General features: G+C 65.5%; 54 protein-coding genes (1 of these 54 cut by a window edge). 26 read left to right on the top strand and 28 right to left on the bottom strand.

Going from position 1 to position 56374, the window contains the following annotated elements; translation table 11 throughout:
* From BJ122_RS16135 to BJ122_RS19330, 3 genes are all read right to left on the bottom strand, one after another.
* Window positions 1-82 carry the 5' portion of an extracellular catalytic domain type 1 short-chain-length polyhydroxyalkanoate depolymerase gene (locus BJ122_RS16135; protein WP_110782228.1) on the bottom strand. It extends 1055 nt beyond the left edge of the window, so only the first 82 of its 1137 coding nucleotides appear in the window; the start codon lies at window positions 80-82; its stop codon lies beyond the left edge, outside the window.
* A gap of 215 nt (window positions 83-297) precedes the next feature.
* Window positions 298-615 carry a YARHG domain-containing protein gene (locus tag BJ122_RS16130; RefSeq protein ID WP_110782227.1) on the bottom strand — a complete coding sequence of 106 codons (318 nt, stop codon included), beginning with the start codon at window positions 613-615 and terminating at the stop codon, window positions 298-300.
* A 23-nt stretch (window positions 616-638) separates the two neighbouring features.
* Window positions 639-1064 carry a hypothetical protein gene (locus BJ122_RS19330; RefSeq protein WP_181418972.1) on the bottom strand — a complete coding sequence of 142 codons (426 nt, stop codon included), beginning with the start codon at window positions 1062-1064 and terminating at the stop codon, window positions 639-641.
* Between the two features lie 233 nt (window positions 1065-1297).
* Here BJ122_RS19330 and BJ122_RS16120 point away from each other — a divergent pair, with 233 nt between their 5' ends.
* Window positions 1298-1759: a DUF2269 family protein gene (locus BJ122_RS16120; protein ID WP_110782225.1), complete on the top strand. Its 462-nt coding sequence runs from the start codon at window positions 1298-1300 to the stop codon at window positions 1757-1759.
* A 2-nt stretch (window positions 1760-1761) separates the two neighbouring features.
* Here the strand turns inward: BJ122_RS16120 and BJ122_RS16115 are convergent, their stop codons facing one another.
* Window positions 1762-2880, bottom strand: a complete 1119-nt coding sequence (locus tag BJ122_RS16115) for an FUSC family protein (protein WP_110782241.1) — start codon at window positions 2878-2880, stop codon at window positions 1762-1764.
* 168 nt (window positions 2881-3048) lie between these two features.
* On the opposite strand from BJ122_RS16115, the gene BJ122_RS16110 reads away from it, so the two are divergent.
* Window positions 3049-4416, top strand: a complete 1368-nt coding sequence (locus BJ122_RS16110; protein WP_110782224.1) for an MmgE/PrpD family protein — start codon at window positions 3049-3051, stop codon at window positions 4414-4416.
* Window positions 4417-4473: 57 nt separating this feature from the next.
* On the opposite strand, the gene BJ122_RS16105 is transcribed toward BJ122_RS16110, so the two are convergent.
* On the bottom strand, window positions 4474-4656 hold the full coding sequence (locus BJ122_RS16105; RefSeq protein ID WP_110782223.1) for a hypothetical protein: 183 nt from the start codon (window positions 4654-4656) through the stop codon (window positions 4474-4476).
* Window positions 4643-4837, bottom strand: a complete 195-nt coding sequence (locus BJ122_RS19325; RefSeq protein WP_210205467.1) for a hypothetical protein — start codon at window positions 4835-4837, stop codon at window positions 4643-4645. Before BJ122_RS19325 ends, BJ122_RS16105 begins: the two co-directional genes overlap by 14 nt.
* A 243-nt stretch (window positions 4838-5080) precedes the next feature.
* On the opposite strand from BJ122_RS19325, the gene BJ122_RS16100 reads away from it, so the two are divergent.
* Window positions 5081-5881: a HesA/MoeB/ThiF family protein gene (locus BJ122_RS16100; RefSeq protein ID WP_110782240.1), complete on the top strand. Its 801-nt coding sequence runs from the start codon at window positions 5081-5083 to the stop codon at window positions 5879-5881.
* A 30-nt stretch (window positions 5882-5911) separates the two neighbouring features.
* Here BJ122_RS16100 and BJ122_RS16095 read toward each other — a convergent pair whose 3' ends face one another.
* Window positions 5912-6913: a 2-hydroxyacid dehydrogenase gene (locus BJ122_RS16095; protein WP_027278779.1), complete on the bottom strand. Its 1002-nt coding sequence runs from the start codon at window positions 6911-6913 to the stop codon at window positions 5912-5914.
* Window positions 6914-7295: 382 nt separating this feature from the next.
* On the opposite strand from BJ122_RS16095, the gene BJ122_RS16090 reads away from it, so the two are divergent.
* Entirely contained in the window at window positions 7296-7820 is a 525-nt protein-coding gene (locus BJ122_RS16090; RefSeq protein ID WP_027278780.1) for an SH3 domain-containing protein, read from the top strand.
* A 30-nt stretch (window positions 7821-7850) separates the two neighbouring features.
* Here the strand turns inward: BJ122_RS16090 and mutS are convergent, their stop codons facing one another.
* Both mutS and BJ122_RS16080 read right to left on the bottom strand, forming a co-directional pair.
* The gene (gene mutS, locus BJ122_RS16085; protein WP_110782222.1) at window positions 7851-10571 is read right to left on the bottom strand and encodes a DNA mismatch repair protein MutS; all 2721 of its coding nucleotides are present in this window, start codon (window positions 10569-10571) and stop codon (window positions 7851-7853) included.
* A 147-nt stretch (window positions 10572-10718) separates the two neighbouring features.
* Window positions 10719-10934, bottom strand: a complete 216-nt coding sequence (locus BJ122_RS16080; RefSeq protein WP_146227208.1) for a hypothetical protein — start codon at window positions 10932-10934, stop codon at window positions 10719-10721.
* A gap of 189 nt (window positions 10935-11123) precedes the next feature.
* On the opposite strand from BJ122_RS16080, the gene pcaF reads away from it, so the two are divergent.
* The gene (gene pcaF, locus BJ122_RS16075; protein ID WP_110782220.1) at window positions 11124-12329 is read left to right on the top strand and encodes a 3-oxoadipyl-CoA thiolase; all 1206 of its coding nucleotides are present in this window, start codon (window positions 11124-11126) and stop codon (window positions 12327-12329) included.
* 133 nt (window positions 12330-12462) lie between these two features.
* Here the strand turns inward: pcaF and BJ122_RS16070 are convergent, their stop codons facing one another.
* Complete coding sequence (locus BJ122_RS16070; RefSeq protein ID WP_110782219.1) at window positions 12463-13386, bottom strand: LysR substrate-binding domain-containing protein; 924 nt, start codon at window positions 13384-13386, stop codon at window positions 12463-12465.
* A gap of 180 nt (window positions 13387-13566) precedes the next feature.
* Between BJ122_RS16070 and katG the strand changes: the two genes are divergently transcribed.
* A complete protein-coding gene (gene katG, locus BJ122_RS16065; RefSeq protein ID WP_110782218.1) occupies window positions 13567-15759 on the top strand; it encodes a catalase/peroxidase HPI in 2193 nt (730 codons plus the stop codon).
* Window positions 15760-16044: 285 nt separating this feature from the next.
* Here the strand turns inward: katG and fabI are convergent, their stop codons facing one another.
* The 3 genes from fabI to fabA form a co-directional block, all read right to left on the bottom strand.
* On the bottom strand, window positions 16045-16851 hold the full coding sequence (gene fabI, locus BJ122_RS16060; RefSeq protein WP_110782217.1) for an enoyl-ACP reductase FabI: 807 nt from the start codon (window positions 16849-16851) through the stop codon (window positions 16045-16047).
* 164 nt (window positions 16852-17015) lie between these two features.
* Window positions 17016-18242, bottom strand: coding sequence for a beta-ketoacyl-ACP synthase I (fabB, locus tag BJ122_RS16055; protein WP_110782239.1), 1227 nt, complete (start codon window positions 18240-18242; stop codon window positions 17016-17018).
* A gap of 90 nt (window positions 18243-18332) precedes the next feature.
* A complete protein-coding gene (fabA, locus tag BJ122_RS16050; protein ID WP_110782216.1) occupies window positions 18333-18857 on the bottom strand; it encodes a 3-hydroxyacyl-[acyl-carrier-protein] dehydratase FabA in 525 nt (174 codons plus the stop codon).
* 348 nt (window positions 18858-19205) lie between these two features.
* On the opposite strand from fabA, the gene irrA reads away from it, so the two are divergent.
* Window positions 19206-19691 carry an iron response transcriptional regulator IrrA gene (gene irrA, locus BJ122_RS16045; RefSeq protein WP_103012003.1) on the top strand — a complete coding sequence of 162 codons (486 nt, stop codon included), beginning with the start codon at window positions 19206-19208 and terminating at the stop codon, window positions 19689-19691.
* Window positions 19692-19908: 217 nt separating this feature from the next.
* The gene (locus tag BJ122_RS16040; RefSeq protein ID WP_110782215.1) at window positions 19909-22713 is read left to right on the top strand and encodes a [protein-PII] uridylyltransferase; all 2805 of its coding nucleotides are present in this window, start codon (window positions 19909-19911) and stop codon (window positions 22711-22713) included.
* A 49-nt stretch (window positions 22714-22762) separates the two neighbouring features.
* Here BJ122_RS16040 and BJ122_RS16035 read toward each other — a convergent pair whose 3' ends face one another.
* Window positions 22763-23218: a DUF1330 domain-containing protein gene (locus BJ122_RS16035; protein WP_110782214.1), complete on the bottom strand. Its 456-nt coding sequence runs from the start codon at window positions 23216-23218 to the stop codon at window positions 22763-22765.
* Between the two features lie 228 nt (window positions 23219-23446).
* The gene (locus tag BJ122_RS16030) at window positions 23447-23698 is read right to left on the bottom strand and encodes a hypothetical protein (protein ID WP_110782213.1); all 252 of its coding nucleotides are present in this window, start codon (window positions 23696-23698) and stop codon (window positions 23447-23449) included.
* Between the two features lie 145 nt (window positions 23699-23843).
* Here BJ122_RS16030 and BJ122_RS16025 point away from each other — a divergent pair, with 145 nt between their 5' ends.
* The 6 genes from BJ122_RS16025 (at window position 23844) to BJ122_RS16000 (ending at window position 29547) form a co-directional block, all read left to right on the top strand.
* A complete protein-coding gene (locus tag BJ122_RS16025) occupies window positions 23844-25136 on the top strand; it encodes a glutamate-5-semialdehyde dehydrogenase (RefSeq protein WP_110782212.1) in 1293 nt (430 codons plus the stop codon).
* A gap of 30 nt (window positions 25137-25166) precedes the next feature.
* Entirely contained in the window at window positions 25167-25841 is a 675-nt protein-coding gene (locus tag BJ122_RS16020) for a nicotinate-nucleotide adenylyltransferase (protein ID WP_110782211.1), read from the top strand.
* Between the two features lie 70 nt (window positions 25842-25911).
* Window positions 25912-26322, top strand: coding sequence for a ribosome silencing factor (gene rsfS / locus BJ122_RS16015; RefSeq protein ID WP_430694789.1), 411 nt, complete (start codon window positions 25912-25914; stop codon window positions 26320-26322).
* Between the two features lie 32 nt (window positions 26323-26354).
* Window positions 26355-26837: a 23S rRNA (pseudouridine(1915)-N(3))-methyltransferase RlmH gene (rlmH, locus tag BJ122_RS16010; RefSeq protein ID WP_110782210.1), complete on the top strand. Its 483-nt coding sequence runs from the start codon at window positions 26355-26357 to the stop codon at window positions 26835-26837.
* Window positions 26838-26920: 83 nt separating this feature from the next.
* A complete protein-coding gene (locus tag BJ122_RS16005; protein ID WP_245407754.1) occupies window positions 26921-28204 on the top strand; it encodes a murein hydrolase activator EnvC family protein in 1284 nt (427 codons plus the stop codon).
* Complete coding sequence (locus BJ122_RS16000; protein ID WP_110782208.1) at window positions 28201-29547, top strand: S41 family peptidase; 1347 nt, start codon at window positions 28201-28203, stop codon at window positions 29545-29547. Before BJ122_RS16005 ends, BJ122_RS16000 begins: the two co-directional genes overlap by 4 nt.
* Here BJ122_RS16000 and BJ122_RS19055 read toward each other — a convergent pair.
* Window positions 29544-29738 (bottom strand): hypothetical protein, encoded by a 195-nt coding sequence (locus BJ122_RS19055; protein WP_210205466.1) that lies wholly within the window; start codon window positions 29736-29738, stop codon window positions 29544-29546. The genes BJ122_RS16000 and BJ122_RS19055 overlap by 4 nt on opposite strands.
* Before the next feature lie 210 nt (window positions 29739-29948).
* Between BJ122_RS19055 and BJ122_RS15995 the strand changes: the two genes are divergently transcribed.
* Window positions 29949-31160: a divergent polysaccharide deacetylase family protein gene (locus tag BJ122_RS15995; RefSeq protein ID WP_110782207.1), complete on the top strand. Its 1212-nt coding sequence runs from the start codon at window positions 29949-29951 to the stop codon at window positions 31158-31160.
* 62 nt (window positions 31161-31222) lie between these two features.
* Entirely contained in the window at window positions 31223-31750 is a 528-nt protein-coding gene (locus tag BJ122_RS15990; RefSeq protein WP_027278798.1) for an RNA pyrophosphohydrolase, read from the top strand.
* Between the two features lie 139 nt (window positions 31751-31889).
* Here the strand turns inward: BJ122_RS15990 and BJ122_RS15985 are convergent, their stop codons facing one another.
* Window positions 31890-32993, bottom strand: a complete 1104-nt coding sequence (locus tag BJ122_RS15985; RefSeq protein ID WP_110782206.1) for a glycosyltransferase — start codon at window positions 32991-32993, stop codon at window positions 31890-31892.
* Between the two features lie 173 nt (window positions 32994-33166).
* Between BJ122_RS15985 and BJ122_RS15980 the strand changes: the two genes are divergently transcribed.
* Both BJ122_RS15980 and BJ122_RS15975 read left to right on the top strand, forming a co-directional pair.
* Window positions 33167-34114, top strand: coding sequence for a UDP-glucuronic acid decarboxylase family protein (locus BJ122_RS15980; RefSeq protein ID WP_110782205.1), 948 nt, complete (start codon window positions 33167-33169; stop codon window positions 34112-34114).
* 100 nt (window positions 34115-34214) lie between these two features.
* Entirely contained in the window at window positions 34215-34736 is a 522-nt protein-coding gene (locus BJ122_RS15975; RefSeq protein WP_110782204.1) for an RNA pyrophosphohydrolase, read from the top strand.
* Window positions 34737-34888: 152 nt separating this feature from the next.
* Here the strand turns inward: BJ122_RS15975 and BJ122_RS15970 are convergent, their stop codons facing one another.
* The 5 genes from BJ122_RS15970 to BJ122_RS15950 form a co-directional block, all read right to left on the bottom strand.
* The gene (locus BJ122_RS15970; protein WP_110782203.1) at window positions 34889-35296 is read right to left on the bottom strand and encodes a F0F1 ATP synthase subunit epsilon; all 408 of its coding nucleotides are present in this window, start codon (window positions 35294-35296) and stop codon (window positions 34889-34891) included.
* 94 nt (window positions 35297-35390) lie between these two features.
* Entirely contained in the window at window positions 35391-36821 is a 1431-nt protein-coding gene (gene atpD / locus BJ122_RS15965) for a F0F1 ATP synthase subunit beta (RefSeq protein ID WP_110782202.1), read from the bottom strand.
* A gap of 70 nt (window positions 36822-36891) precedes the next feature.
* Window positions 36892-37770 (bottom strand): F0F1 ATP synthase subunit gamma, encoded by an 879-nt coding sequence (locus tag BJ122_RS15960; protein WP_110782201.1) that lies wholly within the window; start codon window positions 37768-37770, stop codon window positions 36892-36894.
* 145 nt (window positions 37771-37915) lie between these two features.
* A complete protein-coding gene (atpA, locus tag BJ122_RS15955; RefSeq protein ID WP_027278805.1) occupies window positions 37916-39448 on the bottom strand; it encodes a F0F1 ATP synthase subunit alpha in 1533 nt (510 codons plus the stop codon).
* Complete coding sequence (locus BJ122_RS15950) at window positions 39448-40008, bottom strand: F0F1 ATP synthase subunit delta (RefSeq protein WP_110782200.1); 561 nt, start codon at window positions 40006-40008, stop codon at window positions 39448-39450. Before BJ122_RS15950 ends, atpA begins: the two co-directional genes overlap by 1 nt.
* Window positions 40009-40716: 708 nt before the next feature.
* On the opposite strand from BJ122_RS15950, the gene BJ122_RS15945 reads away from it, so the two are divergent.
* On the top strand, window positions 40717-41193 hold the full coding sequence (locus tag BJ122_RS15945) for a septal ring lytic transglycosylase RlpA family protein (RefSeq protein ID WP_110782199.1): 477 nt from the start codon (window positions 40717-40719) through the stop codon (window positions 41191-41193).
* A gap of 385 nt (window positions 41194-41578) precedes the next feature.
* Here BJ122_RS15945 and BJ122_RS15940 read toward each other — a convergent pair whose 3' ends face one another.
* Entirely contained in the window at window positions 41579-43774 is a 2196-nt protein-coding gene (locus BJ122_RS15940; RefSeq protein ID WP_110782198.1) for a primosomal protein N', read from the bottom strand.
* A 226-nt stretch (window positions 43775-44000) separates the two neighbouring features.
* Here BJ122_RS15940 and BJ122_RS15935 point away from each other — a divergent pair, with 226 nt between their 5' ends.
* Window positions 44001-44975, top strand: coding sequence for a tyrosine recombinase XerC (locus BJ122_RS15935; protein ID WP_110782197.1), 975 nt, complete (start codon window positions 44001-44003; stop codon window positions 44973-44975).
* A 197-nt stretch (window positions 44976-45172) separates the two neighbouring features.
* On the top strand, window positions 45173-45763 hold the full coding sequence (locus BJ122_RS15930) for a DUF4337 domain-containing protein (protein ID WP_110782196.1): 591 nt from the start codon (window positions 45173-45175) through the stop codon (window positions 45761-45763).
* Between the two features lie 10 nt (window positions 45764-45773).
* On the opposite strand, the gene BJ122_RS15925 is transcribed toward BJ122_RS15930, so the two are convergent.
* Together BJ122_RS15925 and BJ122_RS15920 are read right to left on the bottom strand one after the other, a co-directional pair.
* Window positions 45774-47225, bottom strand: a complete 1452-nt coding sequence (locus BJ122_RS15925) for an SLC13 family permease (RefSeq protein ID WP_110782238.1) — start codon at window positions 47223-47225, stop codon at window positions 45774-45776.
* A gap of 126 nt (window positions 47226-47351) precedes the next feature.
* On the bottom strand, window positions 47352-48788 hold the full coding sequence (locus tag BJ122_RS15920; RefSeq protein WP_110782195.1) for a flavin monoamine oxidase family protein: 1437 nt from the start codon (window positions 48786-48788) through the stop codon (window positions 47352-47354).
* A 168-nt stretch (window positions 48789-48956) separates the two neighbouring features.
* Between BJ122_RS15920 and BJ122_RS15915 the strand changes: the two genes are divergently transcribed.
* Window positions 48957-49814, top strand: a complete 858-nt coding sequence (locus BJ122_RS15915; protein ID WP_110782237.1) for a YiiX/YebB-like N1pC/P60 family cysteine hydrolase — start codon at window positions 48957-48959, stop codon at window positions 49812-49814.
* A 90-nt stretch (window positions 49815-49904) separates the two neighbouring features.
* A complete protein-coding gene (locus BJ122_RS15910; RefSeq protein WP_110782194.1) occupies window positions 49905-50657 on the top strand; it encodes a sulfate transporter family protein in 753 nt (250 codons plus the stop codon).
* Between the two features lie 222 nt (window positions 50658-50879).
* On the opposite strand, the gene nth is transcribed toward BJ122_RS15910, so the two are convergent.
* Window positions 50880-51635, bottom strand: a complete 756-nt coding sequence (nth, locus tag BJ122_RS15905) for an endonuclease III (RefSeq protein WP_110782236.1) — start codon at window positions 51633-51635, stop codon at window positions 50880-50882.
* A gap of 151 nt (window positions 51636-51786) precedes the next feature.
* Here nth and BJ122_RS15900 point away from each other — a divergent pair, with 151 nt between their 5' ends.
* Window positions 51787-52674, top strand: a complete 888-nt coding sequence (locus BJ122_RS15900; protein ID WP_110782235.1) for a bifunctional helix-turn-helix domain-containing protein/methylated-DNA--[protein]-cysteine S-methyltransferase — start codon at window positions 51787-51789, stop codon at window positions 52672-52674.
* Window positions 52675-52863: 189 nt separating this feature from the next.
* Here the strand turns inward: BJ122_RS15900 and BJ122_RS15895 are convergent, their stop codons facing one another.
* Window positions 52864-53424, bottom strand: a complete 561-nt coding sequence (locus tag BJ122_RS15895; protein ID WP_110782193.1) for a TIGR00645 family protein — start codon at window positions 53422-53424, stop codon at window positions 52864-52866.
* 336 nt (window positions 53425-53760) lie between these two features.
* The gene (locus BJ122_RS15890; RefSeq protein ID WP_110782192.1) at window positions 53761-54795 is read right to left on the bottom strand and encodes an aspartate-semialdehyde dehydrogenase; all 1035 of its coding nucleotides are present in this window, start codon (window positions 54793-54795) and stop codon (window positions 53761-53763) included.
* A gap of 86 nt (window positions 54796-54881) precedes the next feature.
* Here BJ122_RS15890 and BJ122_RS19050 point away from each other — a divergent pair, with 86 nt between their 5' ends.
* Window positions 54882-55265, top strand: a complete 384-nt coding sequence (locus BJ122_RS19050) for a hypothetical protein (RefSeq protein WP_146227206.1) — start codon at window positions 54882-54884, stop codon at window positions 55263-55265.
* 251 nt (window positions 55266-55516) lie between these two features.
* Window positions 55517-55879 (top strand): hypothetical protein, encoded by a 363-nt coding sequence (locus BJ122_RS15880; RefSeq protein ID WP_110782190.1) that lies wholly within the window; start codon window positions 55517-55519, stop codon window positions 55877-55879.
* Window positions 55880-56374: the final 495 nt, after the last annotated feature.

Genomic DNA, 56374 nt, shown 5'->3' with positions numbered 1-56374 from the left:
CGATGGCCTGCGGCGCCAGACCGTTGACAAGCCTGGCGTTTTTAAGCCGGCGAAGGAACTCGATCTGGCTGGCGAGGGACATGCGGCTCCTTGGCGGCAAACGGCGTCGTCCCCCTGATATGGTTGCTGCAGTGCAATATAAAAGGGCGCGCCACACTATGAACGCATCATTCGCGCGGCCCGGCAAGTTCCGTCGCGCGCGTTCGCTTGACGCAAACCAAGGCGTAGCGGTAAGCGGCACAGCCGGAGCAACGGCCGTGCCGCTTACCGATCAATCAACGACGCGCGGCGAACAGCTCAATCGCAGCCGCGGCTGCGCTCCAGCCATTTGATCTCCTCAATGCGCGACCGGATATGACGCGGCAGCGGCACCGCCGCCTGATCGTCATACATGCAGCCGGCATTGCCGAAGAACGAGATCGCCCGCGCGGTCTTGAAGCAGTAACCGGCGTCCTTGTAGTAGCCGTTGCGCTCGACCCACAGATCCTGACAGCTCTGCGCCTGCGCCAGCGACGCGAACATGGTCGCGGCCGCCAGCGCCGAACTTACGGCGATGATCGTCCGGCCAATATGGCGCGGCGCGGCTTGATAGTTCGACGACGTTACTCCTGTCATGGCTGTCGCCCTCATCTGATCATTCAATCATTGTAGTAATAACGCTGCTGACGATAATAGCGACGCTCGCGGCGCGCTTGATCGCGCGCGGCTTGTTCGGCAGCGATACCGATCATGGTACCGACGATACCGGCGGCCACCGCCGCGCCGGCATTGCCGCCACCGCCGTGACGATGATGATAACCGCCGCCACCGCCATGGTAGCGACCGCCGCCGCCATGCACCCGCGGGCCACCGCCACCATGCCCGCCGCCGCGATAGCCTCCGCCGCCATGGCGGTATTGTACCTGCTGCAGCGGCAACACGCCTTCAATGACGATCGAGCGATCGGCGCTGTGCAGCGCTGATGCGCTGGCGCCGAGCGATGCGGCCGCGGCCTGGTCCGCCGTGCACGTCAAACACGTGCCTGCCAGCAGCAGTCCCGCTGCAAAGAAACGAATCAACGACATCAAAAATTCCTCCATCAATGAACCGCCCGCCAACTCCGGCCGACGCGAACGTGATGTGGCATCCTCAAGCCGCGCAGCGTCTACAATCGTTGATTTACGACAACTCCGATGATGCCGCGCGAGCCGACCACTGCTTGCACTCGCATGGCGCGCAACTATCTCTAGCTGCTGGGGACCAAGCTCGCCTGCCCTTCCGCCACCTGCCCTCCCGCGCGCAACATGGACTGGTTCGAATGTATGATGTCTTGAAAGCTCTCCACGTCATCGGTGTCGTGCTGCTGGTGGGCAATGTGACGATCACCGCTTACTGGAAGGTGCTGTCCGACCGCACCAACGATCCGAAGATCGTGGCGCACGCCCAACGCGGCGTGAATGTCGCCGACTGGATCTTCACGCTCGCCGGTATCGCGCTGGTGATGATCGGCGGCTATGGCGCGGCCTGGGTCAAGGGTTTGCCGTTGTTCGATTCGATCTGGCTGGTCGGCGGCCAGATTCTGTTCGTGGTGTCCGGCATGATGTGGCTCGGCATCCTGGTGCCGCTGCAGATCCGCCAGGGCCGCGCCGCGCGGCTGTTCGCCAACGCCGAGCGGATCCCGATGGATTATTTGCGCGACTCGCAGCGCTGGCTGGTGTGGGGCATCATCGCCACCGTGCCGCTGGTGGCCGCCACCGTGCTGATGGTGCTCAAGCCGTAAGGCTAGTCGGCGGCGCCGGTCGCGGCCGACGCCTTGCTCGAGACCCGCTCGTTGAGACGCATCGCGAGGTCGCGGAAATTGCGCTGCAACTGTTCGAGCGCAAAGCCGAGCGCGAAGAACTGCTCCATCTGCTCGCCCGACAGCGCCCGGGTCAGGCCTTCGCGCCGCACCTCGGCAACTTCGTTCGTATAGTGGGTGAGCGCCTGCTGCAGCGGCTCAAGCGGCGGAGCGTGCCTGCGGCTGCGCAGCGCCTCGGCCGAGGTCCGCAGATAGTCCGTCGCGGCGACGCCGACCCGCTTGAGGGCGCCGCCGAGCCTTTGCTGCATCACATCGGGCAGCGGCGCGCCGGCGGCGCGGCCGATCATCACCAGATCGTGGCGCAGCCGCAGCAACGTGCGCAAGAGCGGCGCGGCATCGAGACCGGGCGACAACCCGACCACGCGCTCGCTTTCCGCCTCGCCGGCCACTTCGCCGAGCTTGACCAGCGATTCGCCGATGCCGTCCTGCAGGCGGTGCAGCGCGTCGTTGTCGAGGCCGCGCGTCAGCCCGGCGAGCAGCTCACGCAACGCATCGGCCATCAGTTCCAGAATACGCGCCGCGCAGCCCATCGCCATGCCCATCGCCCGCGACGGCAGCACGAAGAACGAAACCACCAGCCCGGTGATGGCACCGACCCCGACTTCCAGCACGCGGTCGATTGCCGAATCGATCGGCTGCACTTCGGTCATGGTCGGCACCAGCAGCACGATAATCGCCGTGACCGTGGCGACATGCAGGCGCGGATTGAACGCCGCAAGCAGCGCCAGCGGCGCCACCACCACCGCCAGCAAAGCCAGCAGTTCAAATTCGTTGCCATGCGGCACGAAGATCGTGACCACGCCGCCATAGATCACGCCGCCGATCGTGCCGACCAGATAATCGAGCGCGGTTTTCAGCGAGCGGCCAACGCTCAGCTGCGTGACGATGATCGACGTCAGCACCGCCCATAGCGGCAGATGCAAATGCAACAGCTGGGCGGCCGCGAACGCCAGCAACGCGGCGAGCGTGACGCGCAGCGCAAGCCCGAGTTGCGGACGGCGCGACTTCAGTCGCTTGACGAGCAGGGAACGCAGCTTCGGCATCGGCATCAATTCGGTATTGGCTCCGGTTGTTGCCAGGGCGGCGCCCCGGCGAGAGACGGTCACAGACCACAGAGAATGGCGCCATGCAAATCACGCGCCCTGCCAGCGCTTGAACGGCGTGGGGCCGCCGCCTAACGTGCCGCAAATTTCCCGAACTTGGAATGCGATATGGCTGATGAAACCGCGACGCTTGCTGCCTATGTCAGCGCACTCGATCACGACGACATTCCGGTCGAGGTGCGCACGCGGGCCAAGCTGCTGACGCTCGATTTCCTCGGCAGCGCGATTCGCGCGCGCCGCGATGCCGAATCGACGCCGTCGTTGTTGCAGATGCTGAGCTCGCTGTCGCTCGATGGCAGCGGCCCGGCCACCGTGTTCGGCGACGAGCGCGGCTTCACCCCGGCGATCGCCGCGCTGCTGAACGGCGCGCTCGGCCACTCGCTCGATTTCGACGACACCCACGCCGATTCTTCGCTGCATCCATCGGCGCCGGTGGTGCCGGCGGCGTTCGCGATCGGCGAACTGATCGGCGCTTCCGGGCGCGAGGTGCTGACCGCGATCATCGCCGGCTATGAAGTGTGCTGCCGGCTCGGCAATGCGCTCGACCCGACCTCGCATTACGCGCGCGGCTTCCACCCGACCGCGACCGCGGGCGCCTATGGCGCCGCCGCAGCGGCCGCCAAGCTGCTCAAGCTCAGCCCGGAGCGCATCATCGCGGCGTTCGGCGTGTCCGGCAGCCAGGCCGCGGGTTCATTGCAGTTTCTGGTCAATGGCGCCTGGAACAAGCGCTATCAGGTCGGCGCGGCGGCGATGAACGGCGTGATCGCGGCAACGCTGGCGAACCATGGTTTTGTTGGCGCCACGCAATCGATCGAAGGCATTCATGGCCTGTTGGTCGGCTACACCGACACACCGCATCCGGGCAAAGCGGTCGCCGGTCTTGGCACCGTCTATGAAACGATGAAGATCGGCATCAAGCCCTATCCGAGCTGCCGCTACACCCATGCCGCGATCGATGCGCTGATCGCGATGCGCCGCGAGCACGGTTTGACGCCCGATCAGATCCGCCGCGTGGAAATCGGCCTGCACCGCAACGGCATCACGCTGACCGGCGATGCCGCGACCAAGCGCCATCCGAAAACCATCGTCGCTGGTCAGTTCTCGATGTACTTCACCGGCGCGCTGGCGCTGGCGCAAGGCAGCTTTGGCTGGGACGACTACGCGCGGCTTGGCGATGCCGAGATCGACGCGCTCGCCGATCGTTTCGAGGTGGTGCGGGATACGCGGCTCGAAGGCCGTACCCATCCGTTCGGCGGCCGGGTGACGATCCATACCGACCAGGGCGTGCTGGAGCGCATCAACGACGATCCGTCGGGCGAGCCGTGCTCATTCCCGAGCGCGAACGCCATGACTGGCAAGTTCATGCAGCTGGCGCAGCCGGTGCTTGGCGGCGGCGCGCAGCGCTTTGCTGATGCGCTGCTGACGCTCGAACAATTCGAGCGCATCGACGGCGTCGCCCGGCTCGGCCGACTCTAACAGCAGCGGCGCCCTCCAATGTGACCCGTCATGCCCGAGCTTGTGCGCGCAAGCGGCTTACTTACGCACGCAGATCACCCGCAGCAGCGCGCCATCGGCGCTGCCGGAGCTGCCCTCCAGCGGCGTAACGCCGTGCTGGCTGAGAAACGCGCGCACCTCATCGCCGCCGCGCAGCGTCGCCTGCGCCGGCTTGAGTTGCGCGAGCCCCGCGAACCGGCCCTGACGATCAAGCGCCGGCAAAGCCAGCGCCCGGCGCCGGCGTTAGCAGCGGCTCGTCGCCCGGCCGCGCCGCCTGCAACTGGCTGCGCACATGGCTGACCGCCAGCTCGCGACCATTGTCCTCGGCGACCTTGTCGGCGTGGCCGTGCCCGGCGACCACGATCGCCATGCAGCGAAAGCCGCTCGGCCTGCGCCTTGCCATTGTCGGGCGGCACAGAAGCGGCAGGGCGTGCCTTGGCGGCCGCAATTGCGGGCGGCGGGCTATTTTGCGCGTTGGCCGCGCCGGCCGCCGCGATCACGATCAGGGTTGCGGCGAGGCTCATTCTCATGACAATTCCCGCGGTCGCGCTCAGGACGCGCAGCTAAGCACACCGTCTTGGTCGGCGACAACGGCATGCGGGTTCAGCCCTGGCGCGGCCCCGCCGAACAGGAATGTCACGCCATCATGCTGAGCCCCACCGAACTCGAACGCTATGCCCGCCATATCGTGCTGCAGGAGGTCGGCGGCCCCGGCCAGGCCAAGCTGCAACAGGCCGCGGTGCTGGTGATCGGCGCCGGCGGCCTCGGCGCGCCGGTGCTGATGTATCTGGCGGCGGCGGGCGTCGGCCGGCTTGGCGCGGTCGATGACGACACGGTGTCGCTGTCCAATCTGCAGCGCCAGATCATTCACGGCACGCCGGACCTTGGCCGGCGCAAGGTCGACAGCGCCGCCGACCGGGTGCAGGCGCTCAACCCGCATGTGCAGTTCGTCGGACACCCGCTGCGGCTCAATGCCGGCAACGCGCTCGACTTGTTTGGCGGCTATGATCTGGTGATCGACGGCTCCGACAATTTCGCGACGCGCTATCTGGTGTCGGATGGCTGCTATTTGGCGCGAAAACCGCTGATCACCGGCGCGCTCGGCGCGTTCGACGGCTCGGTGACCACGATCCGAGCCCATGAGCGCAACGCCGCGGGCGAGCTGAACCCAAGCTATCGCTGCCTGTTTCCGGAGCCGCCGCCGCCCGGCGCGGTGCCGACCTGTCAGGAAGCCGGCGTGCTTGGCGCGCTGGCCGGCATGATCGGCTCGATGATGGCGCTGGAAGCGATCCGCGAGATCGTCGGCTTTGGCGACAGTCTGGTCGGACGGCTGTTGATGATCGACGCCCGCGCGATGCGTTTTGAGACGCTGCGTTACCGGCGTGATCCGCATAATCCTTTGAATGGCGATGCGCCGACCATTGTCGATCTGAGCGGCCATCGCTGACGGCGCGCTCCGCGTCGGCGCGCCGCGCGATCACAGCATGTTGGGCAGCACGCGATCCGGCGGCTTGTGATTGTCGAGGAAGGTGCGGATGTTGATGATCACCTTCTCGCCCATCTCGACCCGGCCTTCGATGGTGGCCGAGCCCATATGCGGCAGCAGCACCACCTTGCCCTGCTGCGCCAGCCGGATCAGTTTCGGGCTGACCAAGGGCTCGTGCTCATAGACGTCGAGCCCGGCGCCGGCGATGTCGCCGGCTTCGATCAGCTTGATCAGGGTTTCTTCGTCGATCACCTCGCCGCGCGCGGTGTTGACGACATAGGCGTCCTTGCGGATCAGCTTTAGCCGGCGCGCCGACAACAGATGGAAGGTCGCCGGGGTGTGCGGACAATTCACCGAGATGATGTCCATCCGCGCCAGCATCTGGTCGAGACTGTCCCAATAGGTGGCGCCGAGTTCGTCGGCGATCTTGGGCGCGACCGGCTTGCGGTTGTGATAGTGGATCTGCAGCCCAAAAGTGCGGGCGCGGCGCGCCACCGCCTGGCCGATCCGGCCCATGCCGATGATGCCGAGCCGCTTGCCGCCAAGCCGGCGACCGAGCATCCAGGTCGGCGACCAGCCGGGCCAGTCCTGACCGCCGGGCAGCAAGGATGCGCCTTCGATCAGCCGGCGCGGCACCGCCAGGATCAGCGCCATGGTCATGTCGGCGGTGTCTTCGGTCAGCACCTTGGGCGTGTTGGTGACGGTGATGCCGCGGGCATGGGCGGCGGCGACATTGATGTTGTCGATGCCGTTGCCGAAATGGGCGATCAGCTTCAGCTTGCAGTCGGGCTGCTGGAGCAGGTCGTCGGTGATCTGGTCGGTCACCGTCGGCACCAGCACGTCGGCGGTCCGCACCGCCTCGGCCAGCTGATCGGCGGTCATCGGCACGTCGTCGAGATTGAGCTTGGTATCGAACAGTTCCCGCATCCGGGTCTCGATCGAGTCCGGCAGTTTGCGGGTCACGACAACCAGAGGCTTTTTCTTAACCGGCATGTCCTGCTCTCAAGTGAATTCGGGAGATCGCTCGTCAGATCAGCCCTCAAGACGGGCGAAGCTCGAATTCGGCACTCCTCGTTCAGTCCTCGTTAACCCGGTTGCTCGAAACTCCGCCACAGCGGTCGCGGCGTCATCGAACGGTGACCTTGGGTTTTTCTTGCGGAGCACCGTTGCTGCGGGCCTCCGATATTGGGTCCTCTCTAGCAGAAGGTTGGCCCAAGACAAGAACCCAAGAGGCTGAGCCCGAACATTCGAAGCCAGGGAATTCAGCGGCGATAACCGAAGGATGCGACGCAGCAATGCCGTGCTTTGCGTGCGGCCGGCACCCTGGATTCGGTCGGCCGAGGATGGAGTACCAGTTTCGCGAGGAGGTAAGGGTATGGTTGTGGGGCGTGTGACGGGTTTGCTGGTGGTGGCTGCCGCAATTTTGAGCGGGCTGCCGACGGCTTCTGCCGCCAAAGACGCGCCGACCTCGGCCAGTGGCCTGCCGATTCCGCGCTATGTCAGCCTGAAATCCGATCACGTTAACGTCCGCGCCGGCCCGACCAAGGATAACGACGTTGCCTGGGTCTATACCCGCTCCGGACTGCCGGTCGAGATCACCGCGGAATTCGAGAATTGGCGCCGGGTGCGCGATTCCGAAGGCGCCGAGGGCTGGGTGTACCATTCGCTGCTGTCCGGCCGCCGCACCGCGGTGGTGACCATGAAGAACAAGGACGAGCTGGCGCCGATCTATGACCGCGCCGACCCGAAAAGCGCGGTCGCGGCCCGGCTGCAGGTCGGCGTGGTGGCGCAGATCAAGCAGTGCGCCTCCGGCTGGTGCCGGATCACCGGCAATGGCTTTGACGGCTGGATCCAGCAGGAGCGGCTGTGGGGCGTCTATGCCGATGAGAAGGTGAACTGACGCGGCGAACGGTCGCGGCTCCGTCCACACTCAGCGTTTCGGCAACTTGGCCTGCAGCGCGTACAGCGCCTCCAAAGCCTCGCGCGGCGACATCTCATCGGGATGCAGGCCGCGCACCGCCTCGATCAATTGCTCGGCTTCCGATGGCAGCGCCGGCTCGGCCGGCGCGCGCGCGGTCAGCGCAAACAGCGGCAGATCATCGGCCAGCGCCCGCACCGACTGGCCGCGATCATTGGCCTCGAGCTTGGCGAGCACCGCCTTGGCGCGGCTGATCACGCTCGGCGGCAGCCCGGCCAGCTTCGCGACCTGGATGCCGTAGGAGCGATCGGCCGAACCCGGCATCACTTCATGCAAAAACACCACCTCACCGTGCCATTCCTTGACGCGGACGGTGGCGTTGAACAGCCGCGGCAGTTTTGACGATAGCGCGGTCAGCTCATGATAGTGGGTCGCGAACAAAGCCCGGCAGCGATTGGCTTCGTGCAGATGTTCGATCGCGGCCCAGGCGATCGACAGACCATCGAAGGTCGCGGTGCCGCGCCCGATCTCATCGAGGATCACCAGCGCCCGGTCGCTGGCCTGATTGAGGATCACCGCGGTCTCGACCATTTCCACCATGAAGGTCGAGCGGCCACGCGCCAGATCATCCGCGGCACCGACCCGCGAGAACAACCGATCGACAATGCCGATCCGCGCCCGCGACGCCGGCACGAATGAGCCGATCTGCGCCAAGAGCGCGATCAGCGCGTTCTGGCGCAGAAAAGTCGATTTACCGGCCATGTTCGGACCGGTCAGCAGCCAGATCTGGCCGGATTGCTGGCCGGGCGCCGGCGACAGATCGCAGGCATTGGCGATGAACGGCTGGCCGTCGCGCTTGAGCGCCTGTTCCACCACCGGATGACGGCCGCCTTCGATCGCAAACGCCAGCGAACTATCAACCTCGGGCCGCACATAATTGTCGTCGGCGGCGAGCTTGGCGAGCGCCAGCGTCACGTCGAGCAGCGCGAACGCCTGCGCGGCGGCGCGCAGATCATCGCCGGCGGCGATCACCATCGCCGCGAGCTGCTCGAACACTTCCAGCTCCAGCCCGAGCGCGCGCTCGCCGGCATTGGCGATCTTCGCTTCGATTTCGCCAAGCTCGGCGGTGGTGAACCGCACCTGCCCGGCCAAGGTCTGGCGATGGATGAAGGTGGCGTTGAGCGGCGCCGTCATCAGCCGGTCGCCATGCTGCGCGGTGACTTCGACGAAATAGCCGAGCACATTGTTGTGCCGGATCTTCAGGGTCTTGATGCCGGTGTCGTCGGCGTAGCGCGCCTGCATCGCCGCCACCACCTGGCGCGAGGCATCGCGCAGCTCGCGCGCCTCATCGAGCGCCGGCAGATAGTTGCCACGCACAAAGCCGCCGTCGCGCTTTTGCAGCGGCAGCTCCTCGGCGAGCGCCTTTGAAAACTCCTGCGCCAAGTCGCGCGATGGTCGCCGCAGCGCCGCTGCCGCCGCTCTGATTTCCTGCGGCAGCTCGGCGAGCGTGCCGAGCTGCGCCAGCGCATCATCGGCCGCGAGCACGCCGTCGCGCAGCGCGGCGAGATCACGCGGGCCGCCGCGCCCGACCGACAGCCGCGCCAGCGCGCGCGACATATCGGGCGCCGCGCGCAGCGTAGAGCGCAGACTGTCACGCAGCATGGGTTCGGCGACAAACGCCGCCACCGCATCGAGCCGATGCGCGATCGCTTCGGCATCGGTCAGCGGCGCCGCGAGCCGCTGCGCCAGCAGCCGCGAGCCGGCCGCGGTCACGGTGCAATCAATGGCGTCGAGCAGCGAGCCGCGCCGTTCGCCGGCCAGCGTTCGCGTCAATTCGAGATTGGCGCGGGTTGCCGGATCGATCGCCATGGTGGCGCCGGACAATTCGCGCGAGGGCGGCGACAGCGGCGGCTTTTTGCCGAGCTGGGTGCGCTCGACATAGGTGATGCAGGCCGCAGCCGCGGTCGCTTCCAGCCGCGACATCGCGGCGAGGCCATCCATAGTGGCGACCGCGAAGTAATCACACAGCCGCCGCTCGGCGGTGGCGGAATCGAACACATCGCGGGTCAGCGGCGTCACCGCCGCCAGCTCGCGCAGCAGCGGGCCGTACTCCGGATCGCTATAGAGCGCGTCGGTGACGATCGCTTCATTGGGATTGATGCGCGCCAGCGTGGCGGCGAGTTCCGGGCCGCTGCATTCGGTGACGATGAATTCCGAGGTCGAGATGTCGATCCAGGCGAGCCCGATGCGGTCGCCGCCCGCGGCCTTGGCGCGCGCGATCGCCAGCAGATAGTTGTTGGCGCGGGCGTCGAGCAGCGTGTCTTCGGTGAGCGTGCCCGGCGTGATCAGCCGGACCACGTCGCGCCGCACCACGCTTTTGCGGGCGCGCGCCGCGGCCGGGTCCTCGGTCTGCTCGCACACCGCGACGCGGTGGCCGAGCGCGATCAGCCGGTGCAGATAATCATCGGCGCGCTCGACCGGCACGCCGCACATCGGAATGTCTTGGCCGAGATGCTTGCCGCGCTTGGTCAGCGTGATGCCGAGCGCGCGCGAGGCGACCTCGGCGTCGTCAAAGAACAGCTCGTAGAAATCGCCCATCCGGTAGAACAGCAAGAGCCCCAGATTGGCGGCTTTGATCTCGTGATACTGCTCCATCATCGGCGAGACGCGCGCAGGCGGCTCCGCGGCAAGGACGGGCTGGGGCGAAGAAGATACGGAAGGCTCGATCGTCATGGCGGCCGGACGCTAGCAAGAATTGCCGCCGCGATCACGGCCCGGCTGGGTTATCCAATGCCGATGCAGCAAGCCGATACAACAAAGCCGCGCGGCCATGCGTCGGCACAGCCCGCCCGCCGCAGCGGCGCGCAACCGGCTTGGCCTTTATCGATCTTTGTCGTCGCTGGCGGGCTGCTGCTCGGCCTGCTCGGGCGCCATTTCCAGGTTGAGCCGGCCGCCGCCGCAACTCAGCGAGATCGATTGCGCCGGATGGCCGTTGTTGCAGGAGCCGGACCCGTAGAAATGGTCCTTGTGATTGTCGGGCATGCCGCAATCGACGATCATCCGGCCGCAGGATGGACAATAGGCTTTGTGGGACATGACAGGCACTCCACACAGCATTTCCACGCGGGATGGTTGAGAAAGGCTACATCTAAAACCTGGAACCGGCAATCAGTCCCGTGGGCTCAGCGGCGCCGCGTCAGCCGTTTGACGCCTTTAGCCGCGCTTTTTACAAATCGCGCCGCATCCGCCAGCAAGTGCGGACCATGACGATCAGGGAGCTGCACGATGGCCGAGGTGTTCATTTGCGACGCGGTGCGCACGCCGATCGGCCGCTTTGGCGGGGCGCTCGCCAAAGTGCGCGCCGACGATCTCGCCGCGGTGCCGATCAAGGCGCTGCTCGCCCGCCATCCCACCATCGACTGGGCGGCGCTCGATGAGGTGGTGCTGGGCTGCGCCAACCAGGCCGGCGAAGACAATCGCAACGTGGCGCGCATGGCGCTGCTGCTGGCCGGGCTGCCGGACACGGTGCCGGGCCTGACGGTCAATCGGCTGTGCGCTTCCGGGCTCGATGCGGTCGGCACCGCCAGCCGCGCGATCCGCGCCGGCGAGATCGATTTTGCGATCGCGGGCGGCGTGGAATCGATGACGCGCGCGCCGTTCGTGATGGGCAAGGCGCCGGAAGCATTCGCGCGCCAGGCCGAGATTTTTGACACCACCATCGGCTGGCGCTTCATCAATCCGCTGATGAAGGCGCAATACGGCGTCGATTCGATGCCGGAGACCGGCGAGAACGTCGCCGAGCAGTTTTCGATCAGCCGCGACGACCAGGACGCGTTCGCGCTGCGCTCGCAGCAGCGCGCGGCCGCTGCGATCACGAGCGGCTATTTTGCGCAAGAGATCGTCGCGGTGCAGGCGCCGGGCGGCAAGGCCGGGCCGATCATCGTCGATGCCGACGAGCATCCGCGCCCCGACACCACGGCGGCGGCGCTCGCCAAGCTCAAGCCGATCGTGCGCCAGGGCGGCACCGTCACTGCGGGCAATGCCTCGGGCGTCAATGACGGCGCCGCGGCGCTGCTGCTGGCCTCGGAAGCCGCGGTCAGCAAGCACGGGCTGACGCCGCGGGCGCGGGTGCTGGGCCTGGCCTCCGCCGCGGTGCCGCCGCGCATCATGGGCATCGGCCCGGTGCCGGCGACGCGCAAGCTGATGGCGCGGCTTGGTCTTGCGATCAGCGATTTCGACCTGATCGAGCTCAATGAAGCGTTCGCTTCGCAGGGGCTGGCCTGCCTGCGCGAACTCGGCGTCGCGGACGATGCCGACTACGTCAATCCGCAGGGCGGCGCGATCGCGCTCGGCCATCCGCTCGGCATGAGCGGCGCGCGGCTGGTGCTGACCGCGGTGCACGGGCTGCACCATCGCGGCGGCCGGCTGGCGCTGGCGACGATGTGCGTCGGCGTCGGCCAGGGCGTCGCGATGGCGATTGAGAGGGTTTGAAACCTCCGGCCGAGACCTGATGACCCGTCATACCCGCGCTTGTCGCGGGTATCCACGTCTTAAAAGCCTCGCAAGTTCAAAGACGTGGATGACCGGGACGAGCCCGGCCACGACGCGCGTGGAGAGGTGGGTGTCACTTGCTGGTGGTCGTTGGCCCCGCCACCGCCTGCTGCACCACCTCGCCGAGCGCCTCGAAATCGGCGCGGCGCGGTGAAGTGGCGCGGAACACCAGCCCGATCGAGCGGCCGGGCTGCGGCTCCTCGAGCGGCAGCAGTTTCACCCGGTCATCGCGACCTTCGACCGCGGCGGCGATCTGCGGAATCAGCGTGATGCCGTAGCCGCACGCCACCATCTGCATCACCGTCGACAGGCTGGAGGCGCCAAAACTGGCGCCGCTGACGCCGCCATGGAGCCCGCGAGCGGCGGTGGCGCAAAACGCCAGCGCCTGATCGCGCAGGCAGTGGCCGTCTTCCAGCAGGATCAGACGGCTCTGGTCGATGTCCTCGACGCTGACGAACGGCTGCGCGGCGCGCGGATCATCGGCCGGCACCGCCAGCAGAAAGCGATCCTGAAACAGCGGCAGCGCGCGCATATCGTCATCACCGGCTGGCAGCGCGAGCAGCGCGGCATCGAGCGCGCCGCTACGTAGATCGGCCAGCAGCAGCTTGGTCTGGGTTTCACGCAGTTCCAGCCGCAATTCCGGAAAGCGGCGCTGCAACGCCGGAAGGATGCGCGGCAGCAGATAGGGCGCGAGTGAGGGGATCGCGCCCAAAGTCAGCCGCCCGGTCAGCGGCTGGGCGCGGTGCCGGGCGTAATCCATCAGGTCGCGCGCGCCGGTCAGCAGTTCGTCGCCGCGCCGCACGATCTCGCGGCCGATGTCGGTGAGCAGCACCTCGCCCGGCCGCCGCTCCACCAGTAACACCCCTAAGGTGCGTTCCAGATCGCGGATCTGCATCGATAGCGCTGGCTGCGTCACCGCGCAGGCTTCTGCCGCACGGCCGAAATGGCCATGCTTGGCGAGCGCGGACAGATAGCGGAGCTGGCGCAGCGTGATCATAGCCCGATCAGATTATCTGATCGCAGATGCAAGGTAAAGCGAATGGACCTTATGATCAATCCAGCTCAAGCTGCCGTCGCATTTCGGTGTGACAATCGCTGTGAGGGACGCACCACCACCGACGCACCCGGCTCCGGCATCACGCAGAGCCGCTAACGACCAGGCACGATGGAGGGAAAGATGGACGCAAAGACCGACGACGCTGGCGCAGGCAAGTGCCCGTTCTCAGGCGGCTCGCATGGCCACCGCAACCGTGATTGGTGGCCGGAGCAGCTCGACATCGGCATGCTGCACCGGAACTCCAGCCTGTCCGACCCGATGGGCGAAGCGTTCGACTACGCCAAGGAATTCGAAAGCCTCGACCTCGACGCCGTGATTAAGGATCTGCACGCCTTGATGACGGATTCTCAGGAATGGTGGCCGGCCGATTTCGGCCATTATGGCGGCCTGTTCATCCGCATGGCCTGGCACAGTGCCGGCACCTATCGCATCACCGACGGCCGCGGCGGCGCCGGCGCCGGCCAGCAGCGCTTTGCGCCGCTCAATTCCTGGCCCGATAACGCCAATCTCGACAAAGCGCGCCGGCTGCTGTGGCCGATCAAGCAGAAATACGGCCGCAAGATTTCCTGGGCCGACCTGATGGTGCTGGCCGGCAATGTCGCGCTCGAATCGATGGGTTTCAAAACCTTCGGCTTTGCCGGCGGCCGCGCCGACGTCTGGGAGCCGGAAGAACTGTTCTGGGGGCCGGAAGGCGCCTGGCTCGGCGATGAGCGCTATAGCGGCGAACGCCAGCTCTCCGAACCGCTCGGCGCGGTACAGATGGGGCTGATCTACGTCAACCCGGAAGGACCGAACGGCAACCCCGATCCGGTCGCTGCCGCAAAAGACATCCGCGAGACCTTCTATCGGATGGCGATGAATGACGAGGAGACCGTGGCGCTGATCGCGGGCGGGCACACTTTTGGCAAGACCCATGGCGCCGGTGATCCGTCGCTGCTTGGCGCCGAGCCGGAAGGCGGCGCGATCGAGGATCAGGGCCTGGGCTGGAAAAGCACGTTCGGCACCGGCTGCGGCGCCGACACCATCACCGGCGGCCCGGAAGTGATCTGGACCACCACCCCGACCAAATGGAGCAACAACTTCTTCTGGAATCTGTTCGGCTACGAATGGGAGCTGGAGCACAGCCCGGCGGGCGCCAAGCAATGGCGCGCCAAGGGCGCCGGCGCGACCATTCCGGACCCGTTCGATCCGAACAAGAAGCACGTGCCGAAGATGCTGACCACCGACCTGTCGCTGCGCTTCGATCCGATCTACGAAAAAATCTCGCGGCGCTTCATGGAGAATCCCGATCAGTTCGCGGACGCCTTTGCCCGCGCCTGGTTCAAGCTCACCCATCGCGACATGGGGCCGAAGGTGCGTTACCGCGGCAAGCTGGTGCCGGGCGAAGATTTGATCTGGCAGGACCCGGTGCCGCCGGTCGATCATGAGCTGGTCAGCGAGCAGGACATCGCCGCGCTGAAGGGCAAGATCCTCGGCTCCGGCCTGTCGGTGGCGCAACTGGTCGGCACCGCCTGGGCGTCGGCCTCGACCTTCCGCGGCTCCGACAAGCGCGGCGGCGCCAATGGCGCGCGCATCCGCCTCGCGCCGCAGAAGGACTGGGACGTCAACCAGCCGGCTGAACTCGCCGAGGTGCTGAGCAAGCTCGAAGCGATCCAGCAGGCGTTCAACAGCGCGCAGCAGAACGGCAAGAAGATTTCGATCGCCGATCTGATCGTGCTGGGCGGCGTTGCGGCGGTGGAGAAGGCGGCGCAGGCCGCTGGCACCACGGTCAAGGTGCCGTTCACCCCGGGCCGGACCGACGCGACCGAGGCGCAGACCGACGCGGAATCGTTCAAGGCTCTGGAACCGCGTGCCGATGGCTTCCGCAACTACGTCAACCCCAAGCGCACGCAGTTCATGAAGCCCGAGGAAGCGTTGGTCGATCGCGCGCAGTTGCTGACGCTCACCGCACCGGAAATGACGGTGCTGATCGGCGGCCTGCGCGTGCTCGGCGCCAATCATGGCCACGCCACCCACGGCGTGTTCACCGAACGGCCCGAGCAGCTCAGCAACGACTTCTTCGTCAACCTGCTCGACATGCGCACCCGCTGGGCGCCGTCGCCGACCAACGAAGGCATCTATGAGGGTTATGATCGCCAAAGCGGCGAGCTGCGTTGGACCGGCACCCGTGTCGATCTGATCTTTGGATCGCACTCACAATTGCGGGCACTGGCGGAGGTCTATGCCTGTGCCGATGCTCAAGAGAAGTTCGTGAAGGACTTTGTCGCCGCCTGGACCAAGGTGATGAACGCTGATCGGTTCGACCTGGTCTGATCCGGCGGGATCAACGATCGCTGCGCAAAGCGGGATCGACGCGGGCACGGCAATGCTGCCGATGGGGCATTGACGCTGCTGCGCTTACTACAAAGGCCTGCATGGGTGCGCTCATGCAGGCCTTTTTTTGGAGCTACCGACACGCGGTGATGAGCAAAGACGGCCATGACCGCACCAGCCCGGCCATGACGTGCGGAGCGCGCTGGTATCAATTGCCGTTGGCATCAAAACGCACATGCCCGCGACTGAGCGCGGGCATGGCACATCAGCAATGAAGGCTGCCGATTACTGGTCCGCGTCGGCCTTGAGCGCGTCGGGCTTCGGCATCAGCACGATGTTGTAGCCGGAATCGACGTAGTGCGTTTCGCCGGTGACGCCGCCCGACAGGTCCGACAGCAGATACAGCGCCGAGCCGCCGAGGTCGTCCAGCGTCACGCCGCGGCCGAGCGGCGAGTGCTTTTCCATGAAGCCGAACATCGCACGCGAGTCGCCAATGCCGGCGCCGGCCAGCGTCCGCACCGGACCGGCCGAGATCGCATTGACGCGGATGCCGCGCGAGCCGAGATCGCAGGCGAGATAGCGCACGCTGGCTTCCAGCGCCGCCTTGGCCAGACCCATCACATTGTAGTTCGGCATCGCGCGCTCAGACGCGCCGAAGGTCAGCGTGATCATCGCGCCGCCATCGGTCATCAACGCCGCGGCACGCTTGGCGATCTCGGTGAACGAGAAGCACGAGATCACCATGGTGCGCGAGAAATTGGCGCGGCTGGTGTCGATATACTGGCCGCGCAGCTCGTTCTTGTCCGAGAAGCCGATCGCGTGGATCACGAAATCGAGCTTGCCCCACTTTTCCTTGAGCGTGTCGAACACCGCATCGACGCTGGCGATGTCCTCGACGTCGCAGGGCAGCACCAGATCGGAGTTCAGCGATTCGGCGAGCGGCTTGACCCGGCGCGCCAGCGCATCGCCCTGATAGGTGAAGGCGAGCTCGGCGCCATGCGCCGCCAGCATCTTTGCCATGCCCCAGGCGATCGAATGATCGTTGGCGACACCCATGATCAGGCCGCGCTTGCCCTGCATCAATCCCTGCATCTCACCGCTCTCTTTAAGTCGTGTTGAACCTGTCCCCGCCGACGCTTGCGCGCCGCGAACGGGAACGTTTGCCCAAAAGATCAAGACGGCGCTGTGACAGCGCCGCCTTGGTCCCGGTTTTCGTCACTACATTTGGCCCGCCGCGGATGCGGCGGCGAACAATGTCAGGCGTCGATGTGCTTGAACACCAGCGTGGCGTTGGTGCCGCCGAAGCCGAACGAGTTCGACAGCACGGCGCCGAGCTTGGCGTTGTCGACGCGCTTGCGCACGATCGGCATGTCCGCGAACGCCGGGTCGAGCTCGACGATGTTGGCGCTTTCGCAGATGAAGCCGTTATTCATCATCAGCAGCGAGTAGATCGCTTCCTGCACGCCGGTGGCACCGAGCGAGTGGCCGGTCAGCGCCTTGGTCGCGGAGATCGGCGGGCACTTGTCGCCGGCGCCGAACACGTTGCGGAGCGCGTTGATTTCCGGCGGGTCACCGGCCGGAGTCGAGGTCGCATGCGGGTTGATGTAGTCGATCTTGATGCCGCCGGTGGTGGCGAGCGCCATCTTCATGCAGCGCTCGGCGCCTTCGCCGGAGGGCGCCACCATGTCGTAGCCGTCGGAAGTGGCGCCGTAGCCGATGATCTCGCCATAAATCTTGGCGCCGCGCGCCTTGGCATGTTCCAGCTCTTCCAGCACCAGCACGCCGGCGCCGCCGGCGATCACGAAGCCGTCGCGATTGACGTCATAGGGACGCGACGCGGTGGCCGGGGTGTCGTTGTACTTGGACGACATCGCGCCCATGGCGTCGAACAGCACCGACAGCGACCAGTCGAGTTCCTCGCAGCCGCCCGCGAACACCACGTCCTGCTTGCCCCACTGGATCAGCTCATAGGCATTGCCGATGCAGTGGTTCGAGGTCGCGCAGGCCGAGGAGATCGAATAGTTGACGCCCTTGATCTTGAACCAGGTGGCGAGCGTCGCCGACGCGGTCGAGGACATCGCCTTCGGCACCGCGAACGGGCCGACGCGCTTCGGACCCTTGGTGCGGGTGATATCGGCCGCTTCAACAATGGTGCGCGCCGACGGACCGCCGGAGCCCATTACAATGCCGGTGCGCGGATTGGAGATATCGGCCTCTTCCAGGCCGGAATCCTGCACCGCCTGTTCCATGGCGACATGGTTCCAGGCCGCGCCTTCGCCGAGGAAGCGCATCGCACGACGATCGACCACATCGGCCGGATTGAGCGTGGGAGCCCCCTGCACCTGAGACCGGAAACCCAGCTCGGCGTGCTTTTCGGCGCGCGTGATGCCGGATTTGGCATCGAACAGGCTCGCCAGCACTTCCTGAGTGTTGTTCCCGATCGATGAGACGATACCCATCCCAGTGACGACAACCCGCCTCATGACCGCCTCGCGCATTCCATTGTTACAAACTTCTTGGTTACGCAGTCGGCGCAGCCAGTCACTTGGCCGCGCCGCGACTGTAGCTCAGCTTCACGGCTGCTGCGCAGCATCCTGCTTGAACAGCCCGACCTTCAGATCCTTGGCACGATAGATAATCTCGCCATCGGCCGACAGCCAGCCGTCGGCAATGCCGAGCACCAGCTTGGAGCGCATCACGCGCTTGATGTCGATGTTGTAGACGACGTGCTTGACGTTGGGCAGCACCTGGCCGGTGAACTTCAGTTCCGACAGGCCGAGGGCGCGGCCGCGGCCTTCGCCGCCGGTCCAGCCCAGAAAGAAGCCGACCATCTGCCACAGCGCGTCAAGGCCGAGACAGCCCGGCATCACCGGGTCGCCCTTGAAGTGGCAGCCGAAAAACCACAGGTCCGGGGTGACGTCGAGCTCGGCGCGAATATGGCCCTTGCCGAACTCGCCGCCGTCATCGTTGATCTCGGTGATGCGATTGAACATCAGCATCGGCGGCAGCGGCAGCTGCGCATTGCCGGGACCGAACATCTCACCGCGGCCACAGGCCAGAAGATCCTCGTACTCGTAGCTTGAACGTCGATCCTGCATGCTGGATGCCTTTAACTTTCCGTCGAAGTACTTCAGCAAGTGGACCGGTAGGGCAGTTCCGCAAGGCCGATCGGAAATCGAAATGCGAGACCGCGGTGCGGTTCGCCCCGCGATCGAGGCCTCAAATCTGCAGCACCTGCCACCGCTTCTGCCGAATGTGTCGAAGCGACCGCGGCTCTCTATCACAGCCACGTGACAGCGCAAAGCGACTCGCCCCGCACAACTCCTAGGCAAAACGTCCCAGACCAACGCAGTTGCGAGGAACTTGCACCTTGACGGAATGCTTCTTATAGTCAACACGGACAGACGATGAGGCATGGCAATGCGGCAAGAGGCTTGGCGGTGCAGATGAGGGACGGGGCAAGGCTGGCAGATTATCGACGGGAGTCCGTGGCCAGAGCAGCGCATCCGGCGCAGCTGACGGGCTGCCCCTGGCATGACGTCAACGAGATGCTGCAGGCGGTCGGCTTGCGGCCGACTCGGCAGCGGATGGCGCTCGGCTGGCTGCTGTTCGGCAAGGGTGCCCGCCATCTCACCGCGGAAATGCTGTACGAGGAAGCCAGCCAGGCCAAGGTGCCGGTGTCGCTGGCCACCGTCTATAACACCCTGAACCAGCTCACCGAGGCCGGTTTGCTGCGCCAGGTCAGCGTCGATGGCAGCAAGACCTATTTCGACACCAATGTCAGCGACCACCACCATTTCTATCTCGAGAACAACCACGAGCTGGTCGACATTCCGATGACCGACGTCATGGTCGGCGCCATGCCCGACATCCCGGAGGGCTACGAAATCAGCCGGATCGACATGGTGGTGCGGCTGCGCAGAAAGGCCTGATCGAGCCCTCCTGGCCGCGGCGCCCTCCCGGCGTCGGCGTTGCGCGGCATTCGCCCGCCGCCGATAATTGTCTTTCAATCCCGGGATGGTTGATTCGCCGGCCAGGCCCGACGAACCGACGGGTGATCGGCGGGCTTGGACCGGGCCTGTTGGCAGACCGCGCACTGCCCGCGAATGCTCCGTGACAGCGCCGGCGCGGTCCGATAACGGATTTGCCATGGACACGCCGCTGGACACGACGATCGCCCCCCCTTCCGAAACCGACGCACGGTTCGACTCGGCGCGCATCATGGCGGCGATCGACCGTCTGGCCGTGCAGTTTTCCGGGCGCGACGACCAGTTCCGCACCGCGATGGCGCAGCTACTGAAGGCCGAGCTGAGCGCGGCGCGTCAGGCTGCCCAGGAGCAGCTGCTGAAAGACCGCCACGGCCGGCGCTGCGCCGAACGGCTGTGCTTCATCCAGGATGAGATCATCCGCATCCTGTACGACGCCGCGACCCGGTATCTTTATAATTCCTCGATCCATTCCAGCGCCGAACGCATGGCGGTGGTCGCCACCGGCGGCTATGGCCGCGGCCTGATGGCGCCGGAATCCGACACCGACCTGTTGTTCGTGCTGCCCTACAAGCAGACCGCCTGGGGCGAGCAGGTCGCTGAGGCGATCCTGTATTGCCTGTGGGACATGGGGCTGAAGGTCGGCCACGCCACCCGTTCGGTCGATGAATGCATCCGCCAGGCGCGGGCCGACATGACGATCCGCACCGCGCTCTTGGAAACCCGGTTCCTGACCGGCGACGCCGAGCTGTACAGCGAATTGGTGGAACGGTTCGACAAGGAGGTGGTGGAAGGCACCGCCGCGGAGTTCGTGCAGGCCAAGCTCGCCGAGCGCGAGGAGCGCCATCGCCGCTCCGGCCAATCGCGCTATCTGGTCGAGCCCAACGTCAAGGACGGCAAGGGCGGACTGCGCGACCTGCACACGCTGTTCTGGATCGCCAAATACGTCTACCGCGCCCGGCAGGCCGCCGAGCTGGTCAACAAGGGCGTGTTCGACGCCCAGGAATATCGCAGTTTTAGGCGCTGCGAGGACATTCTGTGGTCGGTGCGCTGCCACATCCATTTCGTCGCCGGCCGCGCCGAGGAGCGGCTGTCGTTCGACATGCAGCGCGAGATCGCGGTGCGGCTCGGCTACACCAGCCATCCGGGCTTGCAGGATGTCGAACGCTTCATGAAGCACTACTTCCTGGTGGCCAAGCAGGTTGGCGCGCTGACCGCGATCCTGTGCGCCAAGCTGGAAGATCAGGAAACCAAGCAGGCGCCGGCGCTGAGCCGGATGATGGCGCGGCTGCGCCCCGGCAACAAACGGCGGCGCGTGCCGGGCGCCGAAGACTTCGTCGTGGATAACAACCGCATCAATCTCGCCGGGCCGGACGTGTTCCGGCGTGATCCGGTGAACCTGATCCGGGTTTTCCGGCTGGCGCAGAAGAACAACCTCGCTTTCCACCCCGACGCGATGCGCGCGGTGACCCATTCGCTGCGGCTGATCAACACCCCGCTGCGCGAAAACCCGGAAGCCAACCGGCTGTTTCTGGAAATCCTGACCTCGGACAATGCCGAGATCGTGCTGCGCCACATGAACGAGACCGGCGTGCTCGGCCGTTTCATCCGCGCATTCGGCAAGATCGTCGCGATGATGCAGTTCAACATGTATCATCACTACACGGTCGATGAGCATCTGCTGCGCTGCGTCGGTTTCCTGCAGGAGATCGAGCGCGGCGGCAATGAAGAGTTCGCGGTCGCGACCGACCTGATGCGCAAGATCCGGCCCGATCACCGCGCCGTGCTCTATGTGTCGGTGCTGCTGCACGACATCGCCAAGGGCCAGCCGGAGGATCACTCGATCGCCGGCGCCAAGGTGGCGCGGCGGCTGTGCCCGCGGCTTGGCTTTAGCCCCGCCGATACCGAGCTGGTCGCCTGGCTGATCGAAAAGCATCTGACCATGTCGACCGTGGCGCAGTCGCGCGATCTGTCCGACCGCAAGACCATCGAAAAATTTGCGGCCGTGGTGGAATCGGTCGAGCAGATGAAGCTGCTCACCATCCTGACCACCGCCGATATTCGCGGCGTCGGCCCCGGCGTCTGGAACGGCTGGAAAGCGCAGCTGATCCGCACGTTGTATTACGAGACCGAGCCGGTGCTGACCGGCGGCTTCTCCGAGGTCAATCGCGCCGAGCGGATTCGCGCCGCGCAGGCCGAGTTCCGCGCCGCCTTCACCGAATGGCCGGAAGCGGAGCTGACCAGCTACATTTCCCGGCACTATCCGGCGTACTGGCTCAAGGTCGAGCTGGCGCGCAAGATCCGCCACGCCCGCTTTCTGCGCGCCTCGGAACAGGCCGGCCACAAGCTGGCGATCAATGTCGGCTTTGACGAAGCGCGCGGCGTCACCGAACTGACGATTCTGGCGGTCGATCATCCGTGGCTGCTATCAATCATCGCCGGCGCCTGCGCCTCGGCCGGCGCCAACATCGTCGATGCGCAGATCTACACCACCACCGATGGCCGCGCGCTCGATACCATCGCCATCACCCGCGAATATGATCGCGACGAGGACGAAGGCCGCCGCGCCACCCGGATCGGCGATATGATCGAGGACGTGCTGGTCGGCAAATTGCGGCTGCCGGAAGTGGTGGCCAAGCGCGCCAGCGGCAAGGGCAAGCTCAAACCGTTCACCGTGGAGCCGGAAGTCGCGATCAACAACCAATGGTCGGATCGCTACACGGTGATCGAAGTGTCGGGTCTCGACCGGCCGGGTCTGCTCTATCAGCTCACCACCGCGATTTCCAAACTCAACCTCAACATCGCGTCCGCGCATGTCGCGACCTTCGGCGAACGCGCCCGCGACGTGTTTTACGTCACCGATCTGCTCGGCGCGCAGATCACCGCGCCGACCCGGCAGGCGGCGATCAAGCGCGCGCTGATCCACTTGCTGACCAACGGCAGCAGCGCGCAGAAGCCGGCGGCGTAGCAGTTGCGCGCCGATCCGAACGCCGCCGCGTTCGCCACCGTGATCGCGATCAGCTCGCCTGTGAGGACGAATTCGCAGGCGCCGGCGGCTCGCCAAATCCCTTGCCGGGCGCCATCGGCTGCAGACGGATCAAGCGTGAATCTGCAACCGCGGCCTGACGGTGCTTGACCGCTTCGCGGTACACCGGATCGCGGATCATCGAAACAAACGCCGCGACGCTCGGATATTCGGCGATGAACACGTGATCCCAGTGTTCGTGCTGCGGGCCGATCAGCATCAATTCAAACCTGCCCTGCCAGACGATCCGGCCGCCGAGCCGCGCAAATACCGGGCCGGATTCGCGGCCATAGGCGGCGTAGGCTTCAGCGCCGCTGGCGCTGCGACCATCAGGATAGCTCGCTTGCGGCTTCAGCCGCACCAGATTGAGCATGTGGATCGGGCCATCGCGATCATTGTCGCGAAACAGCGCGAACACTTCCTTGGTCGGATCAACATAGCCGGTCATGGCGCCCCCCGTTGCGCTCCGCTTATCAGCGCGGTTTTGCAGCAGGCATTGTGGGCCGAGAGTGATCGGCGGCGCAAGTGTCACGCCGCGGACAACCGCCGCCGCACACTTGCAGGGCAAGCAAGCCACACTTTATCGACGGTAAATCACCGAAGCTGTTACCAGCGCCCCCTAGTGCCCCGGCTCCGATGACGCCGGTCATGAAGTGAACCGGCACAAGCGCGGTTGTTACTCCGGCGCGATTGCGTCCACTTCCTGTTGCAGCCGGCCCATCGCCACCATCACCGCGGCGCCGGCGAACTCGCGGGACGCGCCGCCGGGATCGACCGACACCACCGACCAATTGGCGCCGTGGGTGTCCTCCTCCGGCTCGCACAGTTCGATGACGATATCGGCGACCTCGCTGCAATGACGCTGCGCCCGGACATCCTCCAGCAACAGCGCCTCGATTTCCGCCACCGATTTCCGCACCCGCGTCATGCCATCGACTCCTGACTGATCTTGCCCGTCAGATGCCGGATTGCACCGGCAAGCGCAATGGGCCGCCAGGCGGCCATTGCTGCTTTGACGGCCGTCCGGCAACTGCCTATTTTGACGGAACGATTTCACAGCAGATGTGGCCACCATGACCGCCCCGTTGAAAACCGTAGAGGGCAGCGACGACCTGTCCGCGCAGATGATGCAGCTCGGCGCCGCCGCGCGCGCCGCCGCGCGCCAATTGGCGATCGCGCCGACCGAGCAGAAAAACCTCGCGCTGGCAGCGATGGAACGGGCGATCCGCGCCCATTGCGAGGCGATCCTGGCCGCCAATGCCGAGGATGTCGCCGAGGTGCGCGCCGCGGGCGCCAGCTCCGCCTTCATCGACCGGCTGACGCTGACCCCGGCGCGGGTCGCGGCGATCGCCGACGGCATCAAGGTGATCCACGACATTGCCGATCCGATCGGCGCGGTCACCGAGCGCTGGCAGCGACCGAACGGCATGGTGATCGAGCGCGTGCGGGTGCCGCTCGGCGTGATCGGCGTGATCTTTGAAAGCCGGCCCAATGTCACCGCCGATGCCGGCGTGCTTGGCCTGAAATCCGGCAATGCGGTGATGCTGCGCGGCGGCTCCGACAGTTTCCGCTCGTGCCGTGCCATTCATGATTGCCTGCTCGCCGGGCTGCGCGAAGCCGGGCTGCCGGAAGGCGCCATCACCTTGGTGCCGGTGCGCGACCGCGCCGCGGTCGGGCTGATGCTGTCGGGCCTTGGCGGCCAGATCGACGTGATCGTGCCGCGTGGCGGCAAGAGCCTGGTGGCGCGGGTCGAGGCTGAGGCGCGGGTGCCGGTGTTCGCCCATCTCGAAGGCGTCAACCACGTCTATGTCGATCGCGCCGCCGATCTGGAGATGGCCAAGGCGATCGTGCTCAACGCCAAGATGCGCCGGCCTGGCGTGTGCGGCGCGGCCGAAACGCTGCTGGTCGATGCCGGCGCCGCTGAGCGCCATCTCGCGCCGCTGGTTGGTGCGCTGATCGACGCCGGCTGCGAAGTGCGCGGCGACGCCGCCGTGCAGCAGGCCGATCCGCGCGCCAAGGCCGCGAGCGAGCAGGATTGGGGCACCGAATATGGCGAGCCGATCATCGCGGCCCGGGTCGTTGCCGGCCTGGATGACGCGCTGGCGCATATCGCGCGCTATGGCTCGCACCATACCGAGGCGATCATCACCGAGGATCAGGCCGCCGCGGCGCGCTTCCTGAACGAGGTCGATGCCGCGATTGTGCTGCATAACGCCTCGACGCAATTTGCTGACGGCGGCGAATTCGGCTTCGGTGCCGAGATCGGCATCGCCACCGGCAAATTCCACGCGCGCGGGCCGGTCGGCGCCGAGCAGCTCACCAGCTTCAAGTATCGCGTCCACGGCACGGGCCAGACCCGGCCGTGAGCGCCGCGACGGCTCTGCGGGAGTAACGGCTTGGCCGCGCCGCTGTTGACATCGTCATTGCCGCTGCCGCTGCACAGCGACGGGCTGCGGATCGGGCTGCTCGGCGGCTCGTTCAATCCGCCGCATCACGGGCATCGCGAACTCAGCCTGTTCGCGATGAAGCGGCTGCAGCTCGATCAGGTGTGGTGGCTGGTGACGCCGGGCAATCCGCTGAAAGATGCCAGCGCGTTGCAGGGGCAATCGGTGCGCGCCGCCGCGGCGCGGGCGGTCGCCCGGCACCCGAAAATCCAGGTCAGCTGTCTCGAAGGAGTCATCGGCACCCGCTACACTGTCGACACGATCGGCTATTTGCGCCGGCACTGTCGCAACGTTCGATTCGTCTGGATCATGGGCGCCGACAATCTCGCACAGTTCCACCGCTGGCAGGGCTTTCGGCGCATTGCCGCCCAGGTGCCGATCGCGGTGATCGATCGGCCGCCGCTCAGCCTGCGGGCGCTCGCCGCGCCGGCCGCCCAGCTCCTCGCGCGCTATCGCCTCCCAGAAGCAGCTGCCGCGAGCCTGGCTGCACGCAGGCCACCGGCCTGGGTGTATCTCACCGGAATGAAGTCGCCCGTGGCCTCAACCCGCTTGCGGAACCCGGACGGAAGCTGGAAGAAACCCGACGTGCCGGAATGGCATATTGAACGGTTGACCCCACATGCGTAGCATTAATGCCGAGCGCCGATCATCGACGCTCGCGATACAGTGAAAGGAATGGTCCCTGACCACATCTGTATTGTCTAAGTCGGCACAGCCGGAATCCGGCTCCTCGCCGACGCCCATCGTCGCCTCCAAGGCAGCGCTTGATGCCGAGGCGGCTGTGAAGCTGATCCTCTCCCGGCTGGACGACATGAAGGCGGAAGAGACGGTCACGATCGACCTGCGCGGCAAATCAGCGTTTTCGGACTACATGATCGTCACCAGCGGACGGGTGAACCGCCATGTCGGCGCGATCGCCGACAATGTGCTGAAGGGCCTGAAGGAAGCTGGCGTCCGAAATCCCCATGTCGAGGGCCTCGCCAATTGCGACTGGGTGCTGATCGATTCCGGCGATGTGATCGTGCACATCTTCCGGCCCGAGGTGCGCGCGTTCTACAACCTGGAACGGTTGTGGACCCAGGCCCCGACGGCGCCCAAGGCGGTTTGACCGGCCTGGCCGGCGAGAGTTAAGCGGCGCCGATGCGGCTCAGTGTGATTGCGATTGGCCGGCTCAAGCAAGGGCCGGAGCGGGAACTTGCGGATCGCTATTACCAGCGCTTCGACGAGATCGGCCGCAAGCTCGGCTTCCGCGGCCTGGAATTGCACGAGATCGCCGAAAGCCGCGCCCGCGACGCCGCCACGCGCATGACCGAGGAAGCGGCGGCGATCAGCGCACTGGTGCCGGAACGCGCCGCGCTGGTGGCGATGGACGAGCGCGGCGACAGTCTCGACAGCGTCAGCTTCGCCCGGAAACTGGCCGGCTGGCGCGATCAATCGGTGCCGCAGACCGTGTTTGTGATTGGCGGAGCCGACGGACTTTCGCCAGAATTGCGGCGCAGAGCAAAGCTGCTCGTGTCGTTTGGCGCCGCGACGTGGCCGCATCAGATGGTGCGGGTCATGCTGCTGGAACAGATTTATCGTGCCGCGACGATATTGTCCGGCCACCCCTATCATCGCGCCTGACCGATCGGGCCTGACCGGAAAACCGGACCAAACCCAGCATGACGCAGCCGCGTGCAACGGACTCGTTTTGGAAGCTCTGGCCGATGGCCGGCGCACTGGCGACCCTTGCGCTCAGCGCCGCACCCGTGGTCGCGCAATCGATCACCGCGCCGTCCTCGCCCGAACTGATCAAGCAGCGCGAGCAGGAGCTGGAAGCGATCCGCAGCCAGCAAAAGAGCGCCGCCGAGCAGCAGGAAAAGCTGAAAGCCGAAATCGCGGCGATCGGCGAGGACCACGCCAAGCTCAACGAACAACTGATCGACATCGCCGCGCGGGTGCGCCAGGTCGAAACCAGGATCGGCGAGGCCGAAGCGCGGCTAGCGCCGCTCGATCAGCGCGAGCAGCAGATCCGTGCCTCGCTGGAGGCGCGGCGCGGCGAGATCGGCGAGGTGCTGGCGGCGTTGCAACGCGCCAGCCGCCGGGCGCCGCCCGCGCTGCTGGTGCGCCCCGAAGACGCGCTGCAATCGCTGCGCACCGCGATGCTGCTCGGCGCGGTGGTGCCGGAAATGCGCAGCCGGGCCGACTGGCTGGTCAATGAACTGAGCGAACTGGTGGCGCTGCGCAAAACCATCGCCGCCGAACGCGACAGCTTGGCGGCCGACCGGGCGCGCATCACCGAGGATCAGACGAGGCTGGCGGCGCTGGTCCAGGAACGGCAGCGCAAGCAAAGCGCGATGGAAAAAGACCTCGAGGCCGAGCGCAGCCGCGCCGCCAGCCTCGCCAAACAGGTCGACAGCCTGCAGGACCTGATCGCCCGGATGGAGCAGGACCTGAAGAGTGCCGCCAAGGCCGCGGCCAGCGCCAATCTGCGCGGCACGCCGCCGCTGCCGGGCGGCAAGCCGAACATGGCCGCGCTCAAGGACCCCGGCCGGCTCAGCCCGGCGATCCCGTTCATATCGGCCAAAGGCATGCTGGCGTTCCCGGTCAATGGCAGCAAAATCCGCGAATTTGGCCGCCCCGACGGGGTCGGCGGCGTCGAAAAGGGCATTTCAATCGCCACCCGCGCCGGTGCCCAGGTGACCACGCCCTGCGATGGCTGGGTGGTCTATGCCGGGCCATTCCGCAGCTACGGACAACTCTTGATCCTGAATGCCGGGGGCGGGTATCATGTCCTGATCGCCGGGATGGAGCGTATTTCGGTCAACATCGGACAATTCGTGCTCACGGGAGAGCCTGTGGCGACCATGGGGTCGATATCCCGGGTAGCGTCCATGCTCGCGGCGAATGCCACCCAACCCGTGCTATACGTCGAGTTCCGGAAAGACGGCACTCCCATAGACTCCGGCCCATGGTGGGCCGCAAATGAAGGCGAAAAGGTTCGCGGATGATGCGCAAGACTTCGGTAATCCTGCTGAGCGTTGCCACCGGCGCGGCGCTGACGCTGTTCGTGACCCAGCCGCGCTCGGCGCTGATGGGTTCGAGCGCGCGGGCCGCCACCTCCGACACCTATCGCCAGCTCAACCTGTTCGGCGATGTGTTTGAGCGGGTGCGCAGCGACTATGTCGAGAAGCCCGACGACAGCAAGCTGGTCGAGTCGGCGATCAGCGGCATGCTGGCCGGCCTCGATCCGCATTCCAGCTACATGGACGCCAAGAGCTTCCGTGACATGCAGGTGCAGACTCGCGGCGAGTTCGGCGGCCTCGGCATCGAGGTCACCATGGAAGACGGCCTGATCAAGGTGGTGTCGCCGATCGACGACACCCCGGCGTCCAAGGCCGGCATCATGGCCAATGACATCATCACCACGCTCGACGACGAAGGCGTGCAGGGCCTGACCCTTAACCAGGCCGTCGAGAAGATGCGCGGCCCGGTCAACACCAAGATCAAGCTGAAGATCGTCCGCAAGGGCCACGACAACCCGATCGAAATCACGCTGGTGCGCGACAACATCCGGGTGCGCTCGGTGCGGGCCCGCGTCGAAGGCGACGATATCGGCTATATCCGCATCACCACCTTCAACGAGCAGACCACCGAAGGCCTGAAGCGCGAAATCGGCAACCTCACCAACCAGATCGGTGCCGACAAGCTGAAGGGCTTCATCATCGACATGCGCAACAACCCCGGCGGCCTGCTGGAAGAAGCGGTCACGGTGTCCGACACCTTCCTCGACCGCGGCGAGATCGTCTCGACCCGCGGCCGCAACGCCGAGGAAACCCAGCGCCGCTCGGCGCGCTCCGGCGACCTCACCAAGGGCAAGTCGGTGGTGGTGCTGATCAATGGCGGCTCGGCCTCGGCGTCGGAAATCGTCGCCGGCGCGCTGCAGGACCACAAGCGCGCCACGCTGATCGGCACCCGTTCGTTCGGCAAGGGTTCGGTGCAGACCATCATTCCGCTCGGCTCCGGCAACGGCGCGCTGCGGCTGACCACGGCGCGCTACTACACGCCGTCCGGCAAGTCGATCCAGGCCAAGGGCATCACCCCGGATATTGAGGTGCTGCAGGACGTGCCGGAGGAGATCAAGGCGCGCACCGACACCAAGGGCGAAGCCTCGCTGCGCGGCCACCTCAAGGCCGATGGCGACGAGAAGACCGGCTCGCAGTCCTACGTGCCGCCGGATGCCAAGGACGACAAGGCGCTGAAGATGGCGGTCGATCTGCTGCACGGCGTCAAGGTCAATGCCGCCGCGCCGGCCTCCGGAGAAAAGGCGACCGCGGACAAGGCCGCCAACTAGAGCTTTTTCGGTTCTGATGGAATCAGAACCGAAGCTCTAACTTTCTGTTCTAACGCGTTTTCTTGACGCGAACCGGAATCCACTTCGCTGGAAAACGCTATAAGCGCGGCAGCGAGCAACCAATCCGAAAAGGGCGGCGTCAGGCCGCCCTTTTTGATTCCGGCTTTTTGACCGATACCATCAATTCCCACCAATGACCGTCATGCCCGCGCTTTGTCGCGGGCATCCACGTCTTGAAACACGTCGCAACATCAAAGGCGTAGATGGCCGGGACGAGCCCGGCCAGGACGTGCGAAGTGGTTTGGTGTGAGACTGAGTACGCCCGCGACCGTTCGGGCAACGCCCCGCTTTTGCCGGCTGCATGGTACAGTTGCCGCGGCTGATTCGGGAGGTTTTGGGCCGTGACCACGGACGAACTGAGCGCACCGCTCGGGCGGAAGCCGGTCCGCAAGCGGAAATTCCGCTTGCCATTTTCGGCCACCCAGACCTTGGCCACCGCATTCACGCTGTTCCTTGGCGTATTCGGCTACTACGCGATTTTTACCGAAAACCCGCTCGGCGGCGAGCCGGTGGCGCGGCTGACCATCCAGCCCGACCAGCTTGCCGCGCCGGCTTCCCCGCCGGATGGCAAGGACAAAGAGAAAGACAAGGCGGCTGCCGCCAGCGAAGCCGCCAAGGCGCCGCCGGCCGATCCGGCCGGGCAGCGCACCGTGACCATCATCGATGGCTCGAGCGGCGCCCGCAAACAGGTGGTGGTGCCGAGCGAGGCGCCTGAGGACAAAGCCGGCGCCGAACAGGCGCCGAGCGGCGCCGTCAATCCCAAGCTTTTGGAACAGACCCGGCACGGCGCGGTGCCGATCGCCGCCGACGGCCTCAAGCCGTTCACCGCCTATGCGGCGGCGAGCGAGGTCGACCGCGAGCGCGTCGCCAGCGTGCCGACCATCGCCATCGTGGTCGGCGGCCTCGGCGTCGGCGCCGCCAAGACCAATGACGCCATCATGAAACTGCCGGCGGCGGTGACCTTGGCGTTCACGCCCTATGGCGCAGACGCCGCCAAGCTGGTGGAACGGGCGCGCGCGCAGCGCCATGAGGTGCTGCTGCAAGTGCCGATGGAGCCGTTCGAATATCCCGACAGCGATCCAGGGCCGCAGACGCTGCTGACCTCGGTGAGCGCCGAGCAAAACCTTGACCGGCTGTATTGGCATCTCAGCCGGTTCCAGGGCTATGTCGGCATCATGAATTTCATGGGCGCACGCTTTGTCACCACGGACACGGCATTGTCGCCGGTGATGCGCGAAGCGGCCAAGCGCGGGCTCGGCTATCTCGACGATGGCACCTCGCCGCGCAGCGTCGCCGCCGCGCTGGCGGCCGGCCAGACCGTGCCGTACGGCAAGGCCGATGTCAGCATTGATGCGGTGCCGACCGCGCTCGAGATCGACCGGGCGCTCGGCCGGCTGGAAGCGCTGGCGCGCGAGAATGGCAATGCCATCGGCACCGCGTCAGCGCTGCCGATTTCGATCGAGCGCATCAGCCAATGGGCGAAGACGCTACAAAACCGCGGATTGGCGCTTGTGCCGTTGACAACCGCAATGCTGAAATCAAAATCGGGTTAGGTCGATCCGCCGGATCGATCCCACAAGAACCCCAGCACACGACCCTACGGGGCACTGATTGAATGACACGGTACGAAGACCTGCCCTACCGCACCTGCGTCGGTATGATGTTAATCAACGCGGAGGGCCTGGTGTTCATCGGGCGACGCTCGGGTGGCATCGAACACGTTGACGACACCCACGTCTGGCAAATGCCGCAAGGCGGAGTCGATCCGGGTGAAGACACCTGGACTGCCGCCAAGCGCGAGCTCTATGAAGAAACCAGCGTGCGCTCGGTCGAGAAGATCGCCGAGATTTCCGAATGGCTGATCTATGACATCCCGCGCACTGTCGCCGGGCGCGCCTGGAAGGGCCGTTATCGCGGCCAGCGCCAGAAATGGTACGCGGTGCGCTTCACCGGCCAGGATAACGAGATCGACGTCGCCTCGCCGGGCGGCGGCCATAAGGCCGAGTTCACCAGCTGGCGCTGGGAGCCGATGCAGAACCTGCCCGATCTGATCGTGCCGTTCAAACGGCCGGTCTATGAGCGGGTGGTCAAGGAATTCGCCTCGCTGGCGGTGCCGCTGCGCAAGCCGGTGATCGGCGGCTGATCCGCCCTTGTGACGGATCGTGCCCGCGCTGGCCGCGGGCATTCACGTTATAAAAGCGCAACCGGATCAACGAAATGGATGGCCGGGACGTGCCCGGCCACGACGTACTGTGGCGATGCCGTTGGCGTGACCGCCGCGCTCAAGCCGCGCGCTGCGGCGCGAGCGCGGTGCGCAGGATGTGCTCGCAATAGGCCTTGATGACGTGATGCGCGAAGGCGTGGTCGCGCGCCGCCAGCGCCATGCGCCGCAGCCGGTCCTTGTCGGCCAAGGCACTCACCACCGCGCGCTCCAAGCCGCCCGGCTCGACATCGTAATAGAATGCGTGCACGCCCTCGAGCAGCGGCGCGTGCCGGAAGATGGTCGGGTGGTTCATCACCGGGATCGACTGCACGATCGCCGCCTCATAATGGCGGTAGCAGTCCCAGCCCATGCCCTCCGGCGACCATGACAGCCAGGAGCGCGACATCCGGTCCATGAAGGCGTCATAGGGCAGCCGCTCGGTCGGCTGATCGACCTTGTAGCCGAGCGCCTTCAGCCGCTCGATTTCGGCGACGCCGGCGGCGCGCACCGTGGAATTGCCGGTGACCGCGCCGGAGAAAAAGATGTCGTGGGTCTTTTCCGGAAACGGCGCGTTCCGCCAGCGCTCGTTGTGGGTGAATTGCGGCAGCGAGATCGGCTGCAGCTTGGCGATCCGCGCCTGCCATTGCGGGCTGTTGCGGAACCGCAGCGTCGGCAGATGCTTGTGCGAGGTGCCATACAGCACCTGCCATTTATCGACGGGCAGCTCGCGCTTAAAGAACACCTTGGCCTTGTCGAGCAGAAACACCGAGTTTTTGCCGATGCCGAACGAGTCGTCCATGTCGATCGCCACCAGCGGCACCGGCACCTTGGCCCAGCGCAGCACCTCGACGCCGAATTGCCGGGTCAGCGACGCCCAGGGATGGCGCGGCGTCTTGAACGGCGCGCGCGCCCAATAGCGCGGGTGCCAGGGCGAATAGCGGATGGTGTTGGCGATCACGATGTCATAGCCGCCCTGCGCCGCGCTGCGCAGCTCGCGCAGCACGCGGTCCGGCGTCGAAAAGCCATCGATGGTGCAGAAATTCTGCGGCAGCTTGGTCGCCGACCACAAAAGCGTGGTCTGCTGCGGATATTGATATTTGAAATAGCCGCTGCCGATTTCCAGGATGCGCAGCCGCGCGATATCGAGCGGCGGTTGATCGGTGTCGGCACTGGCTGCAAGCACGGCAAATTCCCAAAAGGCGCCGGCGGCCGGCGCTGGCCTGCCGGTCTTCGATGTTCGCGGGACGTTCTAAATTCCTGCGGAACGCGGCTTGCCTAGCATGGGGTTTCTTGCCATTCAATGCGCCGGAAAACAGCCGTCGGTCGTGCTTTCGGCCCCCGGCGGAAAGTGGATCAATGCGGGCGTCTCGACGAGTTTTGGTGAGTGGCGGAGCCGGTTTCATCGGCTCGCATCTGTGCGAATTGCTGCTGGCGGAAGGGCACGAAGTGCTCTGCGTCGACAATTACTTCACGGGCTGGCGGCGCAATATCGAGCATCTGGTCAATACGCCGCGCTTCGAGCTGATGCGCCACGACGTCACCTTCCCGCTTTATGTGGAAGTGGACGACATCTTCAACCTGGCCTGCCCGGCCTCGCCGATCCACTACCAGCACGATCCGGTGCAGACGCTGAAGACCAGCGTGCATGGCGCGATCAACATGCTGGGCTTGGCCAAGCGCACCCGCGCCAAGATCTTTCAGGCCTCGACCAGCGAGGTCTATGGCGACCCGACTGTGCATCCGCAGCCGGAAAGCTATTGGGGCCACGTCAATCCGCTCGGCATCCGCGCCTGCTACGACGAAGGCAAGCGCGCCGCCGAAACGCTGTTCTTCGACTATCACCGCCAGCACAAGGTCAGGATCAAGGTCGCGCGGATCTTCAACACCTATGGCCCGCGCATGCATCCCAATGACGGTCGCGTGGTGTCGAACTTCATTGTGCAGGCGCTGACCAACACCGACATCTCGATCTATGGCGACGGCAATCAGACCCGCTCGTTCTGCTACGTCACCGATCTGCTCGACGGCTTCATGAAGCTGATGGCGACCGGCGACGACTTCATCGGCCCGGTCAATCTCGGCAATCCGGTCGAGTTCACCATTCGCCAGCTCGCCGAGCTGGTGATCGAATTGACCGATTCCAAGTCCAAGCTGATCTCGCTGCCGCTGCCGTCCGACGATCCACGGCAGCGCCAGCCCGACATCACGCTGGCGCGCAGCGCGCTGCAATGGGAACCGAAAGTGGCGCTGCGTGATGGTTTGAAGGAAACCATCGACTATTTCCGCAAGCTGCTGGCGTCGTAAGCCGCGCGCTTGCGGTAACTCAATGTGGGGCGCGCCGCCGGGTGCACCCTCATGAACGCGCCGGCAGCACGCGCGGCGCGATCATCGTCCGGAGACACGGATGACTGTTGAAACGCTGCGGCACGACCAAACCGATCCCACCATCTATCGGCGCAATGTCGGCATCGCGCTGTTCAACGCGCAGGGCGAGGTGCTGATCGGTCGCCGCTTCAAGGACGACGGCCCGGAAATCATTCTGCCCGGCAAAGAGTGGCAGATGCCGCAAGGCGGCATCGATACCGGCGAGGAACCGCGCGTCGCGGTGCTGCGCGAGCTGTGGGAAGAAACCGGGGTGTCGCACGCCGATTATCTCGGCGAGACCGATTGGCTGGCTTACGATTTCCCGCCCTATCACGGACCAAAGCACCGGCTCGGCCAGTTCCGCGGCCAGCGGCAAAAATGGTTTGCGCTGCGCTTCACCGGCGCCGAGCACGAGATCGATCCGCTCGCGACCCGCAACGGCCAGCCGCCGGAATTCGACGCCTGGCGCTGGGAACGGCTCGACCGGGTCGCTGATCTGGTGGTGCCATTCCGCCGCGAGGTCTATCTCGCGGTCGCGCGCGAATTTGCGCGGTTCGTGTAACCGATTTCGTCACGGCTCATCCTCCCCGCAAGCGGGGCGAGGGAGCAGGCCGTCGTCGGGACCAGCATTGCCTCTGAATGCCGGACTCCAAACGCAAAATGGCCGGGAACGAGCCCGGCCATTTTGAAGCGGTGATTGGTGACCCGTGATGCTTAGTGCATCGCGGTGGACTGCAGCTGCTGCTGAATGCTCTTGAAGTGATCGAGCCGTTCGATGGCGCGATCGAGTTCCGAGCCCTGCTTGCTGGCAAGCTGCGCTTCCATGGAGGCAACCGTCTGAGCGAACTGCGCCGCATCGAGATCGGCGACCGAGGTCGCGACGTCGGCCAGCACCGTCAGCCCCTTGTCGGACACTTCGGCGATGCCGCCGAGCACGACGATCTTCTGCTGATTGCCGCCCTTGGTCACCGTGACAATGCCCGGACGGATCACGGCCACCACCGGCGCGTGGCCGGCAAGCACGCCGAAATCACCCTCAACGCCGGGAATGTCGACCTGGTCGACGTCACCGGAGAAGGCGATCTTTTCGGGCGAAACCAAGTCGAAACGGAACGTGGCCATTGGGGTACCTGCGCGTAGCGAATAGCGAATAGCGAATAGTTTGGAATTAGCGGCGGCGAAACTGGTCGCGCGCCGCTACTTCCAATTCGCTCTCTTAGGCCGCTTCGGCGGCCAGCTTCTTGCCCTTTTCGACCGCCTCTTCGATGGTGCCAACCATGTAGAAGGCAGCTTCCGGCAGGTGGTCGTACTTGCCGTCGCAGATCGCACGGAACCCCTTGATGGTGTCGGCGAGCTCGACGAACTTGCCCGGCGAACCGGTGAAGATTTCGGCGACGTGGAACGGCTGCGACAGGAAGCGCTCGATCTTGCGGGCGCGGGCCACCGTCAGCTTGTCCTCTTCGGACAGTTCGTCCATGCCGAGGATGGCGATGATGTCCTGCAGGGCCTTATAGCGCTGCAGAATCTGCTGCACCTGACGGGCGGTCGAGTAGTGCTCTTCGCCGACCACCAGCGGCGACAGCATGCGCGAGGTCGAGTCGAGCGGGTCCACCGCCGGGTAGATGCCCTTTTCCGAGATCGCGCGGTTGAGCACCGTGGTGGCGTCGAGATGGGCGAACGAGGTCGCCGGCGCCGGGTCGGTCAAGTCGTCGGCCGGCACGTAAATCGCCTGCACCGAGGTGATCGAACCCTTGGTGGTGGTGGTGATGCGCTCCTGCAGCGCGCCCATGTCGGTGGCCAGCGTCGGCTGATAGCCCACCGCAGAGGGGATACGGCCGAGCAGCGCCGACACTTCCGAACCCGCCTGGGTGAAGCGGAAGATGTTGTCGACGAAGAACAGCACGTCCTGACCCTGATCGCGGAAGTGCTCGGCGACCGTGAGGCCCGACAGCGCGACGCGGGCGCGGGCGCCGGGCGGCTCGTTCATCTGGCCGTACACCAGCGCGCACTTCGAACCTTCGCCGCCGCCCTTCTTGTTGACGCCGGATTCGATGAACTCGTGATAGAGGTCGTTACCTTCACGGGTACGCTCGCCGACGCCGGCGAACACCGAGTAACCACCGTGCGCCTTGGCGACGTTGTTGATCAGCTCCTGGATCAGCACGGTCTTGCCGACGCCCGCACCGCCGAACAGGCCAACCTTACCGCCCTTGGCGTACGGCGCCAGCAGGTCGACGACCTTGATGCCGGTGACCAGAATTTCCGCTTCGGTCGACTGCTCGGTATAGGCCGGCGCTTCCTGATGGATGCCGCGGGTGTCTTCGGCCTGGATCGGGCCCTGCTCGTCGATCGGCTCGCCGATCACGTTCATGATGCGGCCGAGCGTGCCGGCACCGACCGGCATCTTGATCGGGGCGCCGGTGTCGAACACTTCCTGGCCACGGACCAAGCCCTCGGTGGTGTCCATCGCGATCGCGCGGACGGTCGATTCACCGAGATGCTGCGCCACTTCGAGCACCAGGCGGTTATCGCCATTCTTGGTCTCGATCGCGTTCAGAATGGCCGGAAGATGATCCTCGAACTGCACGTCGACGACGGCGCCGATCACCTGGGTGATCCGTCCAGTCTGGTTGGCGGGTGTAGCCATGAAAACTTCTCCTTGAAGTCCGTATCTCTAGAAACTGTTGCTGTCCGGAATGCCGTCTCGAGCCGCCGCGCTAAACTGCCTCGGCGCCGGAGATGATTTCGATCAATTCCTTGGTGATCATCGCCTGGCGCGTACGGTTGTAGACCAGGGTCTGCTTGCGGATCATCTCGCCGGCGTTGCGGGTCGCGTTGTCCATGGCGGACATCTGCGCACCGTAGAACGACGCGTTATTCTCCAAAAGCGCGCGGAAGATCTGCACCGCGATGTTGCGCGGCAGCAGCCCGCTCAGGATCTCGTCTTCGCCCGGCTCGTACTCATACTGCGTCGCCGGACCGGCATTGGCGGCCGGTGCCTTGATCTCCAGCGGGATGATCTGCTGCGCAGTCGGAACCTGCGAGATCACCGACTTGAAGCGCGCATAGAACAGCGTGCAGACGTCGAATTCGCCGGCGTCAAAGCGCGCCAGAAGCTTGGCGGCAATGTCTTCGGCGTTGACGAAGCCGAGCTGACGCACCGAGCGCAGTTCGACGGTCTCGACGATCTGACGATCGAAGATGCGCTTCAGCTGCTCGTAGCCCTTACGGCCGACGCAGAAGATCTTCACTTCCTTGCCCTGGCCGAGCAGCGACTGCGCGTGATCGCGTGCGAGCCGCACGATCGAGGAGTTGAAGGCGCCCGACAGACCACGCTCGCCGGTGCAGACCAGCAGCATGTGAACCTTGTCGCGGCCGGTGCCGGCCAGCAGCGTCGGCGCGCCGGGCGAGCCGGCGGCGGCGCTGGCGATGTTGCCGATCACCGCTTCCATCTTTTCCGCGTAGGGGCGCGCGGCTTCGGCGGCCATTTGCGCGCGGCGCAGCTTGGAGGCTGCCACCATCTGCATGGCTTTGGTGATCTTCTGCGTCGCCTTGGTCGAGGCGATGCGGACCCGCATGTCTTTAAGTGAAGCCATTCCAGCCTATCCACTCACGTCGGTTACGACCCCCTCCCCCGCCTGCGGAGGAGGGCCGGGGTGGGAGCTGCCGCGCGCACGGAGCCGTCTCCCAACCCAACCGGCTGTGCCGGTCGACCTCCCCCGCAAGCGGGGGAGGCTAGTATCACGCAAAAGTCTTGGCGTAGCCTTCGATCACCGCCTTGAGCTTGGCGGCAACATCGTCGGCCAGATCGCGCGAGTCGCGGATCGCGTTCAGGATCTCGACGTTCTTGCCGCGCAGCAGCGACAGCAGACCGTCTTCGAACGCGCGCACCTTGTTGAGGGGCAGCGGGTCGAGATAGCCGTTGACGCCGGCGTAGATCACGCAGACCTGCTCTTCCATCTTCAGCGGCGAGAACTGCGGCTGCTTCAGGAGTTCGGTCAGGCGCGAACCGCGGTTCAGCAGGCGCTGGGTCGCGGCGTCGAGGTCGGAGCCGAACTGCGCGAACGCCGCCATTTCGCGGTACTGCGCGAGCTCACCCTTGATCTTGCCGGCGACCTTCTTCATCGCCTTGGTCTGCGCCGACGAACCGACGCGCGACACCGACAGACCGACGTTCACCGCCGGGCGGATGCCCTGGAAGAACAGGTCGGTTTCCAGGAAGATCTGACCGTCGGTGATCGAAATCACGTTGGTCGGGATGTAGGCCGACACGTCGTTGGCCTGAGTCTCGATCACCGGCAGAGCGGTCAGCGAGCCAGTGCCGTTGTCTTCGTTCAGCTTGGCCGCGCGCTCCAGCAGACGGGAGTGCAGGTAGAACACGTCGCCCGGATAGGCTTCACGGCCCGGCGGACGGCGCAGCAGCAGCGACATCTGACGATAGGCGACGGCCTGCTTGGACAAGTCGTCATAGATGATGACGGCGTGCATGCCGTTGTCGCGGAAGTACTCGCCCATGGTGCAGCCGGTGAACGGCGCGAGGTACTGCATCGGGGCCGGGTCGGACGCGGTGGCAGCCACCACGATCGAGTATTCCAGCGCGCCCTGCTCCTCGAGCACCTTCACGAACTGCGCGACGGTGGAACGCTTCTGACCGACCGCGACATACACGCAGTACAGCTTCTGGCTTTCCGGGGCGCCGGCGACGTTGAGCGGCTTCTGGTTCAGAATGGTGTCGAGCGCGATCGCGGTCTTGCCGGTCTGACGGTCGCCGATGATCAGCTCGCGCTGGCCGCGGCCGATCGGGATCAGCGCGTCGATCGCCTTGAGGCCGGTGGCCATCGGCTCGTGCACCGACTTACGCGGAATGATGCCGGGCGCCTTGACGTCGACGCGGCGACGCTCGGTGACCTGGATCGGGCCCTTGCCGTCGATCGGATTGCCGAGCGCATCGACCACGCGGCCGAGCAGGCCCTTGCCGACGGGGGCGTCGACGATGGCGCGGGTGCGCTTGACGGTCTGGCCTTCCTTGATTTCACGGTCGGAACCGAAGATCACGACGCCGACATTGTCGCTTTCGAGGTTCAGCGCCATGCCGCGCGTGCCGTTCTCGAATTCGACCATTTCGCCGGCCTGAACGTTGTCGAGGCCATAGACGCGAGCAATGCCGTCGCCGACAGACAGTACCTGTCCGACTTCCGTGACCTCAGCCTCCTGGCCGAAGTTCTTGATCTGGTCCTTGAGGATCGCGGAAATTTCCGCGGCGCGGATGTCCATCAGCCTGCCTCTTTCATCGCGTGCTTGATCGAGTTGAGTTTGGTGCGGAGCGAACTGTCCACCATGCGGCTGCCGAGCTTGACCACAAGCCCGCCGATGATCGCCGGATCGACATTCACGTTGAGCGCGACGTCCTTGCCCGTCACCGTTTTCAGGGCGGACTTCAGAGCATCGAGATTCTTGTCGCTGAGCGGTTCAGCCACGGTGACATCGGCCGTCGCTTCGCCCTTGAATTTGGCGACCAGCGCCGCGTAGGCCCGGGTCACATCATGGATCGCGAACAGCCGGCGGTTGGCGGTGAGCACCGCCAGGAATTTTGCGGTGATGCCGCCGATGCCGGCCTTGGCGAGCACCGCGGCGAGCGCCTTGCCCTGCTCCTCAGCGGTGAACACCGGGCTGCGCACCAGACGGTTCAGCTCCGGGCTCCCCGCCAGCATGGCGGCGAATTTGTCGAGATCGGCCTTGACCGCATCGACCGACTTGTCGTCACGCGCGAGTTCAAACAGTGCCGTTGCATAACGACCTGCGACTCCAGAAACGGAAGGATTTTCGGCTGCCACGGCGACGCTCTTTATATGCAGTCAAATTCGCAAGGAAGAAACCGTCGCCACATTTGGCGCCGAGCGATTAAGCCCCTGGAATTCAAGCTGAACTTCGATTGCAGGCCAGCACGGGTGGGCCGGCCCCTTAAAAATCGCGGCTTTGCTAACATAGCGCGCGCACAGGTGCAACACGATGGCAACCAATCCGGGCGCCTTGCTGCTGGGTCTTATCGCCGCCGTGACGACTTTTTTGGAGCCGCCGGCGAGCTCCCCGACCCCGCTCGACACCCCTGCGACAACAGCGATTGGAACCGAGTGCCGGCAGTGACGGCCCGGACAGACCCGAACGCCCCTCAAAAATGGCCGCGCTCAGCACATGGCAGACCGCCGCCAGCGGGCAGCTTGGCTATTTGCAATTGAATCCCGGCTGACACTTCAACCGAATCACTGTTGGCGCCGATTACTTGCGCGCGCGCCACCCCGTTCCGGCGAAAACTTCGAACATCAGTATTCGAGCGTCGTCTCAAGAATAGATATAGTAATAAATCTGTTAATATCAAGATGAGTCGATTATTGAGCTAGATCAAAAAATTTTTCAGGCGCGTTTCTGGCGGGTTGACCGTCAATATTCAGCCTGATTACAACGCCACCCATTCAACACGGGAGTAGGGACGGGGGTTCCACTTGCCACATATATGGCAAATACTCTTTGTTTAAGGATAGGATATGGTTCGATTGAAAACACCGGCGCCGCGCATCATGAGCCGGCCGAGTACGGCTCTGGCAATGATCGTCGCCTCTGTCTTTCTCGGCGGGGGACTGACCGAAGCCTCGGCCAAATCCCGACACCATCGCCATAACCACCACCACGCCGGCGATGCCTGGCGTTCTGCCAACGCTTCACTGAACGGCCAGAGCTCGGGCCACAGCTTCTCGGGCATGGCGTCGTATTACGGCAACGAATCCGGCAGCCGCACCGCTTCCGGCCAACGCATGAACCCGAGCGCGATGACTGCGGCCCACCGCACGCTGCCGTTCGGAACCCGGCTGCGGGTCACCCATGGCGAACGCAGCGTGGTTGTCACCATCAACGATCGCGGCCCCTTCATTCGCGGCCGTGTTTTGGATCTCTCGACCGGCGCCGCTCGCGCGATCGGTCTGACCAGCCGCGGGGTCGGCCGGGTCTACGCGGAAGTCCAGTAAAGGATTACGCGCGCGGCATCGCCGCTACCGTTCAATGATTGATGGGTCTGGGACGGGCATGCCGCTTGGCATGTGACGCTAAAAGCCTGTCGCCGCGCCGCGGTGACAGGCTTTTACTTTGCGCAACTATAGCGTTTTCGAGCGAAGTGGATCCCGGTTCGCGTGAAGAAAACGCGTCGGAACATAAAGTTAGAGCTTCGGTTCTGATTCCATCAGAACCGAAAAAGCTCTAGATCAACACCGTCATGCCCGCGCTTGTCGCGGGCATCCACGCCTTGAAATTACGAGCAGGTACAAAGACGTAGACTGCCGGGACGAGCCCGGCCATGACGCGGGGGGGCGACGTTGCTACCCCACGCGATTGTCTGGGAATACTACAGAGCAACTACAGAAAACTCTGCGGATCAACGTCGACTTCCAGCTTGAGCGTGCCCGAGACCTTGGGCGCAGCCGCCAGCCAGTGCCGCAGATAGCCGGACAGATCGACATTGCGCGGCGCCTTGAGCAGCAGCCGGAAACGATAGCGCCCCTTGATCACCGCCAACGGCGCCTCGGCCGGTCCCAGCAGCTTGATGCGCTCATCGATCGGCGCCAGCGCCACCAGCTTGCGGGCAAAACCTTCCGCGGTCGGCCGATCACCGGCCGAGATGATCAGGCTCGCCAGCCGCCCGAACGGCGGATAGCCCGTGCGTTCGCGCATCTCGATTTCGCTGGCGTAAAACGCCGCGCGGTCGCAGGCGACCAGCGCCTTCATCACCGGATGTTCGGGCTGATGGGTCTGCAAAAAGCCGACGCCGCGGCCCTGTTCGCGGCCGGCGCGGCCGATCACCTGGTTCAGCAATTGAAAGGTGCGCTCGGCGGCACGCGGATCGCCATTGCCAAGGCCAAGATCGGCATCGACCACCCCGACCAGATTGAGCCGCGGAAAATTATGGCCCTTGGCGACGAGCTGCGTGCCGATGATGATATCGACCCGCCCTTCGGCGATCTCATTGAGTTCGCTGCGCATGGTCTCGATCGAGGAGATCAGGTCGGAGGACAACACCATGGTGCGCGCCTGCGGAAACAGCGAAGCCGCCTCCTCCTGCAGCCGCTCCACGCCCGGCCCGACCGCCACCAGCGAGTTTTCCGCCGCGCAATGCGGACAGCTTTGCGGCCGCGGAATCGAAAAGCCGCAATGGTGGCAGACCAGCCGCTGCCGAAAACGGTGATCGACCAGCCAGGCGTCGCAGATCGTGCAGGCAAAGCGGTGGCCGCACGCCCGGCACAGCGTCAGCGGCGCATAGCCGCGGCGATTGAGGAACAATAGCGCCTGTTCGCGGCGCTCGATGGCAAAGCCGATCTGTTCGGCAAGCCGCGGCGCGATGAAGCGGCCACGGCCCGGGCCTTCCTGGCGCAGATCGATCGCCTCGATCTGCGGCATGTGCTGGCCGCCGAATCGATTCGGCAGCGGCACGCGCTGATAACGGCCCTTGCGGGCGTTGACCTCGGTCTCCACCGAGGGCGTCGCCGAGGCCAGCACGACCGGAATTTTGGCGATCGAGCCGCGCACCACCGCCATGTCGCGGGCATGATAATGGGCGCCGTCTTCCTGCTTGTAGGCTTGGTCGTGCTCCTCATCGACCACGATCAGCCCGAGCCGGGCATAGGGCAGGAACAGCGCCGAACGCGCGCCGACCACCACCGGCGCCGTGCCATCGGTGATCGCCGCGAAATTGCGCGCCCGGGTGCGCGGCGTCAGCTCGGAATGCCATTCCAGCGGCCGCACCCCGAAACGCGCGGCAAAGCGGTCGAGAAACTGCCCGGTGAGCGCGATTTCCGGCATCAGGATCAGCACCTGCTCGCCGCGCCGCAGCACCTCGGCGACCGCCTCAAAATACACCTCGGTCTTGCCGGAGCCGGTGACGCCGTCGAGCAGCGCCACCTGAAAGCCGCCGGCGGCAAGGCCGCGCAGCTGATCGGCCGCGGCGCGCTGCTCGGGCGAGAAATCCGGCTGCGCGAACGCCGGATCGGGCGGCGGCGGCGCCGGCGGGCGCGGCAGCGGCTCCACCGTCAGCGTGCCTTCATCGACCAGGCCGTCGATGACGCTCGGGCTACAGCCGGCTTCCTGCGCCGCCTCGGCTTTGCCGTGCAACAGGCCATCGGCCAGAATGTCGAGCAAACGCCGCCGCGCCGGGGTCAGCCGCCGCGGCGCGGGGCCGGTCAGCCGCACCCCGGGCCGCACCCGCTCCGGGCCAAGTTCGCCCATGCGCAGCGTCATGCGCAGCACCATGCCGCGCGGCGCCAGCGTGTAATTGGCCACCCAATCGACCAGGCTGCGCAGCTCCGGGCGCAGCGGCGGCAAATCGAGCTTTTCGGAAATGTCCTTGAGCCGGTTATGCAGCCGCGGGTCGGGATTGGGGTTGTCGGCCCACACCACGCCGATCACCTCGCGCGCGCCGAGCGGCACGCTGACCACGTCGCCCGGCTGCAGCTCGCGCCCGGCCGGCACCCGGTAGGAATAAGCGTGATCAAGCGCGACCGGCAGCAGCACGTCGACGACGCGCGGCGAGGAGATCGATCGGCTAGGCTGGGTTTGCATCGATGGTACGGACCTGGGCCCCGTACCTTTAACCCGTCATGCCCGCGCTTGTCGCGGGCATCCACGTCTTACGTGCTTCGAAACGATCGAAGACGTGGATGGCCGGGCCGACGCCCGGCCATGACATGGTGAGGGCAGAGGCGGGCACAAACGCGCTTCACGATCAGGTAACCAAGCGGATGTGATAACTTTAGCTATCGGGCGCTCCGCACCGCATGAGCCGAGCATGGCCAAAACCCCACAGACTGCCTTCGCCGCATTCGAACTGCCCTGCGCCTGCGATGATCTCACCATCGAGATCACGCGCTGGCTCGGCCATCTGCGCGCCGAGCGCCGGCTGTCGCCCAAGACGCTGGAAGCCTATAGCCGCGACGTCCGCCAGTGCCTGATCTTTCTGGCGGAGCATTGGGACGAGCGGGTTTCACTGGCACGGTTCGGCAAGATGGAGCCGGGCGATGTGCGCGCCTTCATGGCCGCGCGCCGCAGCGATGCGATCGGCGGCCGCTCCTTGATGCGGGCACTGGCCGGGCTGCGCTCATTCGCGCGGTTTCTGGAGCGCGAAGGCAAGGGCAAGGTCGGGCCGCTGGCGGCGATTCGCGCGCCAAAGGTCGGCAAAACCCTGCCCAAACCGTTGCAGATCGCCAGCGCCAAGCGGCTCGCCGATCCGGACGAGCGCGCCGGCGAAGACCGCGACACCTGGATTCTGGTACGCGATGCCGCCGTCTTGGCGCTGCTCTATGGCTCGGGGCTGCGCATCTCCGAGGCGCTCGGCTTAAAACGGCGCGACGTACCGGCGCCCGGCAAGGGCGACACTTTGATCGTCACCGGCAAGGGCAACAAGACCCGGATGGTGCCGGTGCTGCAGAACGTGCTGCAATTGATCGCCGATTATGTCGCGATCTGCCCGCACCGGCTGGCGGCCGACGGCCCGATCTTTGTCGGTGCCCGCGGCGGTCCGCTGAACCCGCGCATCATCCAGCTCACCATGGAGCGGATGCGCGGCGCGCTCGGGCTGCCGGACAGCGCCACGCCGCACGCCTTGCGCCATTCATTTGCCACCCATCTGCTCAGCCGCGGCGGCGAATTGCGCGCCATCCAGGAGCTGCTGGGCCACGCATCACTGTCGACCACGCAGATTTATACCGGCATCGATTCCGAGCGGCTGCTCGAGGTCTATAACACCGCCCATCCGCGCGCCTGACGCAGCGCTTCGCGCATCCTCGTGTCGCGACCATTGATCGGGCCATGACACCCGGCTCCGGTTCTGATTCCATCCGAATCAACGCGGCTGCCACCGCGATTCGACACATGGTCGTCACGATCGCATGGGCACTTGCGCCGGCGCCGCCGGTTCATCACAACCGGCCGAGCATCATACCGGAGGGGGATTTTAGTTAGATGGGTGCACACGAAAGCATGGAGCACGCTGAGCATGCCGAGCATGCGTCGGGCTCCAACAAGACCATTGCGCTACTGATTTCGGTGATCGCGCTGTTTCTGGCGTTCTCCGAAACGCTCGGCAAGGGCGCGCAGACCGAAGCGCTCGCCAAGAATGTCGAAGCGTCCAATTTGTGGGCGTTTTTCCAGGCCAAGAGCATTCGCCGCACCACCGTGCAGACGGTGGCTGAACACGCCCGGCTCAACCTTGGCGTGACGCAGGACGAAGCCGCCAAGGCGGCGCTGCAAAAGCAGATCGACGACTGGCAGAAGACCGCGCAGCGCTATCGCTCCGAGCCGGAAACCGGCGAAGGCTCTGAACAGCTCGCCGAGCGCGCCAAACACGCCGAACATGATCGCGACCTGGCGATGGCGCGCTATCATCATTACGAAGTGGCCTCGGCCGCGTTCCAGATCGGCATCGTGCTGGCCTCGGCCACCATCATCACCGGCATGATCGCCTTGGCGTGGATTTCCGGCCTGCTCGCGGTCGGCGGCCTGGCCTTCACCGCAATCGGCCTGTTCGCGCCCCATGCGGTGCATCTGATGTAGCGCCCCCGCGCTATCGGAACAGCACCGCGCCCAGCGGATAGCAGACCGTCACGATCAGCACGGCGGCGATCAGATTGACCCAGATGCCGGCACGCGCCATCTGGGCAATCGTCACCTGACCGCTGGCAAAGACGATGGCATTGGGCGGTGTCGCCACCGGCATCATGAAGGCGCAGGACGCCGCCAGCGCCAGTGGCAAGGTCATCAGCAGCGGATCGAGCCCGATGCCGGCGGCGATTGCGCCGGTGATCGGGATGAAGGTGGCGGCGCTGGCGGTGTTGCTGGTCAGCTCGGTGAGGAACAGCATCGTCACCGTCGCCGCAGCCACCAGCCAGATCGCCGGCAGCCCGGCCAGCATCTGCATCGATTGACCGAGCCATTGCGCCAGCCCGGAGGCGCTGATCGCCGCCGCGAGGCTAAGGCCGCTGCCGAACAGGATCAGCACGTCCCAGGGCAGGCCCTTGGTGTCCTCCCAGGCCAGCAGCCGGCTCTGGTCCGGCATGCCCGACGGCAGCAGGAACAGCGCCAGCGCTCCGATCAGCGCGATCAGCGTATCATCGAGCGCCGGGATCATGGCGCCGTAGAGCGGGCGCAGCATCCAAGCCAGGGCCGTGAGCACAAACACCACCGCAACGCGGATCTCGGCCCGCGACATGGGTCCGAGCTTGGCAAGTTCGTCGGTGACGAAATGACCGGCACTGCCGCCGATCTCGCGCCCGACCGGATACAGCCAGTTCAGGAGCAGCCACACCGCGCCGAGCAGCAGCACCGTCAGCGGCAGGCCAAGCAGCATCCATTGTGCAAAGCCGATCACGATGCCCTGTTCGCGCGCGAGGTAAGCCGCCAGCAGCGCATTGGCCGGGGTACCGATCAGCGTCGCCAGCCCGCCGATCGAGGCGCCATAGGCCACCGACAACAGCAGCGCGATCTTGAGATTGCGCCGGGCGGTCTCGGAGAGATCGCTGTGGGCGCCCTCAAGCAGCGCCAGCACCGATATTGCCACCGGCAGCATGATGATCGCGGTCGCCGAATTGGAGATCCACATGCTGAGAAATGCGGTGGCCAGCAACAGGCCGCCGCTCAAGCGCCGCGAGGTCACGCCGACCAGCGCCACCACGCTCAGCCCGATGCGCCGGTGCAGCGACCAGCGCTGCATCGCGGTGGCGATCACGAAGCCGCCGAGAAACAGAAAGATGATCGGATCGGCATAGGGCGCGGCCGCGTCGCGCAGCGCATTGATGCCGAGCAGCGGAAACAGCACCAGCGGCAGTAGCGAGGTCGCCGGAATCGGGATCGCCTCGGTGATCCACCACGTTGCCATCAGCAGCGCCACCGCCGCAACGCGCCACGCGGCCACCGGCATGTCGCCCGGCGCCGGCAATGCCAGCATCGTGGCGGCAAGAGCCGCGCCGATCAGAATGGTGAAGATGCGGTTGCGCTCGGCAGACGGCGTTGTTGTCATCGCCCAGGGATCAACCGGGCCGACAGCGGCGGCCTTGACCCCGATCAAGCACCGGCTGCGCCCGATTGATGCAGGTGAGCCGAGGACCGGTGTTTGCAGGACGGCGCGGGCAGGATGGCTAGTGGATCAGCGGCTGCCCGGCCAGAAATCCGACGATGACGGACGCGGTTCGGGCGGCGGGCGGCGCTTGACCGGCTTCTTGCGTGCCGGCGGCTGTTCCGGCTCGCTGCTTTTCGCCCCGCCCAGCCGCTTGAGCGCGGCATCGGCGGCCCGCTCGCCGCTGTCCCAGGCGCCTTCCACCGTGCCCCACAGCGTTTCGTGGGTGGCCTCGCCGGCCAGAAACAGATTGCCGAGCGGCTCGGCCAGCACGCGGCGCGACGATTGTCCGCCCGGTTGCGCCGCCGACATCGCGCCCAGCACCAACGGATTGGCATTCCAGCGTGTGGCGCTGGCGTGCTTGACGCCGGCCACCGCCTCGCTGCCGAACAATTTGCCGAGCCATTCCTTGGCGAAATCGATCATCGCCGCTTCGCCCTGCTGCGCCAGCTCGCGGCCGAACGCGCCCGCGACATCGACCGTGCACAGCGACGAGCCGCCGATATTGGCGAACAGAAAGCCGGTGCGCGCATCAGAGCTGCGCTCGATCACGATCTCGTCCTTGGCAAGGCCGAGCCGATTGCCGGCGAGCTGCAACGCGATGCGGTCATAGCTGCCGAGCGACAGCTTGGCCGCGGCATCGAGGTGGCGCTTGGGCAGTTCGGGCGCGAATTTGATGGCGCCGGAGCCGAGCACATTGCTCGACACCGTGATGATCGCGGCGCGCGCGCTGATGCGCCCGGCCGGCGTCTCGACCGCGACGTCGCGATTGCTCCACACGATGCGCTGCGCCGGGGTCGACAGCGCCACCGGCAATCCCTCGCCGAGCTTGCCGAGCAGCGCACCGACGCCGGGGCGGCACGCCACCATCGCCATGCGGTCCTGCGCGCGATACTGATCGAGTGCCGACAGGTCCTTGAGGTCCTTGCCGCTGGCATAGGGCCCAAGCAGAAATTCCACGGTCGAGGTCCAGTCGCCGAGGTCGCGCGGCAGCGCCGCCGCGCAGGCGATGTCGGCTTTGCGCGCCGCCTCGTCGAGCGCGCGGCTGGCGCGCACCAGGGTGACCAGCAGATTCTCGCTCTCGCTCGGGCGGGCGTTGCGGCGGCCGATCCGCAATTTCTGGCCGGGCGGCGCCGAGGCGACATCAAGGCCGGCGCCGCGCGCCAGCTTCACCAGCGCATTGCTTTCCGGATTGTGCAGCCAGGCGGCGCCGCGATCATAGGGCACGTCAAAACTGCTGAGATCGGTCTGGCAGCGGCCGCCGAGCTGCGGCGCGGCGTCGATCATGATCACCTTGCGGCCCGCCGCGATGATGCGGCGCGCGGCGGCGATGCCGGCGGCCCCGGCGCCGATCACCACGATATCGGCTTCGCGCGGCAGCGGCGCGGCACGGGCGCGCTCACCATAGGCCGGCACAAGCACGGCCGCCGCCGAGGCCGCCAAGAACCCGCGGCGGGACAACATCATCCGATCACTTCCAAATCTGCGAATCCGGGCAGGACGCAGACCTTGCCGTATCGAGCCTTCCCGGGCAACTTAAATGGTTAACGAGATCTGAAGGCGTGATTTTAGTGAACCATTTTGAAACGGCTGACGGCCAAGATCATCGAAAATCGCATTGAGTTGGAAGCGCACATGGGCATGTTGCTCGACCGTATCGGCAAGGTCATCACCGACTACCTGCAGAAAGAGCTGTCTGGCTACGAGCCGTTCACTCCGAGTAATCCGTCCCAGCTCACCGAGCTGATGAGGCCGGGCGATGTGCTGCTGGTCGAAGGCAACAGCCGGATTTCCGGCATTATCAAATACCTGACGCAATCGACCTGGAGCCACGCCGCGCTCTATGTCGGCGAGATTCAGGGCGCCAGCAGCCCGGACGGCGAGCCGCATGTGCTGGTCGAGGCCAATATCGGCGAGGGCGTCGCGTCATCGCCGCTGTCGCGCTATCTGCAATATCACACCAGGCTGTGCCGCCCGGTCGGATTGTCCGACGAAGACCGGCAAGCCGTCTGCCGCTACGCCATCGACCGGATCGGCTATGGCTACGACACCAAGAACATCATCGATCTGATGCGCTATCTGGTGCCGATGCCGTTTCCGCAACGCTGGCGCCGACGGATGATCGCGTTCGGCTCCGGCCATCCCACCAAAATCATCTGCTCGGCGCTGATCGCGCAGGCATTCGACGCGGTGCGCTATCCGATCCTGCCCAAGATCACCACCGCCGGCTCACGCCAGGCGCGCCGCGAGATCCTGCACATCCGGCACTCCTCGCTGTACATGCCGCGCGATTTCGACATCTCGCCCTATTTCGAGGTGGTGAAGCCGACCATCGTCGCCGGCTTCGACTACACCGCGCTGCATTGGGCCGATAAGCAGCGGTCGTTGGCGGAGACCGAGACGTTCGATCCGTTCCACGATCCGGCCTCGCCGCCGGTGTTTCCGGCCACCACCAGCGATCGCGACGCCTCCTCGCCGGAGCTTGCGGCGTAATAGCGCCGCTGGCGGCGCAGAACGCCTTGATCTTGTCCAAGCGATCCGAGATGTCTACCTCTGCCGAGGCTTTCGCAGAGGACCCGCCAGATGATCAATGCCGCCATCAAGGCTCTGAACCAGATCCTGTCGCCGCCGATGCGATCGATCCTGTGGCGCTCGATCGCGCTGGCGCTGGCGCTGATCACGGTGGCTGCGATCGGACTGCAACGCACCTTGAGCTGGTTCGCCACCTCCGGCGAAAGCTGGGCCGAGATGGCGCTCGGCTCCGGCTTTCAGACCCCGCTGCACATCCTGTCCTGGATCGTGTCGATCGCGGCCGGGCTCGGCGTGGTGCTGGGCGCGGTGTTTCTGATGCCGGCGGTGACCTCGCTGGTCGCGGGCTTCTTCGTCGATGACGTCGCCGACTTTGTCGAACGCGACTCCTACCCGGCCGAGCGCCCCGGCACCGCCGTGCCGTTTAGCACCGCGATGCTGCACACCGCCCGCACCGCGGCGCTGACCATTCTGGTCTATCTCCTGGCGCTGCCCTTCGTGTTCATCGCCGGCGCCGGCTTCATCGCGTTCTTTGTCGCGACCGCGTGGCTGCTTGGCCGTGAATATTTCGACCTCGCGGCGATGCGTTTCCGCTCTCCCGCCGAGGCCAAGGCGCTGCGTCAGGAGAATTCCAGCACGGTGTTTCTCGCCGGACTGGTGATCGCCGGCTTCGTGTCGATCCCGATCGTTAACCTCGCGACGCCGCTATTCGGCATGGCGTTCATGGTCCATCTGCACAAACGGCTGTCCGGCCCGCGGCCCGAGCTGCTGCGACCGGAGCGCAGGCCCGACCTGCCGCTCGGTTAGTCGCCCGAACCAATGACCCGTGCCCGCGCTTTGTCGCGGGCAGCGGCCCTTCCCTCCCCCTTGCGGTGAGGGTGGCCGGCCGTAGGCCGGTCGGGTGGGGGTAAGCCACGCACGCATCGATGCACTGAGTCCCCCCACCCCGGCCTCCGCTTCGCTCGGCCGACCCTCCCCGCGAGGGGGAGGGATACCGCAGGGCTCGGCGAAGGAGCCGCAGGCGCGGCGCTACACGGTCTTTTCCGGCCAGCGGCACAGATCGTTGATCAGGCAGCTTTCGCAGCGCGGTTTGCGCGCGAGGCAGGTGTAGCGGCCGTGCAGGATCAGCCAATGATGGGCGTGGCGCATGAAGGCAGCCGGAATGACCCGCTCGAGCCCGAGTTCGACCGCGAGCGGCGTGTCGCCGGGCGCGAGCCCGGTGCGGTTGGCAACGCGGAACACATGGGTATCAACCGCCATGGTCGGCTGACCGAACGCGACGTTCAGCACCACATTGGCGGTCTTGCGGCCGGCGCCGGGCAGGCTCTCCAGCGCCTCGCGGCTGTCCGGCACCGCGCCGCCAAAACCGTCGATCAGCTTCTGCGATAGCGCGATCACGTTCTTGGCCTTGTTGCGGTACAGGCCGATGGTCTTGATGAAGTCGCGCAGCCGCTCCTCACCAAGATCGACCATTTTTTGCGGGGTATCGGCGATCGCGAACAGCTCGCGAGTCGCCTTATTGACGCCGGCATCGGTGGCCTGCGCCGACAGCACCACCGCCACCAGCAGCGTGAACGGGTTGAAGTGCTCAAGCTCGCTTTTCGGCTTCGGATTGGCCTGCTCAAACCTCGAAAAGGCAGTGGTGATCTCAGCTTCGCTCCACGGCACCGGCTGCGGCCGGCTCGCGACTTTGCGCGCGCTGGCGGCTCCCGGCAGCCGCTTGGCCCGTGCCACCTTGCCGGCGGCGCTGCCGCGCTTGGCCGGCGTCGTTGTCGATTTCGCCATGCTGTTCCTCACCCTCGCTGCGGACCGGAGCGCTTCGCCGCGCCGCTGGCGCGTTTTATCATCAAGCGCGCCGCGCGGCGCCCCCTGCGCCAAGCTATTCGGAAAGCGGGTGGGCATTGGCGCCGCGATCACTAGATTCGAGCGCATGACCATGACCGTCACGGCATCGATCGACCCGCACCGCGACCCGGCTTTGCCGGCGGCGGCACTGCGCGATTATGACAGCGTGCGCCGCGCGATCGCGTTCATGTCACAGCATTGGCGCAGCCAGCCGCCGATCGAGGCGGTGGCCGAAGCGGCCGCGCTGACGCCGGACGAACTGCATCTGCTGTTCCGGCGCTGGGCGGGCCTGACGCCCAAGGCGTTCTTGCAGGCGCTGACGCTCGACTATGCCAAAAACCTGCTGCGCGATTCCGCCAGCGTGCTCGACGCCGCGCTCGCCAGCGGGCTGTCCGGCCCCGGCCGGCTGCACGATCTGTTCGTCAGCCACGAGGCGATGTCGCCGGGTGAATGGAAAAGCGGCGGCGCCGGCTTGCTGCTGACTTACGGCTTCCACCCCTCGCCGTTCGGCAGCGCGGTGGTGATCGCCTCGCCGCGCGGCCTGACCGGGCTGGCGTTCGCCGATCCCGGCGAGGAAGCGGCAGCACTGGCCGACATGCAGCGGCGCTGGCCGCGCGCCAGCTACCGGCATGACGACGCAGGCACCGCGGCGCTGGCGCAGCGGGTGTTCGATCCTTCGCGCTGGTGCGCCGAGCAGCCGCTGCGGGTGGTGCTGATCGGCAGCGATTTCGAGATCAGGGTGTGGCAGACGCTGCTGAAAATCCCGATGGGCCGCGCGGTCAGCTATTCCGACATCGCCGGCCATCTCGGCGCCGCCAAGGCGGCGCGCGCGGTCGGCGCCGCGGTCGGCCGCAATCCGATCTCCTTCGTGGTGCCGTGCCATCGCGCGCTCGGCAAAGGCGGCGCGCTCACCGGCTATCATTGGGGCCTGACCCGCAAGCAGGCGATGCTGGGCTGGGAGGCCGGGCACAGCCAGTAGAGTAGTGCAGCTTAACCCCGGGCGGTTGATACCAACCACTCCGCAGGTCATGGCCGGGCTCGTCCCGGCCATCTACGTCTTTGTTCTTGCACCGCTTTCAAGACGTGGATGCCCGCGACAAAGCGCGGGCATGACGCGTCGTGAGATCGTCCGATCGTCATCTCGCTCGGTTTGAGCGATCTCAGCCTTCTAATGATCCGAACCGTTGCCGCCATGGCTGAGCCGGTCGGACAAAGCCAGCAGCAGCGTCGAGACCACGAACACCAGATGGATGCCGATCAGCCAGGCGAGCTTGGTCGAATCATAGGCGCCGTCGAGATGCATGAACGCCTTCAGCACCTGGATCGCGGAAATCGCCACGATCGAAGCCAGCAGCTTCTGCTTCAGCCCGGCGAAATCGACCTTGGTCATCCAGGCCGGCCAATCCGGGTGGTCGTTGGGATCGATGCGCGACACGAAGTTCTCATAGCCGGAGAACACCACAATCAGGATCAGATTGGCGGTCAGCGTCACGTCGATCAGCGACAGCACGCCGAGGATGATGTCACTTTCCTTGGCCAGCGGCGCGTGCTGGATGAATTCGTAGACCAGCAGCACGAATTTATAGAGCAGCACCGCCAGGCTGACGACCAGCCCTAGATAGAATGGCGCCATCAGCCAACGGCTGTTGAACAGCACGCCCTCAAACGAGCGCTCGAATCGTTTGGTGCGCTTCAGCGGGCGTGGATTAGTCGGGCCGGTCGTTCCCATTGCCAACTCCCATCAGTGCGCGAAGCGTAGCGAGCAAGCCCGGCAAAGTCACGCCATCCGCGCCGATGTCGATCAGGATTGCTGCGGGAGCTTTATGACAGCGGCGCGATGCGCGCCGAGCAATCCTGCGTCCCTTGCGGGCTTGGATTGCTTCGCTTGCAAAGACGGCCTGCTAATACCAATGGTGATTGGTACCAACCGCTCCGCACGTCATGGCCGGGCTCCGTCCCGGCCAACCACCCCTTTGATCTTGATACGCTTTTAAGACGTGGATACCCGCGACAAGCGCGGGCATGACGAGTCAATGGGAGGAGCCGCTGGTATAAGGCAGCCTTGTCAGGCCGCCTTGTTCTTGGCGGTGATCAACTTGCGGTTGATCAGGCACTCGGCGATCTGAATTGCGTTGAGCGCCGCGCCCTTGCGCAGATTGTCCGACACGCACCACAGCGACAGCCCGTTCTCCACCGTGGCATCCTCGCGGATGCGGCTGATGTAGGTGGCGTCTTCGCCCGCGGCCTCATAGGGCGTGACGTAACCGCCCGGCTCGTGCTTGTCGATCACCAGGCAGCCCGGCGAGGTGCGCAGGATGTTGCGCGCTTCGTCGGCCGAGATCGGGTTCTCGAACTCGATATTGACCGCCTCGGAATGGCTGACGAACACCGGCACGCGCACGCAGGTCGCGGTCAGCTTGATTTTGGGATCAAGAATCTTCTTGGTCTCCGCCATCATCTTCCATTCTTCCTTGGTGAAGCCGTCTTCCATGAACACGTCGATCTGCGGGATGACGTTGAAGGCGATCCGCTTCGGAAACTTCTTCGATTCGATCTCGCTGACGGTGAACACCGCCTTGGTCTGCGAGAACAACTCGTCCATCGCGTCCTTGCCGGCGCCGGACACCGACTGATAGGTCGCGACCACCACGCGCTTGATCACCGCGCGGTCATGCAGCGGCTTCAGCGCCACCACGAGCTGCGCGGTCGAGCAGTTCGGATTGGCGATGATGTTCTTCTTGCCAAAACCGGCCAGCGCGTCGGCATTGACCTCCGGCACGATCAGCGGCACGTCCGGGTCCATGCGCCAGGCCGAGGAATTGTCGATCACCACCGCGCCCTGCGCGCCGATCTTGGGCGACCATTCCTTGGACACGTTGCCGCCGGCCGACATCAGGCAGATGTCGACGTCGCTGAAATCGAAATTTTCCAGCGCCTTCACTTTCAGGGTCTTGTCGCCATACGACACATCGACACCCTGCGAGCGGCGCGACGCCACCGCGACCACTTCGTCGGCGGGGAATTTCCGCTCGTCCAGGATGTTGAGCATCTCGCGCCCGACATTGCCGGTCGCTCCGACCACCGCGACTTTGTAACCCATCGTTGACTCTCCGAAGAAAAATGCCGCGCTGGGGCGCGGAAAGGGAGCAGGCCGCGCTTCTATGCGACAAGCGCTGGTAATACAACTTGATCGCCGCCCCCGCCATCCCGCTTGAGCCATGTTTTTCCGTTCGATTTCGGCTGTCGCAGGCTCCCTGGACCGCCCCCCCGACCCCTCTGGCGCCGCGCCGTGCCGGCCGAGACTGCGGCGACGCGCTGCTCAGGCTGTTGGTGGGCCTTGGCGCCTTGGCGCTGCTGGCGGCGATTGCGCTCTACACCGCCAAACCGTTCGTTGCGCTGCTCGGCTCTGCGGTCGCCGCATCGCCCGTGATCGCGGGTAGCGAGCCGCAATCATCCGGCAAAACAGCAGGTTATGACAGCCAAAGCCCTCTGGGCGCGGGCCTCCCGGCGCCTCCGGGCAGCATTGGGGCCGCCGAAGCCCAGCGCCTGAAGCTGCGCGGCAGCCTGTAGCCGCCCCATGGCCGGCGCGGTCGGCCGCGAGGCGCCAGCTCAGCGCCAGGCCGTAACGGGTCTGCGCGCCGCCGCCGCGGCAACGCGCTGTTATTTCATGCAACATTTGTCCAGGGCGCGCCATTATGTCAGGCGGTGTGGCTGGTTGGTCCTTGTGGCGCGGCCGTGACGCTGACTAAAATGGCGAGAATCGATCGGCTACTCGGAACACCCCGGCAGATCAGCCGGCCACCTGCTGCGATGAGGACAAGATGAGCTTGAAATTCCCTGCTGCGCGGAAACTCGCGGTGCTGCTCGCGGCGGCGGCCGTCATGGCCACGGGCCTTTCCACCGACGCCGATGCCGCCAAGCGCAAGCGCACCGATCGCGGCACCTATAGCAACGGCCCGAACGTGTCGTATCAGGCCGGCCCGCTCACCCGCATTTACGTCACCAAGCGGTCCTGGCTCGACGCCGGCACCGAAGTGCTGCCCGGCGATCGCAAGTTCTCGGATTATGCGTTCCCGCCCGGCCGTTCGTTCGGCCAGGAGAACCTCAACCGGCCGCTGGACCGCCAGCCGCTCAGCCCCTGGTCCGACCTCGGCGGCTATCCGCAGCGCTTCCCGCTGTACTGAGGCTGGCGTGCGCTGACGCACGCACTCTGAAATGCAAAATGCCCGGCTCGCGCCGGGCATTTTTGTTGGTGAGTGCACTTTTAATACTAGTGGCTCCTACCATTGACCCGTCATGCCCGCGCTTGTCGCGGGCATCCACGTCTTGAAAGCGCTGCAAGATCAAAGACGTGGATGGCCGGGACGAAGCCCGGCCATGACGAGCGGAGTGGTTGGTATCAATGACCGTTGATAAGGCGGCCTCTGAACTGCCGGCGTGCTCATTCGCCGAGTCCCTCGTGACCCCTCCCGCTCGCGGGGAGGGTCGGCCGAGCGAAGCGGAGGCCGGGGTGGGGGGCTCCAAGCTCAGCCCACCGTGTACCCCCACCCGACCGGCCTTACGGCCGGCCACCCTCCCCACAAGGGGGATCGTTGCGTAATTTGATGACGCAGGTTTTTGAGGGGACTTTGGACAGGTTTGCGGTGTGTCTTGGAGCGTCCGCGGGCGGCTAAGCGAGG

The organism is Rhodopseudomonas faecalis (assembly GCF_003217325.1).
Lineage (GTDB): Bacteria > Pseudomonadota > Alphaproteobacteria > Rhizobiales > Xanthobacteraceae > Rhodopseudomonas > Rhodopseudomonas faecalis.
This window is presented reverse-complemented; position numbering and strand designations above follow the sequence as displayed.

Coding starts and splice junctions, on each gene's coding strand:
- BJ122_RS16130 (WP_110782227.1), bottom strand. CDS start 615: ATGACAGGAGTAACGTCGTCGAACTATCAAGCCGCGCCGCGCCATATT.
- BJ122_RS19330 (WP_181418972.1), bottom strand. CDS start 1,064: ATGTCGTTGATTCGTTTCTTTGCAGCGGGACTGCTGCTGGCAGGCACG.
- BJ122_RS16120 (WP_110782225.1), top strand. CDS start 1,298: ATGTATGATGTCTTGAAAGCTCTCCACGTCATCGGTGTCGTGCTGCTG.
- BJ122_RS16115 (WP_110782241.1), bottom strand. CDS start 2,880: ATGCCGAAGCTGCGTTCCCTGCTCGTCAAGCGACTGAAGTCGCGCCGT.
- BJ122_RS16110 (WP_110782224.1), top strand. CDS start 3,049: ATGGCTGATGAAACCGCGACGCTTGCTGCCTATGTCAGCGCACTCGAT.
- BJ122_RS19325 (WP_210205467.1), bottom strand. CDS start 4,837: ATGGCAAGGCGCAGGCCGAGCGGCTTTCGCTGCATGGCGATCGTGGTC.
- BJ122_RS16100 (WP_110782240.1), top strand. CDS start 5,081: ATGCTGAGCCCCACCGAACTCGAACGCTATGCCCGCCATATCGTGCTG.
- BJ122_RS16095 (WP_027278779.1), bottom strand. CDS start 6,913: ATGCCGGTTAAGAAAAAGCCTCTGGTTGTCGTGACCCGCAAACTGCCG.
- BJ122_RS16090 (WP_027278780.1), top strand. CDS start 7,296: ATGGTTGTGGGGCGTGTGACGGGTTTGCTGGTGGTGGCTGCCGCAATT.
- mutS (WP_110782222.1), bottom strand. CDS start 10,571: ATGACGATCGAGCCTTCCGTATCTTCTTCGCCCCAGCCCGTCCTTGCC.
- BJ122_RS16080 (WP_146227208.1), bottom strand. CDS start 10,934: ATGTCCCACAAAGCCTATTGTCCATCCTGCGGCCGGATGATCGTCGAT.
- pcaF (WP_110782220.1), top strand. CDS start 11,124: ATGGCCGAGGTGTTCATTTGCGACGCGGTGCGCACGCCGATCGGCCGC.
- BJ122_RS16070 (WP_110782219.1), bottom strand. CDS start 13,386: ATGATCACGCTGCGCCAGCTCCGCTATCTGTCCGCGCTCGCCAAGCAT.
- katG (WP_110782218.1), top strand. CDS start 13,567: ATGGACGCAAAGACCGACGACGCTGGCGCAGGCAAGTGCCCGTTCTCA.
- fabI (WP_110782217.1), bottom strand. CDS start 16,851: ATGCAGGGATTGATGCAGGGCAAGCGCGGCCTGATCATGGGTGTCGCC.
- fabB (WP_110782239.1), bottom strand. CDS start 18,242: ATGAGGCGGGTTGTCGTCACTGGGATGGGTATCGTCTCATCGATCGGG.
- fabA (WP_110782216.1), bottom strand. CDS start 18,857: ATGCAGGATCGACGTTCAAGCTACGAGTACGAGGATCTTCTGGCCTGT.
- irrA (WP_103012003.1), top strand. CDS start 19,206: ATGAGGGACGGGGCAAGGCTGGCAGATTATCGACGGGAGTCCGTGGCC.
- BJ122_RS16040 (WP_110782215.1), top strand. CDS start 19,909: ATGGACACGCCGCTGGACACGACGATCGCCCCCCCTTCCGAAACCGAC.
- BJ122_RS16035 (WP_110782214.1), bottom strand. CDS start 23,218: ATGACCGGCTATGTTGATCCGACCAAGGAAGTGTTCGCGCTGTTTCGC.
- BJ122_RS16030 (WP_110782213.1), bottom strand. CDS start 23,698: ATGACGCGGGTGCGGAAATCGGTGGCGGAAATCGAGGCGCTGTTGCTG.
- BJ122_RS16025 (WP_110782212.1), top strand. CDS start 23,844: ATGACCGCCCCGTTGAAAACCGTAGAGGGCAGCGACGACCTGTCCGCG.
- rlmH (WP_110782210.1), top strand. CDS start 26,355: ATGCGGCTCAGTGTGATTGCGATTGGCCGGCTCAAGCAAGGGCCGGAG.
- BJ122_RS16005 (WP_245407754.1), top strand. CDS start 26,921: ATGGCCGGCGCACTGGCGACCCTTGCGCTCAGCGCCGCACCCGTGGTC.
- BJ122_RS16000 (WP_110782208.1), top strand. CDS start 28,201: ATGATGCGCAAGACTTCGGTAATCCTGCTGAGCGTTGCCACCGGCGCG.
- BJ122_RS15990 (WP_027278798.1), top strand. CDS start 31,223: ATGACACGGTACGAAGACCTGCCCTACCGCACCTGCGTCGGTATGATG.
- BJ122_RS15980 (WP_110782205.1), top strand. CDS start 33,167: ATGCGGGCGTCTCGACGAGTTTTGGTGAGTGGCGGAGCCGGTTTCATC.
- BJ122_RS15975 (WP_110782204.1), top strand. CDS start 34,215: ATGACTGTTGAAACGCTGCGGCACGACCAAACCGATCCCACCATCTAT.
- BJ122_RS15970 (WP_110782203.1), bottom strand. CDS start 35,296: ATGGCCACGTTCCGTTTCGACTTGGTTTCGCCCGAAAAGATCGCCTTC.
- atpD (WP_110782202.1), bottom strand. CDS start 36,821: ATGGCTACACCCGCCAACCAGACTGGACGGATCACCCAGGTGATCGGC.
- BJ122_RS15960 (WP_110782201.1), bottom strand. CDS start 37,770: ATGGCTTCACTTAAAGACATGCGGGTCCGCATCGCCTCGACCAAGGCG.
- atpA (WP_027278805.1), bottom strand. CDS start 39,448: ATGGACATCCGCGCCGCGGAAATTTCCGCGATCCTCAAGGACCAGATC.
- BJ122_RS15945 (WP_110782199.1), top strand. CDS start 40,717: ATGGTTCGATTGAAAACACCGGCGCCGCGCATCATGAGCCGGCCGAGT.
- BJ122_RS15940 (WP_110782198.1), bottom strand. CDS start 43,774: ATGCAAACCCAGCCTAGCCGATCGATCTCCTCGCCGCGCGTCGTCGAC.
- BJ122_RS15935 (WP_110782197.1), top strand. CDS start 44,001: ATGGCCAAAACCCCACAGACTGCCTTCGCCGCATTCGAACTGCCCTGC.
- BJ122_RS15930 (WP_110782196.1), top strand. CDS start 45,173: ATGGGTGCACACGAAAGCATGGAGCACGCTGAGCATGCCGAGCATGCG.
- BJ122_RS15925 (WP_110782238.1), bottom strand. CDS start 47,225: ATGACAACAACGCCGTCTGCCGAGCGCAACCGCATCTTCACCATTCTG.
- BJ122_RS15920 (WP_110782195.1), bottom strand. CDS start 48,788: ATGATGTTGTCCCGCCGCGGGTTCTTGGCGGCCTCGGCGGCGGCCGTG.
- BJ122_RS15915 (WP_110782237.1), top strand. CDS start 48,957: ATGGGCATGTTGCTCGACCGTATCGGCAAGGTCATCACCGACTACCTG.
- BJ122_RS15910 (WP_110782194.1), top strand. CDS start 49,905: ATGATCAATGCCGCCATCAAGGCTCTGAACCAGATCCTGTCGCCGCCG.
- nth (WP_110782236.1), bottom strand. CDS start 51,635: ATGGCGAAATCGACAACGACGCCGGCCAAGCGCGGCAGCGCCGCCGGC.
- BJ122_RS15900 (WP_110782235.1), top strand. CDS start 51,787: ATGACCGTCACGGCATCGATCGACCCGCACCGCGACCCGGCTTTGCCG.
- BJ122_RS15895 (WP_110782193.1), bottom strand. CDS start 53,424: ATGGGAACGACCGGCCCGACTAATCCACGCCCGCTGAAGCGCACCAAA.
- BJ122_RS15890 (WP_110782192.1), bottom strand. CDS start 54,795: ATGGGTTACAAAGTCGCGGTGGTCGGAGCGACCGGCAATGTCGGGCGC.
- BJ122_RS15880 (WP_110782190.1), top strand. CDS start 55,517: ATGAGCTTGAAATTCCCTGCTGCGCGGAAACTCGCGGTGCTGCTCGCG.